The 57,671-nt window shown below is 35.2% G+C and carries 56 protein-coding genes and 1 pseudogene (2 of these 57 cut by a window edge); 18 read left to right on the top strand and 39 right to left on the bottom strand.

Translation table 11 applies throughout. The features are described from left to right. The 8 genes and pseudogenes from J4T76_RS00230 to J4T76_RS00265 all read right to left on the bottom strand — a co-directional run. Positions 1-1,128: pseudogene (locus tag J4T76_RS00230) on the bottom strand (phage tail tip protein J-related protein); its annotated part reaches 1,800 nt to the left of the window's first position; the annotation flags it as partial. A 301-nt stretch (positions 1,129-1,429) separates the two neighbouring features. Further along, entirely contained in the window at positions 1,430-2,050 is a 621-nt protein-coding gene (locus tag J4T76_RS00235; RefSeq protein WP_274460471.1) for a tail assembly protein, read from the bottom strand. Then, positions 1,993-2,712, bottom strand: a complete 720-nt coding sequence (locus tag J4T76_RS00240) for a C40 family peptidase (protein ID WP_267340746.1) — start codon at positions 2,710-2,712, stop codon at positions 1,993-1,995. The genes J4T76_RS00235 and J4T76_RS00240 overlap by 58 nt, the downstream gene beginning before the upstream one ends. A gap of 45 nt (positions 2,713-2,757) precedes the next feature. After that, on the bottom strand, positions 2,758-3,462 hold the full coding sequence (locus tag J4T76_RS00245) for a phage minor tail protein L (RefSeq protein WP_267356290.1): 705 nt from the start codon (positions 3,460-3,462) through the stop codon (positions 2,758-2,760). Beyond that, a complete protein-coding gene (locus tag J4T76_RS00250) occupies positions 3,459-3,788 on the bottom strand; it encodes a phage tail protein (RefSeq protein ID WP_267345706.1) in 330 nt (109 codons plus the stop codon). Before J4T76_RS00250 ends, J4T76_RS00245 begins: the two co-directional genes overlap by 4 nt. 59 nt (positions 3,789-3,847) lie before the next feature. After that, the gene (locus tag J4T76_RS00255) at positions 3,848-4,396 is read right to left on the bottom strand and encodes a hypothetical protein (RefSeq protein ID WP_267340742.1); all 549 of its coding nucleotides are present in this window, start codon (positions 4,394-4,396) and stop codon (positions 3,848-3,850) included. Between the two features lie 48 nt (positions 4,397-4,444). After that, positions 4,445-7,726: a tape measure protein gene (locus J4T76_RS00260; RefSeq protein WP_267363268.1), complete on the bottom strand. Its 3,282-nt coding sequence runs from the start codon at positions 7,724-7,726 to the stop codon at positions 4,445-4,447. Between the two features lie 239 nt (positions 7,727-7,965). Next, entirely contained in the window at positions 7,966-8,727 is a 762-nt protein-coding gene (locus J4T76_RS00265; RefSeq protein WP_267363266.1) for a BRO-N domain-containing protein, read from the bottom strand. 338 nt (positions 8,728-9,065) lie between these two features. On the opposite strand from J4T76_RS00265, the gene J4T76_RS00270 reads away from it, so the two are divergent. Beyond that, entirely contained in the window at positions 9,066-9,482 is a 417-nt protein-coding gene (locus J4T76_RS00270; RefSeq protein ID WP_267356285.1) for a hypothetical protein, read from the top strand. A gap of 25 nt (positions 9,483-9,507) precedes the next feature. Here the strand turns inward: J4T76_RS00270 and J4T76_RS00275 are convergent, their stop codons facing one another. The 13 genes from J4T76_RS00275 to J4T76_RS00335 all read right to left on the bottom strand — a co-directional run bounded on the left by J4T76_RS00275 (position 9,508) and on the right by J4T76_RS00335 (position 20,204). Further along, positions 9,508-10,125, bottom strand: a complete 618-nt coding sequence (locus tag J4T76_RS00275) for a type VI secretion system-associated protein TagO (RefSeq protein WP_267356283.1) — start codon at positions 10,123-10,125, stop codon at positions 9,508-9,510. A gap of 61 nt (positions 10,126-10,186) precedes the next feature. Beyond that, positions 10,187-10,834: a DUF6246 family protein gene (locus J4T76_RS00280; protein WP_267363263.1), complete on the bottom strand. Its 648-nt coding sequence runs from the start codon at positions 10,832-10,834 to the stop codon at positions 10,187-10,189. 8 nt (positions 10,835-10,842) lie between these two features. Further along, the gene (locus J4T76_RS00285) at positions 10,843-11,346 is read right to left on the bottom strand and encodes a hypothetical protein (RefSeq protein WP_267356247.1); all 504 of its coding nucleotides are present in this window, start codon (positions 11,344-11,346) and stop codon (positions 10,843-10,845) included. Positions 11,347-11,409: 63 nt separating this feature from the next. Beyond that, positions 11,410-11,775 (bottom strand): phage tail termination protein, encoded by a 366-nt coding sequence (locus J4T76_RS00290; protein WP_267340741.1) that lies wholly within the window; start codon positions 11,773-11,775, stop codon positions 11,410-11,412. Positions 11,776-11,777: 2 nt separating this feature from the next. Continuing rightward, positions 11,778-12,146, bottom strand: coding sequence for an HK97 gp10 family phage protein (locus tag J4T76_RS00295; RefSeq protein ID WP_267340740.1), 369 nt, complete (start codon positions 12,144-12,146; stop codon positions 11,778-11,780). A 1-nt stretch (position 12,147) separates the two neighbouring features. Beyond that, complete coding sequence (locus J4T76_RS00300; RefSeq protein ID WP_267340739.1) at positions 12,148-12,492, bottom strand: hypothetical protein; 345 nt, start codon at positions 12,490-12,492, stop codon at positions 12,148-12,150. Beyond that, complete coding sequence (locus J4T76_RS00305; RefSeq protein WP_267340737.1) at positions 12,485-12,862, bottom strand: DUF7370 family protein; 378 nt, start codon at positions 12,860-12,862, stop codon at positions 12,485-12,487. Before J4T76_RS00305 ends, J4T76_RS00300 begins: the two co-directional genes overlap by 8 nt. Before the next feature lie 4 nt (positions 12,863-12,866). Next, positions 12,867-13,193 (bottom strand): hypothetical protein, encoded by a 327-nt coding sequence (locus J4T76_RS00310; protein ID WP_267340736.1) that lies wholly within the window; start codon positions 13,191-13,193, stop codon positions 12,867-12,869. Between the two features lie 9 nt (positions 13,194-13,202). Further along, entirely contained in the window at positions 13,203-14,273 is a 1,071-nt protein-coding gene (locus tag J4T76_RS00315) for a major capsid protein (protein WP_274460468.1), read from the bottom strand. Between the two features lie 13 nt (positions 14,274-14,286). Continuing rightward, positions 14,287-14,703 carry a hypothetical protein gene (locus J4T76_RS00320; RefSeq protein ID WP_267345695.1) on the bottom strand — a complete coding sequence of 139 codons (417 nt, stop codon included), beginning with the start codon at positions 14,701-14,703 and terminating at the stop codon, positions 14,287-14,289. 11 nt (positions 14,704-14,714) lie between these two features. Further along, positions 14,715-15,875 (bottom strand): hypothetical protein, encoded by a 1,161-nt coding sequence (locus J4T76_RS00325; RefSeq protein ID WP_267354891.1) that lies wholly within the window; start codon positions 15,873-15,875, stop codon positions 14,715-14,717. Further along, complete coding sequence (locus J4T76_RS00330; RefSeq protein WP_274460488.1) at positions 15,868-16,635, bottom strand: hypothetical protein; 768 nt, start codon at positions 16,633-16,635, stop codon at positions 15,868-15,870. The genes J4T76_RS00325 and J4T76_RS00330 overlap by 8 nt, the downstream gene beginning before the upstream one ends. Before the next feature lie 1,595 nt (positions 16,636-18,230). Beyond that, entirely contained in the window at positions 18,231-20,204 is a 1,974-nt protein-coding gene (locus J4T76_RS00335) for a TonB-dependent receptor domain-containing protein (RefSeq protein ID WP_267345691.1), read from the bottom strand. Positions 20,205-20,372: 168 nt separating this feature from the next. Between J4T76_RS00335 and J4T76_RS00340 the strand changes: the two genes are divergently transcribed. The 5 genes from J4T76_RS00340 to J4T76_RS00360 all read left to right on the top strand — a co-directional run bounded on the left by J4T76_RS00340 (position 20,373) and on the right by J4T76_RS00360 (position 25,854). Beyond that, positions 20,373-21,293 carry a siderophore ABC transporter substrate-binding protein gene (locus J4T76_RS00340; protein ID WP_267340729.1) on the top strand — a complete coding sequence of 307 codons (921 nt, stop codon included), beginning with the start codon at positions 20,373-20,375 and terminating at the stop codon, positions 21,291-21,293. 478 nt (positions 21,294-21,771) lie between these two features. Then, entirely contained in the window at positions 21,772-22,353 is a 582-nt protein-coding gene (locus J4T76_RS00345) for a hypothetical protein (RefSeq protein ID WP_267340728.1), read from the top strand. Beyond that, the gene (locus J4T76_RS00350; protein ID WP_267340726.1) at positions 22,354-22,941 is read left to right on the top strand and encodes a hypothetical protein; all 588 of its coding nucleotides are present in this window, start codon (positions 22,354-22,356) and stop codon (positions 22,939-22,941) included. A gap of 194 nt (positions 22,942-23,135) precedes the next feature. Further along, positions 23,136-24,458 carry a 30S ribosomal protein S12 methylthiotransferase RimO gene (rimO, locus tag J4T76_RS00355; RefSeq protein WP_267355184.1) on the top strand — a complete coding sequence of 441 codons (1,323 nt, stop codon included), beginning with the start codon at positions 23,136-23,138 and terminating at the stop codon, positions 24,456-24,458. A 7-nt stretch (positions 24,459-24,465) separates the two neighbouring features. Further along, entirely contained in the window at positions 24,466-25,854 is a 1,389-nt protein-coding gene (locus J4T76_RS00360; protein ID WP_267356212.1) for an MATE family efflux transporter, read from the top strand. Between the two features lie 92 nt (positions 25,855-25,946). On the opposite strand, the gene tkt is transcribed toward J4T76_RS00360, so the two are convergent. The 6 genes from tkt to J4T76_RS00390 all read right to left on the bottom strand — a co-directional run bounded on the left by tkt (position 25,947) and on the right by J4T76_RS00390 (position 32,883). Beyond that, on the bottom strand, positions 25,947-27,953 hold the full coding sequence (tkt, locus tag J4T76_RS00365; protein WP_267340721.1) for a transketolase: 2,007 nt from the start codon (positions 27,951-27,953) through the stop codon (positions 25,947-25,949). A 157-nt stretch (positions 27,954-28,110) separates the two neighbouring features. Continuing rightward, positions 28,111-29,061: a transaldolase gene (gene tal / locus J4T76_RS00370; RefSeq protein WP_267340720.1), complete on the bottom strand. Its 951-nt coding sequence runs from the start codon at positions 29,059-29,061 to the stop codon at positions 28,111-28,113. A gap of 199 nt (positions 29,062-29,260) precedes the next feature. After that, positions 29,261-29,719 carry a ribose 5-phosphate isomerase B gene (gene rpiB, locus J4T76_RS00375; RefSeq protein ID WP_267340719.1) on the bottom strand — a complete coding sequence of 153 codons (459 nt, stop codon included), beginning with the start codon at positions 29,717-29,719 and terminating at the stop codon, positions 29,261-29,263. Positions 29,720-29,980: 261 nt separating this feature from the next. Next, a complete protein-coding gene (locus J4T76_RS00380; RefSeq protein ID WP_267340718.1) occupies positions 29,981-30,226 on the bottom strand; it encodes a FeoC-like transcriptional regulator in 246 nt (81 codons plus the stop codon). Positions 30,227-30,316: 90 nt separating this feature from the next. Continuing rightward, complete coding sequence (feoB, locus tag J4T76_RS00385; protein WP_267355186.1) at positions 30,317-32,644, bottom strand: Fe(2+) transporter permease subunit FeoB; 2,328 nt, start codon at positions 32,642-32,644, stop codon at positions 30,317-30,319. Further along, entirely contained in the window at positions 32,641-32,883 is a 243-nt protein-coding gene (locus J4T76_RS00390; protein ID WP_267340715.1) for a FeoA family protein, read from the bottom strand. The genes feoB and J4T76_RS00390 overlap by 4 nt, the downstream gene beginning before the upstream one ends. Positions 32,884-33,246: 363 nt before the next feature. On the opposite strand from J4T76_RS00390, the gene J4T76_RS00395 reads away from it, so the two are divergent. Genes J4T76_RS00395 through J4T76_RS00405 form a run of 3 tightly spaced genes read left to right on the top strand, consistent with a single transcriptional unit; the run spans position 33,247 to position 34,977 of the window. Next, a complete protein-coding gene (locus tag J4T76_RS00395; protein WP_267356210.1) occupies positions 33,247-33,603 on the top strand; it encodes an ArsC family reductase in 357 nt (118 codons plus the stop codon). Positions 33,604-33,616: 13 nt separating this feature from the next. After that, the gene (dapE, locus tag J4T76_RS00400) at positions 33,617-34,756 is read left to right on the top strand and encodes a succinyl-diaminopimelate desuccinylase (protein WP_416380582.1); all 1,140 of its coding nucleotides are present in this window, start codon (positions 33,617-33,619) and stop codon (positions 34,754-34,756) included. A gap of 35 nt (positions 34,757-34,791) precedes the next feature. Further along, positions 34,792-34,977, top strand: a complete 186-nt coding sequence (locus tag J4T76_RS00405; RefSeq protein ID WP_267340710.1) for a hypothetical protein — start codon at positions 34,792-34,794, stop codon at positions 34,975-34,977. A 3-nt stretch (positions 34,978-34,980) separates the two neighbouring features. Here J4T76_RS00405 and cysZ read toward each other — a convergent pair whose 3' ends face one another. The 7 genes from cysZ to J4T76_RS00440 all read right to left on the bottom strand — a co-directional run bounded on the left by cysZ (position 34,981) and on the right by J4T76_RS00440 (position 41,909). Further along, a complete protein-coding gene (cysZ, locus tag J4T76_RS00410) occupies positions 34,981-35,712 on the bottom strand; it encodes a sulfate transporter CysZ (protein ID WP_443135247.1) in 732 nt (243 codons plus the stop codon). 237 nt (positions 35,713-35,949) lie between these two features. After that, positions 35,950-37,968 (bottom strand): GNAT family N-acetyltransferase, encoded by a 2,019-nt coding sequence (locus tag J4T76_RS00415; RefSeq protein ID WP_267340708.1) that lies wholly within the window; start codon positions 37,966-37,968, stop codon positions 35,950-35,952. Between the two features lie 3 nt (positions 37,969-37,971). After that, positions 37,972-38,427 (bottom strand): DUF441 domain-containing protein, encoded by a 456-nt coding sequence (locus J4T76_RS00420; RefSeq protein WP_267340707.1) that lies wholly within the window; start codon positions 38,425-38,427, stop codon positions 37,972-37,974. Then, a complete protein-coding gene (purC, locus tag J4T76_RS00425; RefSeq protein ID WP_267340706.1) occupies positions 38,427-39,137 on the bottom strand; it encodes a phosphoribosylaminoimidazolesuccinocarboxamide synthase in 711 nt (236 codons plus the stop codon). Before purC ends, J4T76_RS00420 begins: the two co-directional genes overlap by 1 nt. Before the next feature lie 305 nt (positions 39,138-39,442). Beyond that, positions 39,443-40,135 carry an outer membrane protein assembly factor BamC gene (gene bamC / locus J4T76_RS00430; RefSeq protein WP_267340704.1) on the bottom strand — a complete coding sequence of 231 codons (693 nt, stop codon included), beginning with the start codon at positions 40,133-40,135 and terminating at the stop codon, positions 39,443-39,445. A 39-nt stretch (positions 40,136-40,174) separates the two neighbouring features. Continuing rightward, on the bottom strand, positions 40,175-41,053 hold the full coding sequence (gene dapA, locus J4T76_RS00435) for a 4-hydroxy-tetrahydrodipicolinate synthase (RefSeq protein WP_267340703.1): 879 nt from the start codon (positions 41,051-41,053) through the stop codon (positions 40,175-40,177). 97 nt (positions 41,054-41,150) lie between these two features. Beyond that, positions 41,151-41,909 (bottom strand): Nif3-like dinuclear metal center hexameric protein, encoded by a 759-nt coding sequence (locus J4T76_RS00440; RefSeq protein WP_267340701.1) that lies wholly within the window; start codon positions 41,907-41,909, stop codon positions 41,151-41,153. Between the two features lie 229 nt (positions 41,910-42,138). Between J4T76_RS00440 and J4T76_RS00445 the strand changes: the two genes are divergently transcribed. Next, positions 42,139-42,909: a tetratricopeptide repeat protein gene (locus J4T76_RS00445; RefSeq protein ID WP_267340700.1), complete on the top strand. Its 771-nt coding sequence runs from the start codon at positions 42,139-42,141 to the stop codon at positions 42,907-42,909. Between the two features lie 119 nt (positions 42,910-43,028). Continuing rightward, positions 43,029-43,721: a ribonuclease T gene (gene rnt / locus J4T76_RS00450; protein WP_267340698.1), complete on the top strand. Its 693-nt coding sequence runs from the start codon at positions 43,029-43,031 to the stop codon at positions 43,719-43,721. Between the two features lie 52 nt (positions 43,722-43,773). Here rnt and J4T76_RS00455 read toward each other — a convergent pair whose 3' ends face one another. Continuing rightward, entirely contained in the window at positions 43,774-44,112 is a 339-nt protein-coding gene (locus J4T76_RS00455) for a Grx4 family monothiol glutaredoxin (RefSeq protein WP_267340852.1), read from the bottom strand. Between the two features lie 579 nt (positions 44,113-44,691). Here J4T76_RS00455 and yccS point away from each other — a divergent pair. Beyond that, on the top strand, positions 44,692-46,767 hold the full coding sequence (gene yccS, locus J4T76_RS00460; protein WP_443135228.1) for a YccS family putative transporter: 2,076 nt from the start codon (positions 44,692-44,694) through the stop codon (positions 46,765-46,767). Positions 46,768-46,985: 218 nt separating this feature from the next. On the opposite strand, the gene nfo is transcribed toward yccS, so the two are convergent. Continuing rightward, a complete protein-coding gene (gene nfo, locus J4T76_RS00465) occupies positions 46,986-47,828 on the bottom strand; it encodes a deoxyribonuclease IV (protein WP_267340696.1) in 843 nt (280 codons plus the stop codon). 33 nt (positions 47,829-47,861) lie between these two features. Continuing rightward, the gene (gene yejK, locus J4T76_RS00470) at positions 47,862-48,866 is read right to left on the bottom strand and encodes a nucleoid-associated protein YejK (protein WP_267340694.1); all 1,005 of its coding nucleotides are present in this window, start codon (positions 48,864-48,866) and stop codon (positions 47,862-47,864) included. Between the two features lie 361 nt (positions 48,867-49,227). Here yejK and J4T76_RS00475 point away from each other — a divergent pair, with 361 nt between their 5' ends. Further along, entirely contained in the window at positions 49,228-50,607 is a 1,380-nt protein-coding gene (locus J4T76_RS00475) for an MATE family efflux transporter (protein ID WP_267340693.1), read from the top strand. Positions 50,608-51,018: 411 nt separating this feature from the next. On the opposite strand, the gene J4T76_RS00480 is transcribed toward J4T76_RS00475, so the two are convergent. Continuing rightward, entirely contained in the window at positions 51,019-51,885 is an 867-nt protein-coding gene (locus J4T76_RS00480) for a YicC/YloC family endoribonuclease (RefSeq protein ID WP_267340692.1), read from the bottom strand. A 156-nt stretch (positions 51,886-52,041) separates the two neighbouring features. Here J4T76_RS00480 and rph point away from each other — a divergent pair, with 156 nt between their 5' ends. The 3 genes from rph to J4T76_RS00495 all read left to right on the top strand — a co-directional run bounded on the left by rph (position 52,042) and on the right by J4T76_RS00495 (position 54,685). Then, the gene (gene rph, locus J4T76_RS00485) at positions 52,042-52,758 is read left to right on the top strand and encodes a ribonuclease PH (protein WP_267340691.1); all 717 of its coding nucleotides are present in this window, start codon (positions 52,042-52,044) and stop codon (positions 52,756-52,758) included. Between the two features lie 13 nt (positions 52,759-52,771). Beyond that, entirely contained in the window at positions 52,772-53,416 is a 645-nt protein-coding gene (gene pyrE, locus J4T76_RS00490) for an orotate phosphoribosyltransferase (RefSeq protein ID WP_267340690.1), read from the top strand. A 156-nt stretch (positions 53,417-53,572) separates the two neighbouring features. Then, the gene (locus J4T76_RS00495) at positions 53,573-54,685 is read left to right on the top strand and encodes an SIMPL domain-containing protein (RefSeq protein ID WP_267340688.1); all 1,113 of its coding nucleotides are present in this window, start codon (positions 53,573-53,575) and stop codon (positions 54,683-54,685) included. 175 nt (positions 54,686-54,860) lie between these two features. Here J4T76_RS00495 and J4T76_RS00500 read toward each other — a convergent pair whose 3' ends face one another. Continuing rightward, positions 54,861-55,565: a GntR family transcriptional regulator gene (locus tag J4T76_RS00500; RefSeq protein ID WP_267356207.1), complete on the bottom strand. Its 705-nt coding sequence runs from the start codon at positions 55,563-55,565 to the stop codon at positions 54,861-54,863. Positions 55,566-55,740: 175 nt separating this feature from the next. On the opposite strand from J4T76_RS00500, the gene J4T76_RS00505 reads away from it, so the two are divergent. Together J4T76_RS00505 and J4T76_RS00510 are read left to right on the top strand one after the other, a co-directional pair. After that, positions 55,741-57,633, top strand: a complete 1,893-nt coding sequence (locus J4T76_RS00505; RefSeq protein WP_267340686.1) for a glucose PTS transporter subunit IIA — start codon at positions 55,741-55,743, stop codon at positions 57,631-57,633. Between the two features lie 14 nt (positions 57,634-57,647). Continuing rightward, a protein-coding gene (locus J4T76_RS00510; RefSeq protein ID WP_267340685.1) for a 6-phospho-beta-glucosidase crosses the window boundary here: on the top strand, positions 57,648-57,671 show its 5' portion. Its footprint extends 1,413 nt past the window's final position; 24 of the gene's 1,437 nt are visible here — the first part of the coding sequence; its start codon is at positions 57,648-57,650; its stop codon lies beyond the right edge, outside the window.

The raw sequence follows: 57,671 nt of genomic DNA on the forward strand, positions 1-57,671 counted from the left end.
GTCAGCAATGCCAATAATGTCACCTGGCAAATGTCGAATACCCTCACGACCAACAGAAAATGTTACGGTTTGAGATTCTAATTTCTCAGTCTGGATTAACCATTTACCAACCCGATGAGCCTGACCTCTGGATGTGCAGCCAAACGCGTCAACCTGCGCCACATTTAACCCGAATCGCTTAATTAGGTCATCATCTGCAACGTATTCTATTGCTGTTTCCCAATTGTTATCAGGATCAATGTAGCGCACATGTACGGCCGTATGCCTTTCCTTTAATGCTGCTGAAGTATATGTAAATTGTCCGTTAACAACATTCGCGTTGGAATATATCGCAACAACATCATTTGGTCTGTCAATTACCGCTGAGTATTGTGTACCGTTCCATATAGGCATGCCGCGAAATGCTGAACATAATTCATTAATAACATTTAAAGCATGTCGTTGCTCTGTAATATAACAATTACAGGTGAAACGCGGCTCTTTACCACCAAAGCCATCATCGACTAACTGATCACAATATTGCGCAATAGAGTACAAAGTAAATTTATCTACTCCAAATGAACTTAATCGATCACCCATACCGTAACGCTTATTTGTCAACAATTCATAAAGTATCCATGCGGGGTTATCTGTCCAAGCAAGCTTAAAATCTCCCGACCAAAAACCTTTATACTCTCGTGTTTCTGGATCGTAATTATCTGGCACCCTGATAATTAGACCGTCAAGGAGATAATTGCGCCTCGGTGTACCACTAAACTGCTCAGAATTAAATTTTAAACCGATTAACGCAGTATTAGGGTATGAAAATTTAGCATCGTAGATTTCAGTGTATGAACTCCATAGCGTATCATTTACCAGTGTTTGAGATTTACTATCAGGTGTATTTCGTATAACACGAATATTAAACGGTGTTGAGGGTAATTCATCCAAAATGACGGATGTTAAATATTGAGAGTTTGTTTTTTTATTAATTAAGTTAACATTTTTAATCGTTTTCCATGCATCACCCTTACCAATTTGCACCGACATTGATACGTCTGTTCTGTTCGTATTCCCTTTATTATCGATGGATTTTAGCGCCGACACGCCAACGGTAACCCTAACCCGATCAATATTCGGATCTGTGATTGTCCTTGTAATTGGGGCGGTGGTTTTGATCTGGAGATTAACTGGAATTTCGTTTTCGGTATAAGAAAAACCTTTCAAAGGTGATTGTGATTGTGTTCCGTTTACCCAATCAATTTCAACACCCTTAAAATTAAAATTACCTTCAGGCGTTTGAACTGGTGTATCGTTTAAAAAAACACCCTTTAGCCCACCTACTATGCCTCGAATCTGTCCCTCGCCCAACATATCAATAATGCGCAGCTCCTGATTTGATTGAAGATTGTCCGGAGCTTCATACGGGGATTTGCTTTTCCCCGAACTTTTACCCATTTGAACGCTCCTTTATTGGGCGAAGTATAGGCTTATCGCCAATGTTTTCTTTTACCTCATCCTTAGTTTCCAGTCCTCGCGAAATGGTCTTTGAACCAGTTTTTACTCTACCAAATATCACTGGCACCGCTGTTCCCTGAGCCATCGTATTATCAAGGTTTGAGAAATACGTATTTTTATTGCTGTCACTTGAAGTTTTCTCTGTTTTCGGAAGTCGTGTTAACATTTGTGAAAAACCGCCGATCCCTAAACCTGCTCCGGCGGCAACCATCGCGAAACCCACTCCCGTTGAAATTCCTACTGCTATACCTGCAACAACTAACGCTGTACCTGCAATAAATCCAAATAAACCTCCGGTTTTTGCTCCAACTACATGTGGGACTATATGAATAACGGCTTTTTTAGGTAAACGACTATGTAACCCAATCTGTAAAGTGTCATGCGTCAAATTAACGCCATTGATACGAACATGAAACCAACCCTCCATAATTCGTTTCCTTAACCCATTAATTTGAGAGTAAAGTCCATTCAATCCCTCTGCTGCTGTGTCAACATTCATATGGAATCTATTGCCATATTGTTTAAGATCGCCGTAAAGGCATATTTTTGCCATTTTTTGTGTCTCCATACTGAGTGTGTATAACTGAACCAAAAACCGTCATATAAATCCCGTTTGGACATTCGGTTAGGACAATGATGTAAAATTTGTTGATCGCCAATGTAGAGAGCTGCATGATTGGGAATTTCTGAGCCAAGGCAAACGAGAATAACATCTCCCGCCTGAAGCCTTTCTAACTCAACGCGCTCAAAATTATTTTTAGGTAGTAAATCTAAATAGAGATTTTGACCTGTATGCCACCAATCATCCTTACGTTCATAATTAGGTAAATCAATGCCAGTCAGCATGTAGGCATCTCTAATTATTGATAGGCAATCGGTTTTACCATGTTGAAACTCGCGACCTAATAACGGTTTTATGTACCTAAACTTATGAATTTGGTTATCACATACCAGCCACCAATCAACAGCCGTACGGATTTGGGAAATTTGGTCCGCTTCACTGAGAATCGGAACCCCGTTAAGGTGAGAATGTACAACCGCTGTGATCTCGCCTTTTTCTTCAGCTCTTATCCAGTCGTCCGGTGATATTTCGAATGTTTCTGTTGGTGTGGCTGAGATGTTATTGCATGGCATGTAGGTTTTATTACCAATAACAAGACCACAGCACTCCGCCTCACCGCAAGAATTTGCGTGATTAAGTATTTCTGTTTTCATTGTTTATCTAATTTTTGAGTGGTTTGTAAAACTGGAAAGAGGGGATTAGGATAATTTGGCTGCTGTTGGAAATCCCCCAAAGGGAAGAATACCGTTTTGGCCAAACCTTAGTTTGCACCCAGCCACACATCTACTGCATTTGTCCCGTGTGATATCATCCGTTGGTTGATCAAACTCATCAGCAACTGCGCCCCCTGTATATCCGCATTCAGTACTGCGATAAATCCAACCGCATGTATTGGCAATAATGATGCGTTTAGGCAACATGGCGCCGTCAGATTCACAAGGCAGCGCTAATTCAAATACAACTACCCGTGATGTTTGTTGTTTGACTTGCTCCAATATATAATTAGAGACAATTTCACAATGCGGGTCCGCATGTTTATTACCATTTGCAAAATTGATAGCGTCTAAATATTTAACTAATACCTCATGTCTTGTTACCACGGCACCAATCATGCCTTCATAACTCTCAATTAGACCATTTAAAATGCCATAAGCATTACTGGCTGTAAGCGTTGGGCGGTTACTTGTTCCTTGTCCGCTACGTTCAAAACCTTGCGCTTTAATTGGGTATGGCTCGTACTCTTTGCCCTGCCATATAATAGCCCGTCTTAGTTCATTTAATCCGTTATGAACTCGCAAAACTGCTTTATGTCCAACGATTTCACTTAAGTCGATATCGAATAATTCGATAATTGCGCCAGCTTCAAGTTTTGTAATATCGCATAGCATATTTTTTGGGATCATGCGACCACCTCTTCAAACGTTGCAGAAATTGTTTTAACCGTACCATTAGGGGTTGGCGTCCAAGTTCTACAAACCACCTTGATGGTTTTGTGAGTATTAGGCTCTGTCCACAAAAACGATTTAACTGCATTATGCCTTGTTAAAAAATCTTCGATTAAATCGATATCTTCAGTTAAACCAACAAACAAAACACTATATGACCGCAAGTCATTGTTAATACCATCCGGAAAACGTTGCGCATAGCTGTCACCGAACCGAATATCTCTTACTTTAGGTGCTACCGACACAGTAGAGCCGTTTTGAGGTCTCCAATGAAATGTCTCCATAATTTTCTCCAAGTATAAAAAAACCACCCGAAGGTGGTTTGATTAAATTGCGTTGATAGTCAATAATTAAATTCCATATTCATTAGCATTTTTATTTTATCCATTAATGAATATTCAGGCGTATATTTTTTTAAGGTTGACTCAGCAAACATATAATCCAAACTGTCTTTACTAAAAACGTGCCCATCTATATCTATACCTCCTACATCAACAATGATTGGCTTGTAGGTATTAGCAATAAAATATTCACAAGAAGAATATCCTACTAAATCAACCCCCATTTTATTTTTGGAGGAAAATTTAACTATAGCTGTTATATCATAAAAATTCTGAGGATCATTGTAATCATCTTTCAAAGCTCTTATCGCTTCACTTCCTGAAAAATATTGTTCAATCCTGTCGTTGCTCCAATAATTTCTACTGGATAAAGACGAATCTAAAATTTTATAAGAAGACGGCGATACCATTCTTTGTTTTGTTGCAAATGAGCAACGCTGTTTCAGGTCATACAAAAAAACATCATTATCACTAATAGTGGCAGCCACATAAATTAAAAATGCTGATATTAATATCAAAATAAATAAAATAAAAATAACTAACTTTTTCATACTATCTCCTTAATTTTTTGTTAATAGTATGAAAATTCACCCATTAAATCAACGACGATTTAGTAGTCCGCCTGGTCTTTGTTCTTTCATAATCTGCGCTCGTACTGCTTGCTCCATGTTTTTAGCTAGCTGCCGTCCTTCTTGCTCGGACATTCCGCCATTATCACCAATATTTAACGGCATATTTATAGTAAGATTGACGTTTGAACCAACTCTACCTGATGTTATTTGCCGATTGCTGAGCACTTGTCCGTTTTCGCCCGGTATTAAATATTGTTTACCCCCCTGCATTAATATTTCAGGCTTGCCACCCTCACCTACTCGATACATTGAGTTAGCATCTACTGGACCACCATTTTTACGTGCACCCGCAATGGCTGCTGCTTTCATGGTGCCCATAGCTGTCATATATGAGGTAGTGCCAATTGTTGCTGCTGCGCCTTGCGTTGCAATCGAGGCTTGGATAGCTGCTGGCGTATATGCGGCAGTCAATGCCGCCGCTTCTACCACTTGTGTAGCTGTAGTTGCTGCTGATGTTGTTTTTGCTACAATAGCATTTTTAACGTATTGCATACCCATTTGAACAAGTGACCCGATGGCTTCATTTAGAATAACATTAGCAAAGTTCTGCATTGCCTGCGTTGCTGTCATTGTACCTGACATCAGCCCTGATATCGTATTTGTTGCGCTACTTGCTAGTCCCTCTAATGATGATGCCAAAAACTCGTTAGCATCGCTTTGATTGCGCCATATTTCCCACTGAGCATTGATGCGGTTTTGTTCATACTGACGATTAGCTGCCTCACGAAGCGCAATAGCATTTTCTTCTATCATCCACCCTTGTTGTGCAAATTCTTGGATAAGAGCTAGCTTTTTATCTTTCTCATTTTTCAATGCTTGAACGGGGTCAACTTGTGCTACAGCGTCGTCAACTTTAGATACAACGGCTTCAGACTTAATTTTAGCCATGTTTATTTGATGTTGTTGCTCTAATTGCTCAAGCTTAGAGTTATATTCTTCTTGAGTTTTTATTTCACCAAGTTTTTGAAGTTTATCTAATGAATTCTTAGACTTTTTAAACGAGTCGTTTTCAACTTCAATCGGGCTTTTTAATGAGCCAAGCTCTTTATAGGCTTGTGAGGTTTCAATTAGCTCTTTGAGTTTTGCTGTTTGCTCAGCCGTAACCTTGCTACCCATTTTTTGAGTGATTGATAAAAGTTCAGCTTCAACGGTCATGCCTTTTGCTTCGAGCTTGGCGACTTCTAACTTATCGCTAAGCTCTTTAACTTCTTCGGCGTATGACTTGGTTGAACTGCTTCCTCTTTTTTTGCTTGCATTAAGTTTTTCATTGACATCAAAGGCTTTACCTAGCGCATTAAGTAAAGGCTCTAACACTTTTCTTACTTCTTCGGACATGTCAGCCCATTCCGCAGTGCCGTTTATCAATCCCAGTAAAGCAACTTTATAATTATCAGATTCACTGCCTAACTCACTTAAGGCATTTTCATAAATATAAGCTGCTTTTTCAGCTCCTTTAAGCTTCATTTTTGAAATTTCAAGCTCAGTAGAAAGAGATTTTATTTTTTCATCAATTTTAGTTTTAGTTGTCTTATCCAAGCTTTTTGATAGATTTTTGTTTGCCTCGGTCGCCTCATTTGTTTTTTCGATTGTTCCAGATTCGATATCACTTCGAGCTTTTTCTGCTTTTGCTAAATTTTCTTGAGATTTTTTTAGTTTATCACTTGCTTCTAGATATTTATTTTGAGCTTCATTTAAACCCTCTTGTGATGTAAATATGCTACTCAAACTACCCTTAGCTCTGCGCTTGTATTGTTCATATTCTTTTTTGAGAAATTCAACAGCTATAGTTTGCTCGTCAATGCTTTCTTTTGTTTTATCAATATCAACTTTTAATCTTGATAGCTCAAGCTTTTTTTGTTCGTGATTTAAAGATTTGTATTTTTCTCGTAACTGATCAACTTTATCGCCGAGTTCCAATGATTTTTGCTTAGCTTCATCAATTTTACTTGACCACATTGTCAATGCACCTGCCGCGAGGAACAACATACCCGCTGGACCACCTAATAACGACATTGCCCCTTTCAAACCATTGGCAGCAAGAGTAGATAATTTCGTTGCAGATGCTAATCTTGTTTGCGCTAAAGCTTCTTTGTCTATTAATACAGTTCGCTGTTTATCGATATTATTAAGTTGTTTTTCAATTGCTGCTAATTGAATCTTTGACGTTGTGACAGCTTTTAAAGCAACTAGTTCATTGCGTCTAGCTGTTAATTTTTTGCCTTCTATCTCAAGCGATCTAAGCTCTTCTTTTGCTAGATTTCGTTCAGATGTTGCTAGTTTGATATTTTCAATCACTTTCTCAGCACTTTGCTTAGTCGCATTAGCTAGTGATGTGATGTATTTTCCTGCATAAACAGCAGCAAGTGCGCCGACTCCAGTCATCAAAATATCGACATGCTGAGACATTAGAATCAACGAATCTACGAGTAATTTAGTCGCACCTGTGGAGTTGTTAAGCTCACCAAAATATTTTTTGAGGTTGTTGGTTACACGATTAATACCGTCAGTGACAGTATTTCGCATGTTATCGGCAAGTGCAGCCGTTTCTTCCTGCGCAGCGATCATGGCTTCAGTAAATTCAGACATAGATAGCTTACCGTCGCTAGCCATTTTACGCACTTCCGCTTCAGTCTTATTTAACTGTTTCCCAAGCGTTTTAAGGATACTAGGCATTGCATTAAAGACAGTCATTGCTTCAACACCAGCAAGTTTTCCTTTCATCTGCGCTTTGGTTAATGCGTTGGTGGCTGATTCTGCGCTCAATGAATTTGTCTTATTGATAGTCATCAAATTTGATAGAGTATCAATATAAGATATTGTACTTTGTGTGCTATAACCCAGCTCACCCATAGAGTTAGAAAGACGGATATACAGCTCGGCCGACTCTTCGATAGTACGACCGTTACGATCTGAAGTAACTAAAAGTTGATCTAAAATATCTTTAGTTTGTGACGCCGTTGCGCCAGTATTTTGTATGCGGTCTTCTAGCTCATTCCAGCTTTGAGCGTAGGCGATAACTGTACTTGATACTAGCGCAGCAGATACAGCCTTAGCAATATTTGTCAATTTACCCAGAGAATTTCCAGCACTTTGAGCGGAAGATTCAAGCTTGTCAAGACCTTTAGAAGCTTTAGAACCACTGTTATTTAATTCTTTCATTTCCTGCATGATTTTTCTAGAATTTTCCAGTAACTCTTTCATTTCAAGTGAAACGGTGTAAGTGATATCCCCTTCTGTATATTGAGCCATTTTATGTCCTCTATAGAATGAGCCTAAGTCACACAGAATAGACAGCCCCAAGAGTTCGACATTAACTGTCATTCTCATAGGCTCATTCTGTAAAGCTCTTGGTTAAAAAATTGCCTTGTGATAGGCATTGTTATGAATTGAATTTAAATATTGAATGGACTTGTAAAACAGATCTTTACAAGCATAAAAAAACCACCCGAAGGCGGCTTAAATAAATTTTTGTAGTGTTCAGCAAACTATTAGCAATTCATTCTTGGCAATTCACCACGAACAAAATTCATTGATAAACTCAGATTAACTTGTATCTTATTAAGTGCTGTTGAAAAATTGTAGTGAAGATGTGGGCTGTTTTTCTCTAAAAAATCAGCTAAACAATCATTATATAAATCAAATATTCTGTAATAATATTCCTGAATTGTTCCTATATAATTGTATTGTCGTTTTAAATTATCAATATTAACTGACTTATAATCCCTCAGTGTTATACCACCCAGCCACTTAATCGCTTCCTCAAATTTATTCGCTAGTAAATCCTGATAACGTGGTATTTTGAATTGCTGATGAAACTTTGAATAAACCGCTTGATGTCTTTCTCCTGTTCTATAAACTCTTTCATTAACAGCTTGTTGGATTGCTTGTTGTTGTTCGAGTGAAATAGTCTCACTTATACCGATTTCTTTATCTGCTAAATCAAGTAACCATTTTCTTACTTCTTTGGCTATTTCTGTATTAGCAAACATTGCGACTAAATGTGCACCTCTAAGAGAGAAAATACGGACAGATTTTTCACGTAAGCTATTGTTTATTCCATTGGTAGTCAATTTGACCACCATTGTCATTTTATTGGTAAACTCGTCAGAATTTCGGCTATAAATCTTTGTTACAGATTTACTATCGGAATATTTTAACAGTTTTGAAAGCTCGGTAGATGTGATCCAAATTTGATTATTGTGATTGACTGACTGCACAGTCGTGCTGTGAAACATTAATTGATTTGTCATAGCTATATCCTTGTTGATTTTTATTATTAACCCTATTTTGAGTAGGGCGATCAGGAGCTCAAAACTGCAACAAGTCAGCGGACGTATTCCCCCGAGGGTGTTTTATTAGTCGCACTCCCGATCATAAAATCTGGATATAAAAAAGCCGCATTTCTATCGGGCGCGGTTTCCGCTTGTCGCTTGGTGTTTTGAGCACCTTTTTAGAATATATATTAATTTAACAAATAAAGTCAACTAATATTAATTTATTGCTATGTTAATTTAACGGTTGATAGTATTGATTTATTTATGGAAATAAAATAGTATCAATTTACTGGAAACTATTTAGGAAATAATTTATGAAAAAACTATTATTTACAGCTATATTTTTGGGCGTTTTTGCTTTAACCGGATGTACTACCTCAAAACAAGAAACTTATTATACCTTAACTCAAGAAGAAATTGACAATTCACATCCTGAAAAGTTGCCAGTTAATTATAAATCACTAATACGCAATTTTTTTGCTACCTCACTAAAAGATCCTGATTCAGCAAAATTTGTTTTTTATAAACCAGTAAGAGCATATAGTGCATCAACAAAAACTGTCTTTTGGATGGTTCAGGTCGATGTAAACGCTAAAAATTCTTATGGCGGATATACTGGTTATAAACCTTTTATATTTGCAAGAAAAACTGATGGTGGAATTATGGAAATAACACCTCTTTTTTCAATGACTAAAGTTGTTGTAGTAGACAGCGCGGTACAAGATAAATAACAACAAAGCCCTTTTGGGCTTTATTCTACCAACCACAAACAGCCCTTAACGGCTTTATAGCTTCATCGATACCAGTTAAGTCAAACGTAGCATCCACTGGTTTTTCACTATATGGAGTAACACGAATAAAAAATTTATTTTTATCTAGTAATTTCTTTATAAATTTTATTGATGCTTCTCCCTCGCCTAATAAGCTATCATAAAAAATGGCTTTATGGTCAGTTGACGTCCCCCAATACACATCAGAAACAGCCTTTTCAGAATCAAGTCTAGTTAAAGGCTTAATTGGTTTATTACCTAAAAAAATATCATAATTAATAAAAACTGATGTCGCATTCTCCCTGCATCTAATAATAAGACTAGGTTTAAATTTTTTATAACCAACATTTATATAATCATTAGCATCTAAGCTTAAATATATAGATAAACTATCATCTACTGGCGATTTATCTTTAAAGATTCCCCATTGCCCTATACCTTGTATGGGTATTACTATAGTTTCAACATTAGACAAACTATCATAACATTTCAAGCGTTCATCTTTATTCAGCATTGATTTACATGAATCAATTTTTGACTGCAACTTATCATCAGCAAAAACAAAAAACGGTAACATTAATATACAGAATAAGATCTTTTTCATACTATCTCCTTAATTTTTCGTTAATAGTATGTTATTTAAAGGGTTGGAGCAATAAAAACCATCATTCAGCGGCTTTAGCAAGTCTTTCTCGACGTCGTTTTTCATAATCCGCTAAGGTTTTGTCGTATTCTTCTCTTGTGAAGCCATCTTTATCAGGATATTTGTTTGCCATTAACATGATGTATTCGGTCATTGTTAGTTTTTTTGCATCATCTAATGACAATCCAAGATGAACCCTTGCGTTATTGATATAATCGGTAATTTTAAATTCTGATGAGTACGATTTATTTTCGTTTCGCTGCGATATTCTAACTTTTGCCCTTCCAGCCACGCCATATTCAAGTAAACTCCTAGCTATTAATAAAATATCGTGAATTGGGATGAGCCCTTTTTTGTTTTTACTTCCTAACAATTGAGTAACGTCAGCTGAACAACAACAGGTCAAAACCTTTCTAGCAACATTGAGTTGAAGTGTTAATTTTTCATTAATGTAATTAGTTACGTAATGATTTAGCTCTTTGAACCGTGTTATCGCTTCGTAGGCTTGATTAGAAAGCAGAACAGTATAGGCGTTAATTATCTCAAATGGTTCGCCAAGCTGTGATAAATTTTCGAATGAGGGAGTGAATACATAGTTAATTTTTTTTTCGCTCAATGACCCATTTTTTTTAATTGAAATAACCATTTCGCCTATGTCTGTTCTAATCATATATAGCCTTATTTAGTTGATTGAGTCGTAGGAATTTTACCAGTAATTTTAACTGATTTAGATGAAGCGACTTTAAATTCAAGTGAAGCTGATACAATATCATTTGATCCGCCATTCCAACTCAGTGAAGTTATATTCATATATGCAACAAAAGTATTTTCGCCATACATCAATCGCACCCACAAACTAGGTTGACGTTTATTAGCTAACTCAGTGGTAAAATAACGCTCTAATTTGAAGAAACCATACTGATCCAACTTGTCATTAACTCTGACTTCACCCTCAAATGACAAAGCAATATCAGCATTGATGACGATAGACTCAGCAAATCCGCCCTGATCATCTGCATCACTAGTCGCCGTATTAGGACCATAATCAATACCTTTGGATTTCCCAGCCATTAAAGCTTTCCAATCAGCCTCTTTTGGGGTTTTGTCTGGGCATCCGTCACAAACCTCAAGAACTACAGCAGCGCCAAATAATTGGCTGTTTTGTTCTGAACATTCTGCCATTTTTTAACTCCTATAAAATAAAAAATCCCGCTCAAGGCGGGATATAAATTGTTTTCTAAATTACTAACCAAATCTGCATGAAACCATTAATCGATAAACAAGCCTGTCCTCTTCAGTTGCCACCGGTGAGGGGATTGCTCCTACTATCTGAATAAGCCCTGTGCTATTGGTGTAAGGATTGTTTTTGATGTAATCAGCTATTATCGATGTGTCATTATCTATTGTTTCAATGTCATTTACTGCGCCGATTAAATCTATTAACGTGTAATACTCATTACCTAAATCGGTTTTAAGTATTGAACCGCCATTGGGTCGAAATACAATGAACTTGCTGCTTTTATTTTTCGTATCACGCCATTTTAGATACTGAACCTCAAAGCCACCTAATAATCCGGCATTTTTGAGATATTCAGCTACTCGCTTGTACATTTTCACAATTTCATCTCCCTGCGGACAGCTTGGTCGATAGTTGCCTTTTCATCCTCAAACCCTTTATACAAGAATTCTTTTTTAGCAGTTGATCGCTTAAATTTCATTGAGCGATTCGGATCATGAACATATGCTGCATAATTAGCCGAATAACCAACGCGACCCGTTAAGCGATTACCATTTATGAACATTTCACGATATTGGCTATTGAGTAGTGTTGAGGTATCAATCGGCGTATATAATGCAGCACGGGTACCACCGATCAATAAGGCAGACTGTATGGCTCTTACTGATTTTCTAGCTTGAACATCACCAACTATGGTATTTAATCGATTTATACAATCTCTAACACCACTAACCTTAATGCCCATATCAAACTCCTGTTATCAATGTATAATCATCCGCTAGTCGCTCGAATGTGTCTGCATATCGAGCAATGTGCTTAATTTCATCTGCGCCAGCTCTGATTGGATCAAGTTCCGTGAATTTACCAATCAAGATAAAATCACCCTCATTGGCTAAAGCGTATTCAGTCCAGAATGTGTTTTTAATAACAAACCCTGTTCCGATATCGCCTAACCTAGTTGCAGACTCAAGACCATAATCGCAATAAATTAGCTCTGGAGGATGAAAGACCTTAGCGCCATACTCATTTACGCCAGAAGCGCGCCAAATCGTAGCTATAGCTGTATATGCCCAATTAGCTGCGCTACTCATTACAACCTCCAACAACTGCAAAGAAGCCCACGCGTCCACTATCTAACGGTAAATCCGACAGGCAATTATTTTTATCCCATGCCCGAATCTGAGTTAGTAAATAGTCCGTGCCATTGTTATCGTATGTAAATGAACGACTAGCGCCACTTGGCGAACCCTGCGATGATATTTTCCTTGCACCAGACAATGAAGCCAATCTAGCAACAGCATATAACGACAATAGCTTTGCCGTGACATTACCGTATTGAGATAAGCAAGCATCATGTTTGCCAACTTGTTCAATTAATAGTTCTAATACTGAATCAGGAATAGAAAAGCCCAACTCAGAGATAAAGGATTTTGCTTCTGATTTATCTATAAGTTGAGACATTTATTTACTCCTTTGTTAGACTGGCTTCGTATTCAGCCTTAAGACGCTCAGCAAACTCTTGCACTGTCTCTTCTTTGCGTTGACCCTCTAATTTATACTGCGTTGCAAATTCGGCGAGGTTTTTTCCTGTTTTATTAGCTAAATTGAACTCTTTTCCATCGACAATCACAATAAGTGGTTCAACTTTTTCCTTTGTGGTCTCAACAATAGATTCAACTAGTTCTGCTTTAATAAATCGTTCTGCGATGTCTTTTGACAGGTCAATAACCCGCCCCTTTTCAACTTTCTTATAGTCAACCATAATATTGGCTGTTAGTACTTTAACTTTCATTATTACTCCTTAACTTGATGCGAAAATAACAGAATGATTGCCGTTAATATCGGTTTTAACCATTATTCCAGCAGCACCCCATGTGCGCCAAACATAGTCAGAGTTATAATAAAGTCGAGGATCGGCAACAGTACCAAACGCTTGCCCAACAATTGGAGCAATAATGCCAGCTCCTAAAGGAATAATAAGAATTTGATTACCTGTTAACTTGCTATCTTCTTTGATATCTTCGATGCCTGAAAGTTTTTTAATTTCTTCTAAAACGGTGCGAATTTGGTTGCTGTCAAAGTATTGCTCCCAATTCGACATGATCTCCGCAGAAACGTACCAAGTTTGTTTAGCGTATTGCTTATTAGAAACCTTTAAAGCATCGCGAAGTTTGATGGCTTCAGCACGAATTTTGGCTGGGTCTTTGCTATTGGCGAAATCAAAAGCTAAGGTAACTTGTTGAACTCGTTCATCGTATTTAAAACCTTTCCAAGTTTTTTTATCAAACACGATAAAATTACCATCTTCATCTTTAAAACCGTCAAAGATATAATCAACATATTTACGACGAACAATTTTTACTGAGTTTTCTTGCGCATCCGCTAAGGATTGCAATGCTGAGCCTTTACCAAAAATAGGGTCACGCCATGGGAATTTGAAACCTGTATCATGAATTGGAACAATAGTTCCATCGAAAGCATAGATAGTTGCATTTAATAACGCACCGACTTGACCTGACATAGAAGTATGCGCACTACCGCCACCGCCTGTTTTAGCATATTCATAGACAGATTCATCAATACGAACAGAACGAGAGAAGCCCATTAAATCATTCAACACGGTAAATTCAGTGTTTGGCTCAAACTCCTTTAACACAACAGCGTCTTGAGCTTTATATAGGCGTCTAATATCATCAATTGCATTAGTTACATTCAGGTAATCATTAGCGTTATTATTACCTCGGCTTTGATTGATAAAGTCGGCAACCGATTGCATCCCCGCCCGCCTTGCTTCGGCTAATGCTGCAAATTGAGCATTTTGAGAATCTACAAAACCCCGTTTTTCAGCTTCTTTTTTAGAAAAATAAAACATTGATTAATTATCCTTACTTCACTACAACACGCAGTAAATCACCAGCTGTTGTGATAGTGATTGTTTCTTCTGCAAAAAATTGAGATGACGCATCGCCGCCCATCGTTACTTGTCCTTCGATAATTTGTAATGGGTCACCTTTTTTATAAACACCAGCATTAGCGGTAACATTGTAAAACGTGCCTTGAGTTGGATGCATACAAACAACCCAATCTCCTAATTTAATTGCGCTTTTTACGTCTTTACCACGTAGATAATCATAGTTAGCAACATACTTAATGCCTTCTTCTGTATCATCTAAAGCTGGTTTAACTTTACCGTTCTCAAAGATACATATCGTACCAGGCATAAAACTAACAGCAGCTTTACCTTCGCGGTTTAACGTTGGGTTAGGGAATACACCACCCGCATGAATAACTCTTTTAGTCATTAAAATTCTCCTTATTCTGGCATTTCGCAGATTGATTGATTGCTGTTAGATGCACTGTAGGCGCTATTAACTGGTACTGATTTCTGACATTTCGCATATAACGCACTCAGAGCATCGCCTTTAATCTCATTGACGGCTGTTTCTGGTATACCAAACGCAGCTTTTACGGCTTCACGCATGGTTTTTTCTTCAGCTGCTGCATTTACACTTACTATCTGCTCTAGGATATTAACTTTATCAATTAGCGTCTTAGCCCATTTCGGCGTCTGTTCGCTATTTTGTTCTTCATCCTTCTTTTTCTTTTTTTCTTCATCTTCATCAGTTTTCTTTTTATCGATAGCCTCTTTAGCGACTTGCTCGTTAAGTGCAGTTAATAACTGCTCATCATCTAAGCCGTCGGTTTTAATCCCTTTGGCGCTTAACACCTGTAAGATCTTCTCTTTCATTGGGTCTATTTCCTCTTTTTTGTTAAATTTGAATTTTTTTAGCGCTTCAGATAATGTATTCTGAATTGTTAATAATAAGTTGGAGGGTGTTGCTTCTAAATCATCTAGATTGGCATTCTCAATCTGATATTCACCATCTGAGTTCACGAACATGCCCACTCCCTCGCTTGGAGTAGCCGCGCCTTGTTCGTTCAGAAGGATAGCCACATGGTCAAAATGCATATTAGTAGCCACCCAATCATAAGCTTTGCCCTTTGATTTTCCAGACTGATATACCTTGTTTAGAATTAATCCAGTAGATACATGAATAGGATTAGCATCCTCACCATTCATCATGCTTTCTAACCTATTTAGAAGTTGCTTGCCTTTCTCGTGATTTTTTGCAAATTCAATATCCACATAACAATCAAGTAACACTTTGTCATTATCTTTGTGGACATTTTCAGCCCATGCACCACCGTAATATTCGTTAATAGCTTTAGCATTGCTTGCCGACACAAATTGACCATTGACTTTAGGGTGTCCAATTGGCATCAAGTTGCCGTTTATTGACATATAACTTTTGTCTATTTCATCTTTCGGATATAAACCATTATTCATCACAACATCATCAACAACTGGGACGACATCGCGAATGATAAAATGCTCTTTATTGTTGATTGATTCTTTCGTGATTTTTGATGATTTATTAATAACCGAAAGCACATTAACCGTAACTTTATTCATCAGTTTTTGCCCTCTCTTTGAGCCATTCTTCACGCTCCTTACTAAGTTTCTCTATTACAAATTTATTAAAAGGCTCACCTTTTTCATTGAGCAATATCGGTATTTGCGAGCAATGGCAATTAAAGGCGTTGCCGCCCTCCTCATACCAATTCCTCACCTCTTCAACCGTTCTTATTCTTCCGTCCCAATAAACATGAGTTAATCGGCTGGTTATAAGTTTTGCAGACATATGCAACAAGCCGACCCTCAAACCTAATCTTTCAGTAGTCCATTCAGTTTCATTCCAAATGGATTGACGATACCCTCTTAATTGTTCGGTTTGAGCTAAAGCTTTAGCTTTAGACATTGAAACATCAAGTCGTTTACTGATAATTTGAGCGGTTTCTCTTGGATTGATACATCTTGCTATAGCGCTAGCTAAAACATGGCATAAATCTGCTTTTGCAGCTTCGGTTAATCCCTTCCAGTCGCTGAAAGTTAATAAAAAGGCTTGTTTAATTTGATTTAGGTATGCAGGTCTTGACAATAAAGTTACAAAGGCTGTTTGCTCTGCATAATAAGCGGATTGCTGCGCTAAATTAGTATAGGCGGAGTGAGTGCCCCGCTGGTATTCGTTCTCAATTGTCGATAACATCCAAAATTCATCGCGCCCACCCTCAAGCAAGTATTCGTCTAATATGTCCTGAACCATTGCCAATAACGCTTCTAAGTCGTTTGGCAAAATGTCATAGATATAGTTTGAATTGGCTTGATAAATCACACCTTCACGGAAGATGTAACCTTGATTCGATGAGGGTCAGTGGTTCGAGTCCACCCGGGCGTACCATCCTAAAGCCTTATGCGAAAAGGCTTCAAAAGAATTAATCTTCATCACAATTTTAATAAAGGGGAAAAACTGAGGTGAAATAAATAATAATTTGCCTTTATTCAAATCAATTATTGTTAAAACCTATTTTTCAAAAACTTAATCACCTAATCCATATGAATAGCATCCTTTATCATATATGAATATTATTATAAATCTATACTTCTAATTGACTTTAAAAAATATCCGATAATTGTTATACATTTAACAACTACGATCCTGCTATCGATTCCTCTGAATTCCAATTTAATGGAAGTGATACTTTATATCTTAAGCGGTTATGGATTTGAGCTATACCTCTATATTTATCATAGATACAGCTATCTGTGTGAGCTATTATTCCACTGTTACCTTGCTAGGTTGAAACTGACGTAAAATAAAATCGAGAGTAGACTAGTTTTGGCTATCTTATTTAATTTTTTGATTAAATAGAGAATAGACCTGTAAGTATTGGGAAGATTACAAGAATGGAAAAAATTGACCTTAGGATTTAATTTATAGTAATAAAATCCATTTTTAACGAAGTTTTAATCAATATTTTCAAGTTATTCTCATCACGAGTTAACACAAAAAATTTATTTGTAAACGAATAAAACTGCGCTAATTAATAAAATTACTAGTTTTATTTAAAAATGGATTTCGAACTCTTTTGTGTTTTTACCATAAATTCAGCACTTAACCATTTAATACTATTGTAATTATGAACTCATATTTACATCAATGAAAACAATATTATTGTATACCCTGTTATCTACTAATCAATTTTTTAATTAGAGCTTTCATAAAAGAGGTCTTATTACACCCTTCTACATTTATTCAACCATTGTTTCTATCTGCTTGATTTAGTTAATCTCACTGACATCAGTACTTTTTTTAACTTATTCATGTAAACTGGAAACATTAAGAGGAAGAATGGCATATGCAGAGGACCCCTCATCGATTTATCCATTTTAGTACAGGGAACACTTGTTATCGTCAACAGAATACTCAGCCAAAAACGGTTTATCCCTGTGTATAAAAAAGCACTAATAAAATTTGAATAACAGATTTCCCCGAACACGGTTTATCCCTGCTTACACAGGGAACATTCAAGTTATAACATTTTGTTTTATATTTAAATATTAACTATAAAATTTCCACCATTTTTCTAATTAATTTTTAGAATCAAGATATTTATAGCACTTATTAGCTATTTAAGTAATTAAAAATAGCTGAGTTAAACATTATAGCTATGACGATTTTAATAAATAACTTAAGTTTTTACCGTTCAAAAACAAATTATAAAATTTATAATACTGATTTAAATTAATATGTTAGAATTAGTTTTAAATTACCCTTTAAAACTTTGCTATACCATATTATAAATTATTGAACATAAATTCTATTCTTTATTAAAAGAATAAATAGAATGGAATTTAGCACAAGTAATAAAGATGACTTTTTGAATAGTCATCTTTGTATTATAGTAAATAATTATGAATTCAATTCACTTAGAAATTAATCTCGGTACCCACGAAGTAACGTCGACCTTCTAGAGATTTACCAAAGTCATCGTTAGAAACATCTTTGTCAAATAAGTTATAAACACCACCATAAACCTTAGTATTCTTATTTATTTGAAAAGATGCACCTACATCCCAGAAAGTATAACCTGGATATTCAATTTTCTTGCCACTTCGATCCGTTGTATTTTCTGCTCCATAATATGCAACCTTAGTCCATAAATCCCAATGTTGTGTTATGTTCCAATCAATCTGAGTATTAAATTTTTGTTTAGGTGTACGGTTCAAAGGTTTACCCTTATTTTTACCGGTTTTTTGTTCAGTTTTGATCCAAGAGTAATTGGAACTTAATAAGAAATTAGTAAACAATGGTGTTTTAAATGAAAATTCAAGACCTTTAAGATCGGCCTTATCGACATTTTCTCGTCCTTGTACAAAATCGAATTTTTCTTTATATCCAGGAATTTGACAATTTTTTGAACCAGCTGTACCACGGCAAATATAATAGGATTGGATTTTATCTTTATATTTGGTATAGAAGGCTGTTGCAGAGGCATCAATACCGTATTCATTGGTATAACCAATACCCATTTCGAATTCATTCGTTTTTTCAGGTTTCAGATCTGGATTACCCATTATCATCCCTTTATTACCTGTTCCTGAACCTCCGGTAACTTGTCCCCAGTCTGAGACAACTTGACGCAGTTGAGGTGGTGCAAATCCTGTTGAATAGCCACCTTTTATAGTAAAGTTATCATCAATATTCCAGACACTATAAACCCTTGGATTCCAGTTATGACCATAGTTTTCATCTTTATTATAGCGAAGGCCCAATGTTAAATTCCAATTGTCTAAAATACGTAACTCATCCTCAGCAAACAAGGCATAATTCCAACGATCGATTTTTGTTAAAGTTTTCTTTAACTGATTGCCATTATCATGAAGCTCTTGATAAGTATATGTACCGCCAATGGTTAACATATTGATTGAAAATGGGATTGTCATACGTGAGTCAACATCAGTATTACGAATTTTCATTTTTCTTTCTGGGTTATTATTCCCTTCATGAGCAATAAAAGATGTCGTAGATACATCACCAAATAGACCATTATGAGTTAAAGCAAAAGAGTTTCGACGATTATCTCGATCGAAATTACCACGACTAATAGGTCTTGTTTTTCCTGCTGATGCATTACTATTTTGTAGGGTACGACCAAAATCTAAATCAAATTTTTGTGAGTCAGAAGCATTAAGCGATAATTTCCCATTTATACTTCGTAGTTTTTGTTCTGAATGACCATTTAAAAATTCATCTTCATGACGTTTGCTATATTGACCATATAATTGTATACCCAAAATATCATCTATAATAGGTCCCATGGTGGAAAAACTTCCAGTATAGGTATTTTTTTCATCTGCACGGTAAGGAATTATTGATTCAATTCGTAAACCATTATGCCATTCTTTTGAGACTTTCTTTGTAATAATGTTAATTACTCCACCCATAGCATCCGAACCATATAATGATGACATTGGTCCCCTTACAACTTCAATACGCTCTATAGCGGTTAAAGGAGGTAACCAACCTTGTTCAAAACCTGAATTATCACTATTGGGTCTTGTTTCACGAGTGCTAACTTTCTTACCATCAATTAATAATAAAGTGTACTTGGCATCCATACCTCGAATACTAATATCGGTCGAATCACCGCCACCAGTAATTGTAACACCAGGAATATCTTTAAGTGCATCAGTCACATCACGATAAGGTTTTTTGCTAATTTCTTCTGGCGTGATTACTGAGATTGTTGCTGGTGCTTCTTTGATTTGTTGTGAAAATCCTGATGCTGTCACCACCATGGTATCAGTGTCTTTATTGCTTACTGCCATAGCTATGTCTGACAATGACAATAAAAGACCGGTGTTAATGACATGTATTGCCAATTTGAATTTAGTATTCATTTATATAACCCTATTATTTATATTGATATTTTCAACCTCAATCCAAATGTACAATATACCATATGAGAATAGTTATCAATATCTTTTCAAAAAATTATTTATTGCTAGACAAATTATACGCTTTAAATAATAATAGTTATCATTTGCATCATAATCAAAGGAACCAACATGAATACCAAGAAAAAATTATTATTGAGCACATTAGCTGCACTTGTCTTAGGATTAACGGGTTGCCAATCTTCAATGACGGTAACTACAGATAATAATCAAACTGTTGTAGTACCTAAGTCGCCCAGTAAAGTTGTCGTAATGAACTATGGTGCGCTAGACACTTTAGATGCTTTAGGTCAAGGTTCAATTGTTGTAGGAGCCCCTCTCTCTGTTTTACCTTCTTATCTTGAGCAGTATAAAAATGCAAACATTGCTGACACAGGTAATATGAAAGAACCAAGTATAGATGCAATTAAACAAGCTAAACCACAACTGATTATTATAGATGGTCGTCAAGCTAGTCGAACTAAAGAATTATCAAAAATTGCCCCTGTAATTAATTTAAGTGTAGATGCAAAAAACTACCTTGAATCAACCAAAAATCACATTAATGTATTAGCTGAGATTACCGACACCAAACAAAACGCCAGTAATCTAATTCAAGCTCTTAATATAAAAATAACCAACGCTCAATCTGTTGCTCAATCAAATCCCAAAAAAGCAATTGTTGCAATCCATAACGATGGTAAAATGATTTTGATTAATGCAAGTTCAAGTGCAGCATTAATTCATGATGTTTTAAAAGTAAAACGCGCTGTTCCATTTTTTATTCAATCAATGAATGCTGGTGATAAACCAAAACCAATTTTTATTGATAATAATTACGTTAGTACTATTAAACCCGATATTATTTATGTCGTTGACCGTAGCAAAGCAATTGGTCAGACAGCGATGAAAGATGATTTCTTTGATGCAAAAGTATTAGCTACAAGCAAAACTGAAGTGGTTTATCTTACACCAGATCTTTGGTATTTATCTGGTGGCGGTGCGGAAAGTTTAAATCGCCAAATTGATGAAGTAATTAACGGTCTAAATTAAAATTGTTAAGTTAGTTGTTTAACTTCATATTGCCCTTATGCAGTTATTAAGGGCTTTTTTATTATGTGACTATCTTGATTAATTCTGTAATTGTTCTTCACATTCATTCTAAAATTTTGGTATCATACGCAATATTATCATAACTGCTTTTTATTTTGTTAATTAAAAACAATATCAAAAAATATTCATTAATAATAAAATGTTTGGTACAAAAATGACGGTTTGATATAACTTTAGTTCGTTTGACCAACCTAATAATCAATCCATTATAGTAACCTATTTTTATCATAAATTAATTTTCTATTTCCAACTAATTTTTTTTACTCATATAAACACATTAATCATCCAATAGTTTATTTTATAATCTTAAAATAGGATTTTAATAGAATAATTTTATATTTTAGTTTATTAACTTATTGATAATTTTAATTTAATGTATACAATTAAAACAGATAGGATGTTTATGGGATAAAATTTAATGAAAAAACTGTTTCTAATTTCAATATTCTTTTCTTTTATAGCTTATGCAAAGATTGATGCACCGATAGGTTTAACATGGGGTGAATCAGACGCTGATGTTGTCTCAAAGTATAAAGCAAAAAAAGTATATGTCTCAGATGATATAATATTTTATGAATTAACTGAACCACCAATGACTCTACCAAATTTTGATTCTTATATGGTACTTGTCCATAAAGATTTAGGTCTTATGAAAGTAGTATTAAGAGAAAAAATAAAAGACGATCCTTATGGCACTAAGGGTAAAGAAGAATATTTTAAATATAAAAAAGTATTAACAAAAAAATATGGCAAACCGGAATCTATTGAAAAAATAGGATTAAAATTATATAAAGAAATTGATGAGTTTTATCAGTGTTTAAAATATACAGGTTGTGGTAGTTATTCTTCCTATTTTGCCCAATTCCAAATTGGATTAGAAATCGAAGGATCTAGTCGCGGACAAGGTGAATTACAAATTATTTATGAATCGGATCTCCACTCTAAATATAGAGAAATAGAAACAAAGCAAAATCAAATGAAAATAGAAAAAGGACTTTAAATGAACATGTTTAATAAAACTAAAATAGGTATTGTTATAATTGCAATTTTTTCTTTATTTTTATTCAGTTGTAAAAAAGAGTTAAGTGAAAATGAAAAACAAAAACTTATTGAATTGAATGAAGAATTATCCAAAATTTCAGACGAAATCGATAATTCACAAAAAGAGCTTGAAAACTATTCCGGTGGTTTAATTAAAACACTAATTGAAGTTAAAGTTGAAACGTTAAAAATAAATCAAGCTTTGATTACACAAAGAATATCAGCCATTGAATCAGATTCACCGATTAAAGTCGAGACAATCATAACTCAACCCAACGCAGAATTAGCCCAAGATATTTTCAATGATATGAATGAGTTAAAAAAAGAAATTAAATTTCATCAAGATGAGGCTGATCAATATGAAGATGGTCTTATTAAGATTACTCATTTATTAAATGTAGTTCAAAAAGAACAAGCTTATACTGCTTTACAATTACAATATTATACCGTTAAATATGGTTTATCAACATTACCCACTGTAGAGTATCAATCCAAAACGAAAATCAAGGAGAGCGATCCTTCAGTCCCTATTGAAGATAAATTATAATTTACTTTATATGATTAATGACATGTTAGACTCATGTCTTTAATCATCTTTTATCATATAAATCATAACAATCTAAAAATTTTTATTAGCATCAGTTTAAATATGTTAAAATGATTACCTATTGTCAAAATCTAAATTGACAGACTTTTAAATTCTCTAAAACCTCTATAAATTTTAAAATTATTACAAATACTATGAATATATCATCACCAACAATTGGATTTGTGAGCCTCGGTTGTCCTAAAAATTTGGTTGACTCAGAGCGAATATTAACAGAATTACGTACCCAAGGTTATCAAGTGGTTTCTACTTATGAAAATGCTGATCTGGTGATTGTTAACACCTGCGGATTTATTGACAGCGCAGTTCAAGAATCGCTTGAAGCTATTGGTGAGGCGCTGGATGAAAACGGTAAAGTGATTGTTACCGGTTGCCTTGGAGCTAAAGAAGATCAGATCCGAAGCGTACACCCAAAAGTACTTGAAATTTCTGGTCCCCATAGCTACGAAACAGTGCTTGACCATGTCAATAAATATGCCCCAAAACCCGAATATAACCCATTCACCAGCTTAGTTCCTGAGCAAGGCGTTAAATTAACACCTAAACATTATGCTTATTTAAAAATTTCAGAAGGTTGTAACCATAGCTGTACATTTTGCATTATCCCTTCTTTACGAGGAGAGATGGTCAGTCGCCCTATCGGAAATGTACTTGATGAAGCAAAACGATTAGTTGATAGCGGAGTAAAAGAACTTTTAGTTATCGCACAAGATACCTCGGCTTATGGAATTGATATCAAAAATCGTACCAGCTTTTGGAATGGTACGCCTTTAAAAACCAATATTCAAACACTCTGTGAACAATTATCAAGCCTTGGTATATGGGTAAGATTACATTATATGTATCCATATCCAAGTGTAGATGATTTGATTCCTTTAATGGCAGAAGGAAAAATCTTACCTTATTTAGATGTCCCTTTACAGCATGCCAGTCCAACGATTTTAAAATCAATGAAACGACCTGGAACAATTGAAAGAACACTTGAACGAATTCATCACTGGCGTGAAATTTGTCCAGAAATTACTCTTCGTTCAACCTTTATTGTTGGTTATCCTGGTGAGACTGAACAAGATTTTGAATTGTTGCTCGACTTTTTAGAAAAAGCGCAATTAGATCGAGTTGGTTGTTTTCCTTACAGCCCCGTTGAAGGTGCAGTAGCAAATGAATTAGCTAATCAAATTCCAGACGAAATCAAGCAACAACGATTTGATCGATTTATGCAGTTACAGCAAAAAATATCTACGCAAAAATTACAGGCTAAAATAGGTAAAACCTTAGCAGTGATTATTGATGAAGTCGATGAAGAAGGCGCAATAGGTCGAAGTATGGCGGATGCACCTGAAATTGATGGTGTTGTTTATTTAAATGAGGAAAAAGATGTCAAAGTAGGTGATATTGTTCAAGTCATCATTGAGCACTCTGATGAATATGATTTGTGGGGAACGGTTAAACGGTAATAACATCATGAAACAACATTATAAACATGAAATAAAAAATCTTGGTAAATTAGCTGTACCAGTACTTATTGCACAAGTATCACAAACAGCCATCACATTCGTTGATACCATTATGGCAGGACATTATAGTAAAACAGCCTTGTCAGGTGTAGCCATAGCAGTATCAATATGGTTACCAACAGTCTTGTTTGGGCAAGGTCTGTTAACTGTTTTAACCCCAATCATTGCAAATTTAAATGGTGCAGCTAAACGAAACCAAGTTGCAAATCACACACGCCAAGGTGTTGTGATCGCCCTATTTTTATCTGTGTTAATAATGTTGATTTTATATCATTCAGACCAAATAATTGGTCTACGAAGTTCAGTTGATCATCCTATTGATCCCGAAATGATGGACGTAGCCGTTAAATTTTTACGAGCAATTATGTGGGGAGTACCAGCATTTTTATTATTTTTAGTGTACCGCAATCAGTGTGAAGGGTTATCCAATACTAAACCAGCGATGGTGATCATATTTATAGCATTACTTGCTAATATTCCTATTAATTATGTTCTAATATATGGCAAGTTAGGATTACCTGCGTTTGGCGGGGTTGGTTGTGGAATTACAGCTGCTATAATTTTTTGGCTCATGTTTGGCTTAATTCGCTTATATACATTAACTACTTCAAGTCAACGTGATATTCGCAAAACAGAATTGACGAAACTGGTTGATTTTAAAGTAATTAAAAATATTGTTATGCTGGGTATACCGCTTGCTCTAGCCTATTTTTTCGAAATGAGCTTATTTGCTGTAGTAGCTTTGCTTATTGCCCCACTAGGTCAAATTACGGTTGCTGCACACCAGATTATCTTTACAATTAGTAGTTTAACGTTTGCAATACCGTTATCTTTAGGTGTGGCATCAAGTATCCGTGTTGGTTATTTGCTAGGTAATATAAAACCATCATTAGCTAAGCAAACTGCATATATTAGTTTAGCCATATCGCTAATAATTGCAGTCGTAGTAGCATTAGTTTTGGTTGTTTTTAGAACACCAATTATTCACATATTCACTGAAGAAGTGGATGTTATTACTATTTGCTTGCAACTTATAATTTTACTTGCTATTTATCAAGCTTCTGACTATCTACAAGTTGTAGCAAGTAACGTATTACGTGGTTATAAAGATACGAAAAGTATTTTTTTCATCACCCTTATCTCTTATTGGGGCGTTGGACTCCCTGTTGGATACATTTTAGGATTAACCGATTTAATCGTGCAGCCAATTGGTGCTGCCGGTTTTTGGATAGGGATTATATTGGGACTAGCAGTTGCTGCTTTCTTACTTATTGCCAGAATGATTTACATTCAAAAGCAACCCACAAATATTATTCTAGAACAAGCATCCAGATAAATTGGATCGAAAAAATAAAATTAATTTTCACATAATAAAAACGCCATTAACAATCTTAGCTAATGGCGTTTGTTATTGAATTTATAAATTGATTATTTTAATAAACTATTGGCTTTTTCAAGCACGTTTTCAATAGTGAATCCAAATTCTTTAAATAGTTGATCGGCTGGACCTGATTCACCGAATGTTGTCATACCTATAACTTCACCATTAAGACCAACATATTTATACCAATAATCGCTAATACCTGCTTCAATAGCTAGACGAGCAGTAACTGATGATGGTAAAACAGACTCTTTGTAAGCACTATCTTGCTTATCAAAAGCATCCGTTGATGGCATTGAAACAACACGTACTTTTTTTCCAATTTGAGTTAATTGGAGATAAGCTTCCACAGCAAGTTCGACTTCTGAACCAGTGGCAATGATAATTAATTCTGGTGTGCCAGTACAATCATTAAGAATATAACCACCACGGTAAACATTAGCTAGTTGCTCAGTACTACGATCTTGTTGTTTAAGATTTTGTCTTGAGAAAATTAGTGCTGTTGGACCATCTTTGCGCTCTATCGCATACTGCCAAGCAATAGCTGATTCAACTTGGTCACATGGACGCCAAGTGCTGACATTTGGTGTAACACGTAAACTTGCCATTTGTTCAACTGGTTGATGCGTTGGTCCGTCTTCACCTAGACCAATAGAATCGTGAGTGTAAACGAATAATGAACGAATCTTCATTAACGCTGCCATACGGACAGCATTACGTGCGTATTCCATAAACATTAGGAAAGTAGCACCATAAGGAATAAATCCGCCATGCAGCGTAATACCATTCATAATCGCTGACATACCAAATTCACGCACTCCATAATGGATATAATTACCATTTGGATTGGCTAAAATTTCTTTTGAGCCTGACCACATAGTTAAGTTACTTGGTGCTAAATCAGCCGATCCCCCTAAAAATTCAGGTAAGGAAGGAGCAAATGCTTCAATAGCATTTTGTGATGCTTTACGAGTTGCAATAGTTGCAGGATTTTCTTGTAGTTTATTAATAAAATCTTTTGTAACTTGTTGCCAATTCACAGGTAGATCGCCATTCATACGACGTTTAAATTCTTTAGCTAAGTCAGGAAAAGCTTTAGCATAAGCGTCAAAACGTGTATTCCACCCATCTTCAATTTGTTTACCTTTTGCTTTTGCATCCCAAGCATCGTAATAATCTTTCGGAATTTCAAAGGCAGGATAATTCCAACCAAGTTCTTTACGCGTTGCTTCGATTTCAGCATCACCTAAAGGTGCGCCATGACTTTCGTGACTACCCGCTTTATTTGGCGATCCAAAACCAATAACAGTTTTGCACATTAACAAAGACGGTTTATCCGTTACTGCTTGCGCTTGTTCAATGGCTTCTTTCAAAGCATGAGCATCATGACCATCAATTGCGCGAATTACATGCCAACCATAAGCTTCAAAACGTTTTGCGGTATCATCAGTAAACCAACCATCAATTTCACCATCGATAGAAATGCCATTTTCATCATAAAACGCAATGAGTTTTCCTAGTTTAAGGGTCCCCGCTAATGAACATACTTCGTGTGAAATGCCTTCCATCATGCAACCATCACCCATAAATACATAAGTATGATGGTCAACAATGGTATGACCAGATTTATTAAATTGTGCGGCTAATGTTTTTTCAGCAATAGCCATACCTACAGCATTAGCAATACCTTGTCCTAATGGACCTGTCGTTGTTTCAACACCAGGTACATAGCCATATTCGGGGTGACCTGCTGTTTTTGAATGCAATTGACGAAAGTTTCTAAGGTCCTCGATTGTTACATTATAGCCTGTTAAATGCAGTAAGCTATATATCAACATAGATGCATGACCATTTGATAAAACAAAACGATCGCGATCGGCCCAATTAGGATTAGTAGGATTATGTTTCAAAAATCCACGCCAAAGCACTTCTGCCATATCGGCCATACCCATAGGTGCACCTGGGTGACCAGATTTAGCTTTTTGCACACCATCCATACTTAATGCTCTTATCGCATTCGCTAGTTCGCGGTGAGATAAAGTCGTTGCATTCATGTTGTAATCTCCAAAAAAATTTTTAATTAAAAATTCCTAATCAAGCAAGTTACTATATCAGCTATAAGTGCTGTTACCTGCCAAATTCGTTATTAAAAAACGAATAAAATAGTGTAAAAATGGGGGGAGCTTACTCCCCCTTTTGTATTCAATATGATTAAAGTAATGCACTGATCATATTTTCTAATTTGCCTTGGTCAACAGCAAAAGCACGGATACCTTCAGCAAGTTTTTCAACTGCCATGGCATCGCTATTGTGTTGCCATCTAAATTCGGCCTCAGTCATAGGTGCCGGTCGAGAGACTATAGTTTGATTTGGATTAAGTTTTTGTGTAACAGAGGCGGTTGATTGTTGCATTTCAGCAAGCAAATTAGGTGAAATGGTTAAACGGTCACAACCTGCAAGGGCTAATATTTGATCGACTTTACGGAAGCTAGCACCCATCACAATCGTTTTATAACCATGCTGTTTATAATAGTTAAAGATATTACGAACCGAAACGACACCTGGATCTTCGTCTGGAACATAAGGATCGATGGGTTTTTTTGCTTGATACCAATCATAGATACGCCCAACAAATGGGGAAATTAAAAAGGCATTGACTTCAGCGCATGCTCTTGCTTGGGCAAACGAGAAAAGTAATGTCAAATTACAGTTAATACCTTCTTTTTCTAATACTTCTGCAGCTTTAATTCCTTCCCACGTAGAGGCGATTTTAATTAAGATACGTGATTTATCAATACCTTTTGATTGGTAAAGTTCAATAATACGACGTGCTTTATCAATACAACCTTGTGTATCAAATGATAAACGTGCATCTACTTCAGTCGAAATACGTCCAGGAACGGATTTTAAAATTTCAGCACCAATATTAACAGCAACTTGATCACAGGCATTAACTAATTGTTGTTCTTTACTCATGCCCAATTTTTTAGAGGATTTTATAGCAGAATCAATCAGATAACGATATTGAGGCAGTTGAGCTGCTTTCAATATCAGGGATGGATTAGTTGTGGCATCTTCAGGTGAAAATTGTTTTATTGAATCGATATCTCCCGTATCGGCAACAACTACAGTTAATTTTTTAAATTCATCTAATTGACTCATACTTCTATATCCTCTACAGCATTTAGTTTAATAAAAATATAATAGCATTTATTCAAAAATAAAACGACAGTGCCATATTACAATTTTGTACACATAATAGATTAAAAAAACAATCAAATAAAAAAGTGAAATTAAATGTTAAAAAGTTCTCTTTGTTCACAAATTTAATCCAATTAACCAAAAATATTCTGATAAATCATTATTTTTTACTGTACAGCTGATCATAATGGTTGATACGATCAACTTTAGCCATCGACCTTCCACCCTCGAATTCAGAATTTAACCATGTTTGTACAAGTTTTTTAGCTAGCTCCACACCAATCACTCTAGCCCCCATTGTCATAATTTGTGCGTTATTACTCTTTCTGGCACGCTCAGCTGAAAACACATCATGGCATTGTGCGGCACGTATACCAGGTACCTTGTTAGCTGTTATTGCCACACCTATACCGGTACCACAGATCAAGATCCCTCGTTCGTGTATACCTGATTTTATTGAACAAGCCACTGCGTTGGCAACATCAGGATACAAAGAGTTTTTTATCTGTTTGTCACTGCTATAATCAATAATTTCAATCCCTTGTTCTGTCAAATAATCAACTAAGCTATTTCTAAATTCAAATGCGGCATCATCAGCGCCAATGGCTATTGGTTTCATATTATTTTACCTCAATTTAATTTAAAAAATGAACATAAGTTCATATTAATATCATTTGATATTTTGAAGCAAAAATTAATTCAATTATGTGATGAAAGTCGCGAAAATAAAATATTTTATAAGAAAATATAGCAATAATTTATGCGATCAATTACAAATAGGACTCCATAAACACCGTACCTCTAATAAATTCTTTTAGATAATTTAATCAAAAGTTAAATATGAATACATTTGAACAGAATAATTTTAAAACGATATGAATTATTGATTTAACCAGATATAAACTATTTGCTGACTGATATTACAACCCGCACACGTTTTGCAATGATTAGGTGTGCATAGGGTTTGATTATCTGCCATGCTGATCTTTTTAATACTTCCTTTTTTAATCCAAAAATCCAGTATTTGAGCTGTGGCGCTGCCAGGAATACGAAAATGTCGTGCAATGTCTTGTAGCTCTATACGACCTTTTAATTGCACATAATCTCGAATTGAAGTAATTAGCATAATAATTACAGATGCAGAGTTATGCTCTGCATCTTCTCCTAAATTTATTGATGAATGATTAAGAAATATGCCTTTTTAATAGACTAATATTTAATAACAGCAAGATGATTTTTTAGGGTTAGATGAGCTTACTGTTGATTGATTAAAAATGGAATATCGACCTAATATACGCATAGTGATAACAATAATTAGAATAAATGCCCCACACCCCAAAAGCCACCAAACTGCCGATTGTGAATGACCTAGCAAAGTCGTTTGATAGTAAATTGTTGCGGATAACCAACCAATTATAAAAGTCCAAACTCCAACAAATATCATCCATCTTAAACCAGCCTCACGATATACTGCTCCTAAAGCCGCAGCACAAGGAGTATAAAGTAAAATAAAAATTAAATAAGCTATGGCGACTGATGGCGTCATAAAGGAATTTTTTATTTGTGATACTGCTGTCGAATCCACTGCCAAATCGGATTGCAACGAATCAATATCATCATTTACTGTAGATAGACCCAAAGGATCTAAAACAGCATCAGACAAATTAACGAGATTTTTAGGAATAGTTTTGATCGCATCTAAAATCCCTTGCGACAGATTAAATGATTCAGCCTCTTGTGTTGTATCCGTTTCATCCATAGAATAAAGCGAATTTAAAGTAGCAATAACCGATTCTTTTGCAAAAATACCGGTAAAGATCCCTACAGTAGCAGGCCAATTTTGTTGATTAATCCCCATTGGAGCAAATGCTGGTGTGATCTTCTGGCTAACAATTGATAGCATAGAATCTTGTGAATCTTCATGTCCAAATGTTCCATCACGACCCCAGGAATTAAGCACACTCAATATAGTCACCATTATCACAATGGCCTTTCCAGCCTTAAAAATGAAATTTTTCAGACGTTGCCAAGTTAAACTGATCAAACTGCTTAAAGTAGGAATTCGATACACTGGCATTTCCATAATAAATGGCGTAATCGAGCCCTTTAACAAAGTGTACTTAAGCACAAACCCTGTGATAATTGCCACCGCTACACCCAACATATATAAACTAAAAACGATAAATGAAGCATGTTTAGGTGAAAAGATGACTGCAAATAATGCATACACTGGCAATCTTGCTCCGCAAGACATAAATGGAATCATACAAATTGACATGATGCGGTCACGCGTGCTTTCTAATGTACGAGTTCCCATAATGGCTGGTACACTACAACCAAAACCGACTAACATGGGCACAAATGCTTTGCCAGGTAAACCAATACAACGCATACCACGATCGACAACCATTGCTGCCCTTGCCAAGTAACCAGAGTCTTCCAAAAAAGACATACAGAAAAACATAGCACCAATGACAGGAATAAAGGTTGAAACAGTTTGGATACCACGCCCTATACCATTAGATATAATGGCAATAAGCCAACCGGGTGCGTTCAGGATTTGCAATAAATGTGCTGTACCATCCACAAACAGTGTGCTACATAATTCATCAAAAAAATCAACAAAAACCGAACCAAAATTAATCGACAACATAAACATGACATACATTGTTAACAAAAACAATGGAATCCCTGTAATACGTCCTAAGGATATTTTATCAAGCATATCTGAAAAGCGAACATTTAACTCACGAGGTTTGTCAATGACGGTTTTACAAATTGTATCAATCATATCATAACGAGCTGAAGCTAACGCCACATCAATTTCGTTATCGCACCATGCTGAAAGCAACAGACGACAGGCTTTTAGCTTTTCACTCTCAAGTTGGGTCAAAGTGTAATGTGAATCATCCAATAACGCATCTTGCAATTGCCAAGGATTAAATCGGCGCACTACACTGTCTTTTGGTAATTCATTAACATATCTATCAATAATAGCTTGTTGCTCATCTCCTAACAAATTTATTGAAGAATTTGCTATTTTGGAAGATGATGCCATCATTTCTATTTGCTGATACAGTGCCTGCAATCCTATTTTTTTACTTGATGATACAGCCACCACCGGACAACCAAACAATTCGCTCAACTTTTCTACATTAATCTGTTCTCCCATTGCTTTAACGGCATCCATCATATTGAGCACGACAATCATAGGCAATTGCAGATCAACTAATTGACAAGTCAGATATAAACTACGTTGCAAATTTGTTGCATCAATGATATTTACAATCACACTATCATCCTCACTCAAGACAAACTGCCTTGCAATCAATTCATCTTGCGATACACATAAAGGATCGGATTCAATTGAATAGGTTCCTGGCAAATCGACAATATCGTACTGTTTATGATTATAGGAGAAAAGACCTGTTTTACGCTCAACAGTAACTCCTGGCCAATTACCCACTCGTTGTTTAGCTCCAGTCAATAAATTAAATAATGTTGTTTTACCACAATTTGGATTACCAATTAGCGCGATCTTCATGCTCTGACCTCTAACACTTCTATAAAAGAAGCTTCTTGGCGACGTAAACATAATAAAAAACCACGCATATTAATCTCAATGGGATCACCCAGTGGCGCAGTACGTACTACTTCGACTTTACAACCAGGTGTAATGCCCATAGCCAATAATTTACGACGATAAGGTAACGATTTAGGTAAAAATCTAGAAATAACCGCCTCGCGCCCTATTGGCAAGTGGTTAAGGGTTAAAGTTGACATCATACTTCCTACGTAAAGTTAGATTATTTGATTTAATCATGCAAATTAAAATGCGAACAATTCGCAATATTAATACACATTGCTTTAGAAAAAAACAAATTTTCATGAAAAAAATGGAAAGATTGGTCAAATAATGGGGGCAAGTAAAAAATTTTCAATTGTTTTTGAATAAATGTGCAGTCCAACCTCAGAAAAAAGAATTTTTAACTTTTTTAAAAGACCCATAAGATCATCACCGGTTAATATTGTCGAGTATAATAAAACAAAATCAGAATAGATATTTTCATTAATCATCTTAATTGCTGATAATAACTTATAACTGATATAATCTTTTGTATATATCAAATAATGGAACCTCCAATTATGTATATCATCTATGGTATTAAAAACTGCAACACAATGAAAAAAGCGTTTAGTTGGCTTGATGATCACCATGTCCAATATCAGTTTCATAACTATAAAACCGATGGTTTGTCGGCAGAACTGCTCGACACTTTTTTGCAATTAGTTGATTGGCAAAGTTTACTGAATACACGTGGCACTACATGGCGTAAATTAGATGAACAGGTTCGTACCCAAATCGATAATGAACAAGCCGCAAAAAAAATTATGTTAGACAATCCATCAATTTTAAAGCGTCCTTTGCTGATCAATGGTAAACGTGTATTGTTGGGATTTTCTGACGATAGTTATTTACAATTCATTTCGCAACCAAAATAAGATAGAGACTATGATAACTGAACCTGTTATTGCGCTAACTTCAGAGCTTATTGCTGAAAAATCAATAAGTCCTGATGATAAAAACTGTCAAAAGATAATTATCGAACGTTTAAAAAAACTTGGATTTACCATTGAAAAAATTAATATCGGGCAAACCAAAAATTTGTGGGCTTTTCATGGTGATCGTAATAGTAAAACCCTGATGTTTGCAGGTCATACGGATGTAGTGCCCGCAGGTGATGAGAATAAATGGCTTTATCCGCCTTTTACACCGACCATCGATGAACAAGGTGTGCTGTATGGTCGTGGAGCAGCTGACATGAAGAGTGGTGTGGCGGCCATGGTATGTGCGGCAGAGGAATTTATTAAAAACACTCCCCAACATGGTGGCTGTGTGGCTTTTTTATTAACGTCTGATGAAGAAGCAGATGCAATCGACGGTACAGCTAAAGTAGTGGATTTCTTAATGAATCGTCATGAGCGTATTGATTATTGTATTGTTGGTGAGCCTTCAAGCGACACCCTACTTGGCGATCAAATCAAAAATGGACGCCGTGGTTCACTAACAGCTCATTTAGTTGTGCACGGCGTGCAAGGACATGTTGCTTATCCACATCTTGCAGATAACCCTGTGCATCGCTTTGCTCCCGCATTAAATGAACTGGTAAACACAAGTTGGGATGAAGGTAATCAACATTTTCCAAAAACCACTATGCAAATTGCTAATATTAATGGGGGAACGGGTGCAGAAAATGTCATACCTGGCGATCTTAGCATCCAATTTAACTTTCGCTATAGCAGCGAACTAACCGACAAACAAATTAAAGAACGTGTTGAACAAATTTTAAAAAAATATGATCTAAAATATACCCTAAATTGGCGTCTTTCAGGTCATCCTTTTTTAACCCCGCAAGGTGAGCTAACTAATGCTGCCGCAAATGCCATTAAAGAAATTACAGGAATAACTACTACCCTTTCTACCAGTGGTGGCACATCAGACGGTCGTTTTATCGCTAAAATGGGTTGCCAAGTCATTGAGCTCGGCGTACTCAATAAAACTATCCATAAGGTCAACGAAAATGCCAATTGCCAAGACATCATCAACTTAAGCACAATCTATAGACGTATTTTAGAGATTTTATTACTGACATAATTGAGCCCAATTTACATTATCAATAAGGGGATAACATGGCATGGCTTAAAGATTATTGGTGGATTATTTTAATCATCTTAATTGGAATTTTTATTAATACCATTAAAGCACTAAATCGGCTAAATTATAAAAATTATTTAGAAAAAAAGAAAGGAATTAAACCTATACCCTATAGTGACGACGACGATGATTGGCCGTCATCAAAACATTCGAACAAATAAATATTAACGAAAATCTTGTTGGGTACTTTCGAATACAGCTTGATGACGATAACGGTCTACCCACATTGCTGTTGCACCGCATACGGCAATTGGCATCACAATTAGATTTAGGACTGGAACCATAGTAAAAAAGCTAACTAAAATACCAAATACCAGATTGTCAGCCTTGTTTTGCATTAATAGTCTCCGCATACGGTGAAATTTTATTTTGTGGTTATCAAATGGATAGTCCGCATACTGAATATTAATTTGCCAAGCGGTAAATAAAAACCACACCACTGGTGTAACCGTTTGTCCAATGACGGGGATAAAATAAGTCAGTAGAATCAGAACAGCCCATAATAAATAATGACCTAATTTTTGTAGCTCACGATTTAAAATTCGCGGTAGATCTTTAAGCAAACTGATCCACGATGTTTCTGGCGCAGGCATACCAGTTAATTGAGCTTCAACTTGTTCAGCTAATATTCCATTAAATGGTGCAGCGATAAAGTTAGTAACCGTACTGAAAAAATAACAAAACAAAATTACAAGCGTTAAAATTAGAATAACCACAATGAGGTATCCTAACCAATGTAACCAGCTTGGCACATAAGATAGTCCCCAATCAACCATACCATCAAGAACAGTAAAGAACCAATAAAAAAGTGCCGACATTAATACAGTATTAGCAAGTAGAGGTAGAAAAACAAATCGCTTAATCCCAGGACTGAAAGCTAATGACCAACCTTTAATGAAATATTCTAAACCACTTCGAGCTTGATGATTTTTTAGATGTGATTGTGTGTGGGAATGTTGATGTAGGGCATTATGATCGATTTGATTAGACGTCACATTGGGTTCCTTTTTAATTAACTTGTCAGCCAATACCTTAGCTAGGTATAAATATGTAATACAGTAATAGATATGTTAGATAAACTGTGCAATATTTTAAATATACCTTTTACTAACCTCAATAACGTTTAATTATCTTTACTGGCATTTTTTTAGTTTTGCATTAAGTTGATTATTCACCAACCAAGTTTTAACTTCTTGTTTAATGGCTTGCATTAATGCATTTTTTCCCGTCAAGTGATAACGATTAATAATTTCAATTTGATTATTCTTGCTATTAATTAATGCAGATAATATCGGCAATGTTAAACATTGCTGATGTTTTAGTGTATAAAGATTTAATCGACAAAGTGCAGGATAGCTCGCTTCAAAAGGACGATAATAATCACAAAAACCGGATAATTCACAACAATCTTGTGTGGATAATTGTTGAACCTTGTCAAAGGCAATCATATCTTCAAAAGGTACTTTAATGATATCTTTAAGCCAGTAAGCATTGCGGGCAAGTTTTTGGCGTAATTGATCAACCAATCGCTGTCCTGAATGAGTTAAGGGTTTAATTGCCATAACTGAATAGCTACCACTTCGGGTTTCTTTATGGCTACTAACGTGCACTAAATTAAAACCACATGCCATCCAAAATTGATAATTAGGCTGACTGTATGCAAAGCTCACCGATAAATAATCGATATGTTGGTGATTCGCTTCATCGCTAATGGCTTGTACAAGTTTCTTAGCAATATGTTGTCGTCGATAAAGCTCAGTTACCGCAATACGATTGATCCGTACCGAACATAATTGAGCTGCCAGTTTTTCACCTGCATGGGCGACCAGTGATTGTGCTACCAAATTGCCTTTAGGGCGGCGCATACCTAGCCATACTTGCTCAATAAGTGAATCAGGCAAATTTCCTTCTTTTAGCGTAATTGCCGCAGCGATCTCTTTAGTTGTTATTGGATGCGTTTTGGATAAGATATGATTGACTGTTGCTTGCCAAACCGATAAATTTTGTGCATCAAAGAGGCGTCGTAAATCAACTAGTGTGGTTTGATAGTGGGCGCTTTTTAAAAGATAAAAGATGGATATCAACGTTTTAAGATTATGCCGATCAAGTTTACTGTATCTTATGTATGAATTACTCGTTCTTGGGTTTTCTTTTTCTTCTGATATCCCATTTAACAATAAACGATCGCAAAATAGCTCTAGCTTATCACCCGTTTGCCATCGAATGGGGGTGTCAAGAGAATGAAATTGGCACGATTTTTTTTTCAACAATTTTAATAAAAATCCTTGCCCTGTACCTTCATATCCTTCTGTAGTGGTAATAAGTAATACTTGACTATTTTTAGTCTTGGCTAATTTCAGTAATTGTTCAAGCATTGGAAGCGGTATCATGGCGGCTTCATCAATAATTAAATGATCCGCAAAATTGTTTTGTTGCCAAGCTAGTAATTCATCTGGTGCAAAAAAAGGGGTGTGTGGGTTAGCAAAAGCAAAAAAGCTATTCAGTGCCGCTTTATTCGGTGCTGTCACAATACAGCTATTATGCTGACTAAATAATCCTGCCAAAGCCGATTTACCACGACCTCGTTTACCGATAAGTACATTAATATCTTGCTTACTGTTTAAAATTTTTTGTAACGTCGTTTGCTGCTGACTTAAATCATCAGGTTGATTGTCATCATCTAACAATTTTGGTAATGGCGAATGTTCATATACTGATAAGCCAGTTTTCTCAATAGTTATATCAAATTCAGCAAGTGTATTTAACAAGTGATTTACAAAATTTGGCACAATAATGGGCATTTCTGCTTCATTCCAGCGTAAACTATCTTGATCTTGCCAAGTTTCAAGTTGATCCGGTAATAATAAAATCAGTAAACTTCCTTTAACCAGTGTACCAGTTAACATGGCAAACGCATCCAGATTAAATCCTAATGTTGCATCAAATATAGCATGCAGATACTGTTGTCCTAATAGCTTTTTGGTTTTATGAGGTAACAGGATATTTGGCAAAAAGTCAGGGGCATTTGGCTGATCAGTAATGGTTATCCAATCGCCAATATTTGTGGTTACAGTATGATTCAGTTGCTGAAATAATTGTGTCGCTTCACCCTGTAACACCCACAATGTTCTTGTGCTTTTGAGGCATGACATTGCTTAATTTTTTCCAATCAACAATGACAATATGCCAGCAGCGATGAGTGGTCCAACAGGAATGCCTTTAAAGAACGCCACACCAATAAGAGTGCCAATAATTAATCCATTAACAATGGTAGGGTGTGCACCAATTAACGATATGCCGCGAGTACCTAACCATGAAACTAGAATTCCCACAGCGATAGCAACGATTGATTGCCAAGTCGTGAATGATTTCACAATATCAGCAACTTTTAATGATCCATCGGCTAACGGTACCATCATAGCAGCAGTTAAAATGACAACACCAATAGTTAAACCATATTTATTCAAAAATGGAAAATAAACTGCTAACGGTGTGAGTTTAAACATTAGCAGTAATAGTATGGCAAAAGTCACCGTGTTATTGTGTGTTAAATAACACAGTGCTGCGAGACCTAAAAGAAGAAAAAAAGAAATATCAAACTGTGCAAACATTATAACGAAACACCTATTCGTGCTGCCACTTCTTCATATGCTTCAATAACGCCACCTAAACCTTGTCGGAAACGATCTTTATCCATTTTTTTCAATGTCTCTTTTTCCCATAGACGGCAACCGTCAGGTGAAAATTCGTCACCTAACGTAATTTCATTTTTGAAGAGTCCAAATTCAAGTTTGTAATCAACTAAAATTAAACCTGCTTTATCAAACAGTTCTATCAAAACCGAATTAACTTTAAAACTAAGATCTTTCATCGTAGCTAATTGCTCATCTGTTGCCCAGCCAAAAGCCCTACAGTGAGATTCGTTGACCATTGGATCATGCAGAGCATCGTTTTTGAGAAATAATTCAAACGTTGGAGGATTAAGTACTTTACCTTCTTCGACACCCAAGCGTTTAACTAAAGAACCTGCCGCACGATTACGAACGACACATTCAACAGGTATCATATCAAGTTTTTTTACTAAGACTTCATTGTCTGATAACAAGGCAGCAACTTGAGTTGGCACCCCTGCGTCACGTAGTTTAGTCATAATAAAATAATTAAATTTATTATTGACCATTCCTTTACGATCGAGCTGCTCAATGCGTAAACCATCAAAAGCAGAAGTATCATTACGAAATTCCAATATTAATAGCTCAGGGTTGTCTGTTGCGTAAACAGTTTTTGCTTTACCGCGATAAAGCTCATCCAACTTTTTCATGCTTATAACCTTATTTCAATTTGCCAACAAATAATTAAGGAGCTAATGCTCCTTAAATTCAAACTCACTGCTGCTATTTTTACTATGAATCTTTTAAGCATAGATAGCAACTGGATATCAGTTTATAGCTGAGTTCAACTCAAAGCACCGACAAATTTCATGCCCACTATTAATTAAAAATTATTATTAATTAATAGATTATTAATCATCATCTCCACAATATAAAAATCGTTATCATTTTTGCGGTTAAGCTGATATTTAAGATCTTCTTTGTGTCTTTTGAGAGATTGAGCATCTTTATCAGCTTATTTTTTAGCTTCATTTTCGTTCGAATCTTTTACTGGTAATTCTCTAAAAGACTGCGGAGCAACATCATCCATTAACGAATTAAATAAACCGACAACATAACGCTGAACTTCAATCGGTTGTGAAGAAATATCTTCTGTACCACGAGTTAACGAATCCAAGCTAACTGTAATAGTTTCGGTATCACCTACTATTTGACGCTTGAAAATAAAGGATGCTTCTGCTGTTTGAGTTTCATCTGCTCGAATAATAAAAGCTTTACCTGTTTTAATTGTAAAATTATCACTACTACTAATTGGAATATTTTTATTGTTTAAAGTATTAGGAATTTTATTCCATACATCAGCGTTGAGCGGTGAATTAAATGTAACAACACCATTATTATAAATAACAAAAGCATCAGAAACAGTTGGAATTGGTACAACAGGCGGTCGAATATCAACTTGTTTACCCAAGTTACCTTTGGAATCAAGTTTATAAATAAAAAAATCAGCTATTTCTGCCGGAATTGTCATACCTTTTGGAATAATTAAAGGCTTTAAAGCAGGTGAGTTTAAATAATCTTCATTACCATCAATTTCACGCTTATAATTCTGATCGCTACCACACCCTACAAGGAGTAGAGAGACAATAGCCGTCAAAATAACGGTTTTTATTAAGACATAATTATGCAATATGGTTTTATTAAACATAGATATCTGCTTTTAAATTAGTAGTTGTAAGAAAGTAAATTACAGTAAATTAGCATCTTTCAATGCTCGCTCTAACGCTGGAATAGATGATTCGGACAGCGATATCATTGGTAAACGGATTGTACCATTGGCTATTAAACCTAATCGAGTACACGCCCATTTTGCGGGTGTTGGATTTGGTTCAATAAACAAATTGTTGTGTAATGCTAATAGACTGTCATTTACCACACGTGCTTCTTGAATTTGATTGTTTGCCGCTAATTTACAAACCGTAGCAACCTGTTTTGCTGCAACATTAGCAGTAACCGAAATGACACCATCTCCTCCTAAAATCATAAAATCTAAGAAAGTTGCATCATCACCACTTAAAAGTTTGAACTCATCTCCGACTAATCTTCGCGTTTTATAAACACGAGAGAGATCACCTGTAGCATCTTTTAAAGCAACAATATTTTTAATTTTTGATAAACGTCCAACAGTCTCTGGTTTTATGTCACTACAAGTACGACCAGGTACATTATATAAAATTTGAGGTAATGCAGTATTTTCAGCGATGGATTTAAAATGTTGATACATACCTTCTTGAGTGGGTTTATTATAATAAGGAGCCACAGTTAAACAACCAATTACACCGATATTTTCAACTTTATTAGTTAATTCAATCGCTTCTTTAGTTGCATTTGCACCTGTCCCTGCAATGATATTAATGCGGCCATCAGCATAATCAATGGTTCGCTTAATGACATCAATATGCTCACTATGATCAAGCGTTGCTGATTCACCAGTTGTTCCAACTGAAACAATACCTGATGTGCCATTAGCAATATGATATTCGACCAATTTTTTTAAGCTTACGTGGTCTACATTTCCTTTTATATCCATCGGTGTAATAAGGGCGACCAGACTTCCTGTAAACATAAAATGACCTCTCATATTATCTGTTTATAAAACAGCTTTAAAGATTATAAAAACTGCGAATAAGTATGCGTTATTTCTAAGTTAAATTCAACTTTTGTTATGCCGGATTATCAATATCAACAAAAATACTTTGCAACCCGTAGTAACTTGCCAACCACTCTCCTAACTTTTTTATTCCATAACGTTCGGTGGCATGATGGCCTGCTGCATAAAAATTAATACCATATTCTCGAGCGATATGAATAGTACGTTCGGAAACTTCACCAGTAAAAAAAGCATCGCAGCCAAGTTGAACAGCGTGTTCAATAAAATCTTGTCCACCTCCACTGCACCAGCCAATACGATTAATGATTTTTGGCGCGTTATCACCACAAAACAACACTTGCGACTTGCTATTATGTAATGCTTTTTCAAGCTGTTGCTTAAACTGTAAGGCTGTAAGCGGATTGTTTAATGAACCTGTAAACATTAAATCGGTAATATCATCGTGTTTATCAACCTTAATATCTAGCAAATTCGCCAGTGCAATATTATTACCCAATTCAAGATGCCCATCTAATGGCAAATGATAACTGTACAAATTAATATCATGCGATAAAAGCGTTTTTATACGTCGATATTTTATACCGGTAATGGTTTGTGGTTCACTTTTCCAAAAAAAACCATGATGCACTAGCACTGCATCAGCTTGTAATTCCACTGCTTTATCTAACAATAACTGACAAGCTGTAACGCCTGTAACAATTTTTTTGACTTCACTTCGACCTTGTACCTGCAATCCATTAGGTGCATAGTCTCGGTATCGATTTATTTGCAATTCAATATTTATTATTTGTTCAAGTTCAGCTCGATGCATTTTGTATATTTTATTTAAAGGGTTGTGGTTGATAATTATAATCACTTTTACCAATTATCTCACCTACATATTTTATTCTGTGTCAGTAGACTATCGGATCTAGGGTTATTTACAAAAATACTAACCATTTGTTTATTGTTAATATTGATAAATTGTAAAAGTTTATTTAGACTTAATATCGTGTTTAATTATGCTGTTTTATATATATGTTCACTAAAAGGATATTATTGTGCCGATTTTAGGAATTGGATTAAGTAGTGCCATTGCATTATTTTTTGCACTTCATGCAATTCGTACTCAACAAGATAGATATTGGATTTATATATTATTCATAGTCCCTATTTTAGGCAGTTTAATTTATTTTGCTGTCATTTTGTTACCTAAGTTGCGGGCAACGCCTGTTGGTTTCAAAATTAAATCAAAACTACGTAAAACACTGGATCCTGAGCGTGAACTGCGCGAAGCACAAAAACAATATGAATTATCACAAACAACCAGTACACGAATCGCTTTAGGTAAAGCTTTGGTTCTCAATAATCGAGCTGATGAAGCTTTGATCTACTATCAACAAGCATTAACTGACATTTACGCAACTTCTCCAGATATTTTACTACAATATGCTTATGCGCTTTTTAGAGATCATCAGTATACTAAAGCGAAAGAGACGTTAAATTTTTTACGTGAAAAAAATCCTGATCATCAATCTGATGAAGGCCATTTACTCTACACTAAAATTTTAGTTTCCCTTAATGAAAGGGAACACGCTAAAGAAGAATTTGAAGCGTTAATTACTTATTTCCCTAATTTAGAAGCAATTTCATTTTATTTAAAAACCTTAATTGGTTGGAACCAAATTGATCATGCAATCCAAGTGTTACACATCATAGAGCAACGTTTTAATCAACTATCCAAACATTCCAAACGTTTAAATGCCAAATGGATTGAAGAGATTCAACAATCAAAACAAAAATTAAGTCAATTAGGCAAAGAAGTGAATTGATTTATATAATGCCAACCATTTGTTTGACTTTGTAAAGAGGTACAATAAAGGTAAAACTAGGCGAATACATTAAAAACTGGCATAATAATTTCCATTTTTAAACAAATAAGATAACTATTGTGCCAAACGCAAAATTATGTGAACGTTTTCGGGGTTTTTATCCTGTTGTGATTGATATCGAAACATCAGGCTTCGATCCAAAGCTAAATGCAATTTTAGAAATTGCCGCCATTACGTTAAAAATGAACCAAGATGGCTGGCTTGAGCCTGATCAAACTTTACAATTCAATGTCAATCCATTTGCAGATGCAATTTTAGAGCCAACAGCACTGGCATTTAATGGGATTGATCCTAATAATCCTTTACGTGGAGCAGTGGATGAAAAAATTGCAATTGAAGCCATTTTCAAAGTGGTAAGATCGGGTATTAAAGCAAATGATTGTAACCGAGCCGTAATTATTGCCCACAATGCTCACTTTGATCATAGTTTTTTAATGACTGCTGCAGAGCGTGCTGGTATTAAACGTAATCCATTTCATCCATTTGCAACTTTTGATACTGCATCCCTTTGTGGTTTAATTTTTGGACAAACGGTTCTGGCTAAAGCTTGTGAAGTGGCAAAAATTCCATTTGACCATAAACTAGCCCATTCAGCGCTCTATGATACCCAAAAAACAGCGATTTTATTTTGTGAAATTGTCAATCGTTATAAACGGTTAGGAGGGTGGCCACTTGCTGATTTACCAACACAAATGGAGAATGAGTCAGATGGTCAACAATCGAATATAGAATCAGATCAACAAACAGAGTAATAAAAAGAGCGCAATTATGCGCTCTTAAATGAACTTTGAACATAAAACCTGCTCAGTGATTATCATTATATGGATGTTTTTCCGCTGTTTCTTTAATTAGAGTTTGCAGTTCGCCAGTTTGGAACATTTCAATCATAATATCGCATCCTCCTACTAATTCACCTTCAACCCATAATTGTGGAAAGGTAGGCCAGTTAGCAAATTTCGGCAATTCGGCACGAATATCAGGATTTTGTAAAATGTCCACATAAGCAAAAGGCACACCACATTGAGATAAAACCTGGACTGCTTGAGCCGAAAAACCACAACTTGGCAATTTTGGCGAACCTTTCATATATAAAAGAATGGGATTTTGAGCAATCTGTTTTTTAATTTTATCAAGTGTCGTCATTTCTTCAGTTGTCATACAAGTTATTCCTTGGTAATTAATTGCTTGCCTAATATTTTAACTTAGATTATCCGCGCTTGATACCGTTAAGATGCATTTTTTTTGATTTATAACAAAATTTCTAATAAATATAAATAATTATCAGTTATCGCCAATGATTATACGGCTATTTTTTGCAATCAAAGTTTAAAAAATTTCAAGAATGATTAATAAAAAAACAGTTTTGATAAAAATAATTCAGAAGTCTATACCACTCGAATTTTTTTAATCAATTCAATATTTAATTTTCCATTATGATTTGGGAATAATCCTAAGAAAATTAATCTAAATTTTGAATAAATAAATTATTTAATCATTGGAGAAAACATTTGAAACACAGAAGGTACAATAATAAATGATAAGTTGTTTTGATTGTTACTTATTATAATTTCTAACCAAAAAATTCAGCCCTCTTTAATAACTCGCAACAATATAGTATCCTAGCCCATCCTATTAACTCAACGAAAACCAACATTTGTGCATCCTTTAATATTGACCTTGCGTAAAGTCTTTTACAGCAGTAACCTTCTATTTAGCATCCGTATGCTTATAAGTTTAACTGGCTCAACGTTGGTGCCTTGGTATTTTGGCCATACATCACTGGTTATTCCGCTTACTCTAGGTGTGGTCGCTGCTGGGCTAACCGAGATTGATACTCGTCTATTTAGTCGTTGCATCAATTTAATATTAACATTGTTCTGTTTTACACTGGGCTCGTTTTCAGTTGAGTTATTATTTGATTACCCTACTCTGTTTATGATTGGGCTAGTATCTTCTACCTTTATTTTTATTATGCTGGGATCACTCGGACAGCGTTATGGTGTGATTGCATTTGGCTCGTTATTAATTGCTGCTTATACTATGCTTGGGCATAATTTATTTGACGATAAACTCACTTTGCCATGTTTTTTGTTGCTTGGTGCGCTTTGGTACAATGTGGTATCGCTCATTGAATCAATCATACAACCTATTCGCACTACGCAACAGTCACTTTCTCTCTGCTTTATGAAATTAGCACAGTATTTAGATGCTAAAGCCTCAATGTTCGATCCTGATGAAACTGACGGATTTAAAAAGCAAACTTTGCAATTAACTGAAAGTAATAATCAGTTAATTAGTGCCTTTAACAATACAAAACGATCGCTCTTTAATCGCTTAAAAAGTTATCGTGGACAATCTTATATTCGTAAACTATTAAGCTACTATTTTGTAGCGCAAGATATTCACGAGCGCGCAAGTTCAGCACATGGACAATATCAGGCGTTGAGTGAGCAGTTTAAACATAGCGATATTCTATTTCGTTTTGCGCGAATTTTAAATTTACAAGCGAAGGCATGCACGCAGTTAGCAGTATCAATTAAGTTAAACCAAGCCTATCAACATGACCCATTGTTTGCTCACTATTTTATGTATCTTGAGGAAGCCATCGAACAATATCAATTAAGCAATAAAGCTGACATGCTTTTGATTAAAGCCTTAAAAAATTTACATCAGAATTTACTCTCTATCGATCTGCTGCTGACGAATATTGATACTGAACAGCACCTTTCAAAAGAACAGGAAGATAACCAGTTGATCGATGAAGAGCTAACTAGCTTTCACGACCTGTTTGCTAAAATTAAACATAATTTGACAGTTAAATCCCCACTATTTCGACATGCTGTGCGAATGAGTTTAGTGTTTTTTGTAGGATATATGGCAATCCTCTGTTCAGGTTTATCACATGGATATTGGATCATCTTAACCAGTTTATTTGTATGTCAACCTAACTATTCAACCACAAAACATCGATTAAAATTGCGTGTTATTGGGACTATTTTAGGGATTGTTGTCGGTATTCCTTTAACTTTTCTTTTTCCTAGCGTACCTGATCAGTTGGTACTGATTATTATAACTGGCTGGTTATTTTTCTTATTCAAAAATTCCCAATATGCTTATGCCACCGCTTTTATTACGTTATTAGTATTTTTTAGTTTCAGTTTGCTTGGTGAAAGTAGCATTTCAGTGGCTATTTCAAGAATTATAGCAACATTAATTGGTTGTTTTATTGCATGGTTTGCGGTGAGTTTCATTTGGCCAGACTGGAAATTTAGAAACTTACCTAAATTAGTTGATCGTGTTTGTCATGACGACAGTCACTATTTAGCTTCCATTGGACATCAATATTTATCAGGTAAAACCAATGATCCACAATATCGCGTGGCACGCCGTGCCGCACACGATAGCAGTGCCGATTTATCATCATTAATTAGTTTAATGACTAAAGAACCCCACATGAACCAAGTGATCATTGACAAAGGCTTCCGTTTGCTCACCTTGAATCATACATTTATCAGCTATTTATCAACATTAGGAGCACATCGAGATAAAAGTATCTCCTCAAATACTCTTAATCTATTTGATGATTTGACTGTTTATATCATTAATCTTCTCAGTGATAAAAAATTAGATAATAAATATCAAGTAATTAAAGAAACGGTGACTGATTATATTGAATCACTCTCCATCAATGACGATCAAAGCAATAACGATCTACTGGTAGTACAACAACTAGCCTTAATATTAGATATTCTGCCCGAAATCGTGACGCTTGTCAGTGAATTGGATAAATCAATGTAAGTTCTAAAAAATATAGTGTTGATAAAAACTTAACAAAAAAATTGATATTTAAGATATTTCCTTGCCCGTTTTCTCAAGCGCGACCAATATCACCGCTTTCAGGGTTTGGCGTTTTGTTTGTTTGGAGCATGATTAAGTGCTTTGTGGCGTTTGTTAACCTCAACGCCACAACTTAATAACAGCGATAAACAAAGCGAGATAATTAACTGTTTTTCTTACTACTTTGTTTGCTCTTTTAACCAAGCAATTTCCTGCGCCCAAATATCTGGATTGATGGTCTCAAGAATGAGTGGAATTTCATCAATTCGTGAATCTTGCATGATGAACTTAAATGCTGTTTCGCCAATGTTACCTTTACCTAAACTATCATGGCGATCAACATGGCTTGCAAACTCACTTTTGGCATCATTCAAATGCATGGCTCGTAAATATCTGAATCCTACAATCTTTTCAAATTCATCAAACGTTTCTTTGCATGCTTTTTCAGTCCGTAAATCATAACCAGCAGCAAAAGCATGGCAGGTATCAATGCAAACGCCCACGCGATTTTTATCTTCAATTTTGTCAATAATTTGAGCTAAATGTTCAAATTTATAACCTAAATTAGATCCTTGTCCAGCCGTATTCTCAATCACTGCAACAACATTTTTCGTTTTATCTAGAGTGATATTTATAGATTCAGCAATACGCGCTAGACATTCATCAACCGATATTTTTTGTAGGTGACTACCTGGATGAAAGTTTAGCAAGGTTAGTCCTAATTGTTCGCAACGTTGCATTTCGTCTAAAAAAGCGGTTCGTGATTTATCGAGTTGCTCACTGTCAGGACTACCTAAATTAATGAGATAACTATCATGGGGTAAAATTTGTTTGCTGGTAAAACCATACCGTTCACAGCGTTTTTTAAAACTATCTATAATGGCTGATTCAAGTGGCCTAGCATGCCATTGCCTTTGATTTTTAGTAAATAAAGCGAAGGCAGTTGCGCCAATTTGATAAGCATTGATAGGAGCATTATCAACTCCTCCTGCTGCGCTAACGTGTGCACCAATGTATTTCATCTTGTTTATGTTCCTAATAATTGGATGTGATAATCAGTTTGAACCGCTATTACGTTGTAATTGGTCGCGTAAATTAGGTGGAACACCTTTGATCACAATTGTATCAGTCTGTGGATCCCATTTAATTCGTTCGCCTAATAGGTCAGAATCAAAACTCAAGCTTAATCCACCACCACTACCTGAGAATTTTTTGAGTTGACGCAGTGCACTGCGATCAACAGGAAAGGTCTCTTCTAAATCGTAATCGCTATTTTTTACAAATTCAGTAAAATTATTTTCACCATTTGACGGCAATTCATTAGCTAGATTTCTGAGTTCGATCTCTTCTCCTGCTTGTAATTGAGCTTGGCAATAATTATAGACATTTTCTCGGGCGCTGGTTTTGTCTTGCTTGTCAAACTGCATCTCTTGACAATAATCATCAACCGCTTTCACTAAAGTTTTATTTTGCGCTTTAGCATCTAATCCTTCACTGGCACCTAAATAGTCCATAAAAAAGTCAGATACTTTACGCCCAACTCGGCCTTTTAAAAAGGTTAAATAGCGTTTTGAATTTGGTGCGGTTTCCCATTCAGTGATATCGATTCGTGCAATAATATCAGCATGATCAATATCCAGATATTGCGTTTCAGTTATATCAAGCTGTTCATTAACTAACATACTAGAGCAGCTATTTAATACTGCAATAATTAAATATTCAACGGCTAAATATCGATAGTGACAAAAGACAACTGTACCCCCTTCAGCAAATGGGTACTTAGCAAGTTCATTACGCAGTTGTTTGGTTGACTCTTGACTAAAATGCAAAAAATCTTGATTACCTAAACGCAACTCTTTAAGCGATTGTTCAAACAGGCTTTCACTATTAAACAGCCCGTAAGCTTTGCTTTTATTATTGTATATGCGGTTAATATCCTCAATTAAATTGACAACAGCTTGTTGATTGCTTAGCATTGAATCACGAAGTTGCAGTTCAATTTCAGTGTCATTTTTTCTGATTAATTTATGTAAAATAACTTTTTCTATTTGTACACTCATTTAGAATTCCTGTTTGGGTGGCAAAAGTAAGACTACCCTATTTTATCAAAGCACTAAAAAAGTGCTATCCACAATTTATTAGTCTGATTAGATAACAATTGATAAATAGTTAGATTTTATACTAAAACGTATAGTTAACCTGAAACTTCTTTACAATATCTAATGGTATTCAATAAATATCAATAACAAAAACTGGAGTTTTAACGGTTAAAATAACCGACCAAACTCTTTTGTTGATAAGACAACTGCGTAATTGCCATTAGCATGATGATAAATAATATAAGTAACAATAATATTTTTACTGAATCGTATCGTTAACCTAAAACTTTTTTTACAACCTGTTATAGCTGGAATAAATAATATGGCAAATCCTCAAGATATTTATAATGATTTTAAAAATAAAAAAATTAGCTTATTATTTTGGCAATATGCTCTACCTTCGATTATTGGAACAACCGTTAATACTCTTTATAACATTATTGATGGGGTTTTTATTGGCCATTGGATTGGACGTGAAGCTTTGAGTGGCGCGGGCATTATTTTACCAGTTATGAATCTCGCTGCGGGCATTGGTATGCTGGTAGGTATTGGTTCGGCTAGTCGTATTTCGATATTTTTAGGTCGTGGTGAAATCGATAAAGCCGAAAGAGTTGCTGGCACTTCGTTTATGTTAACTGCGGTACTAAGTGGTATTACTTTAGCGTTATTGCTTTATTTTATCGATCCTGTTTTACATTTTATTGGTTCAAGCCCAAGCAACCATATTTATGCTCGTGAATTTTTAGAAGTGTTTTTACCAGGTAGTATTTTTATCACATTGACTTTCAATTACAACAATATGATGCGAGCAAGTGGTTACCCTTTCAAAGCTATGGTAACTATGTTTATTAGTGTAATTGCCAATATTATTCTTGCACCAATTTTTATTATTGTTTTAGATTGGGGCATGCGGGGAGCAGCTTTTGCAACCACACTATCTATGTTCATTAGCTTTTTATTTGTGATGCAGCATTTTATTAGTAAAAATAGTAATATTAAACTATACCGTCGTAATTTTAAGCTTGATTTTACCTATATTAAATCTATTTTATCTATTGGTATGTCGCCATTTGCAATGCAAGTTGCCGCGTCCGTGGTTGTAATATTCATTAACTGGCAATTAACTTACTATGCACCGATTTCTCATGTTTCAAGTGATGATGCGATTGCGGGTTATTCCAATGCAAATCGATTAATAACGCTGATTATTATGATTGTCATTGGCGTTAATCAAGGCATGCAACCAATCATTGGCTATAATTATGGTTCAAAAAATTATAAACGTGTAAAAGAAACTTTTATTTACGCGGTAAAAATCGCTACCGTGATTACTAGTACAGGGTTTATTTTAGGTTACTTTATGCCTGATGTGCTGGTTAGAGCATTCAGTTCTGAAACTGATTTAATTGCTATATCCGCGATTGCACTTCGTTACACAACATTTTCATTTGTATTTGTTGGTTTTCAAATGGTCACTACAAGCTTTTTCCAATGTATTGGTATGGCTAGAGTTTCTATTTTACTCAGTCTTTCAAGGCAAATTTTGATTTTATTGCCAACACTATATATTTTACCACAATTTTTTGATTTAGATGGTGTTTGGGCCTCGTCACCAACCGCTGATCTTTTATCAACCGGTATCGCTTATACTGCACTTTATTGGTATTTTAGATCGATAAAAAGCCGACATTATCCAAAATAAGTCAAATAGTGACGTTTTAATCTTAAAAAGGGGATAGCGTCCCCTTTGAATTGAAAACCGTTTTCTTAATTTTTATTAAATTAAGTGATCACAAATAATAGAACTATAATAAACAAATAGACAAATTTGCTGCTCTAGACCACCTTCACATCTTTTTTATCAAATTTTTTATGTATTCCTTTTTAAGTTTAAAAGACTATTTTCATATAAGGCATCGAAATTTAACTCAACTTACGCCTGACCTTAGTCGGTGGCTTTTGAAAGCAATATCAAGATTTACAGCAGATTTACACCAATATCTATAGAAAATAGCTGATAAATAAAGGAAATAAAACTGGGGCAAAAGCAGCTACTGTGCCTATGATGCCCCATAATATTGACACCAAAATAACGGATAATATACTTAAAGATTTATTCAATATTTTGTACTTGTTCTCGAATTTGCTCAATTAAAACTTTAAGTTCAATAGCACTAGCGGTCACATCAGCATTAATTGATTTTGATGCAATGGTATTTGATTCGCGGTTAAATTCTTGCATCATAAAATCAAGTCGACGCCCAATAGCTTCGTTTTTCTTTAAGATAGCATATGTTTCTTTAACATGTGTCATTAGGCGGTCAAGTTCTTCAGCTACGTCAATACGTTGAGCCATCAATACAATTTCTTGCTCTAATCTTGATTTATCGAGCTCAAGATTCGCTTCAGCCAATTTATTGTGCAAGCGCTCTTTTTGCCATTCAAGTATTTGGGGCATCCATTGTCGAATTTTTTCAACTTCTACAGTAATGCTTTCTAAACGTTGAATAATAAGATCGCGTAAGACTTCCCCTTCTCGTTCACGTACTGCAATTAATTCATCAATAGCTGTATCCAATAATGCTACAATTTCTTGTGATATGGTATCGAGATTTTGTTCTTTAGCTGATAGTACTCCTGGCCAACGTAATACATCAATAGGATTGACATCACCTGATTTATATTCAGTTTGAATCCAATGAACAGCATTGAGAACCTGTTTAGCTAAATCTTGATTTAAAGATAATTCTTGATGTTGCGAAGCAGGATCAAGTTCGAAACGTAAATTACATTCTATTTTACCACGCGTTAATCGACTTCTAAGTCGTTCTCGAATAATTGGCTCAAGTGATCGGAACTGCTCAGGCATACGAATATAGGTTTCTAAGTAGCGTTGATTAACCGAACGCAACTCCCAAGAGGCAGTCCCCCATGATTGATTCATCTCTTTTCTGGCGTAGGCGGTCATACTTGAAATCATAATTGCTTCCTAAATTTATAAAAACTTGCTGGGCATTGTATCATAAATTCTGTATAATGCGCTCTTAGCTTAGGCTAAACATCAATCCTTTCTAATTGATGTCCTCCTAAATGATAAATTCAAACAATTTTTTTAATATAACAGCTGGAGAATTGCATGCGCCCGTCTGGTCGAGCTGCGGAACAAGTCCGCCCAATCAAAATAATCCGTCATTATACTAAGCATGCAGAAGGTTCTGTATTAGTTGAGTTTGGTGAAACTAAAGTACTGTGTAACGCAACTGTTGAGGAAAGTGTACCACGCTTTTTAAAAGGCCAAAATCAAGGTTGGGTTACCGCAGAGTATGGTATGTTGCCACGGGCAACCAACTCAAGAACTCAGCGTGAAGCGGCAAAAGGTAAACAAACAGGTCGTACAATGGAAATTCAACGACTCATTGCTCGTTCATTAAGAGCGATGATTGATCTTAAATTACTTGGCGAATACACCATTACCCTAGACTGCGATGTCATACAAGCCGATGGTGGAACACGAACAGCATCAATTACTGGTGCATGTGTTGCCCTTAACGATGCAATCAATAAAATGATTGCGGAGGGTAAATTAAAACAGAATCCTATTAAATCGTTGGTTGCAGCTGTATCTGTTGGTATTGTCGATGGTCAAGCAGTATGTGATTTAGAATACATTGAAGATTCTAATGCTGATACAGATATGAATGTCATTATGACGGATGATGGACGCATCATCGAAGTACAAGGTACTGCTGAAGGTGAACCATTTAGTCATGATGAATTATTAGAATTGCTAGAACTAGCAAAAAATGGCATTGCCACAATTATTGATGCACAAAGACAAGCCTTAAAAGATTAATTGGAGAGGATCGATGAAATCATATAAAAGTGAGTTTATTGAATTTGCTTTAGATAGGCAAGCACTAAAGTTTGGTGAATTCACCTTAAAATCAGGACGAAAAAGCCCTTACTTTTTTAACGCAGGATTATTTAATACAGGTAAAGATTTGGCTTTATTAGGTCGCTTTTATGCTGCTGCGTTGATGGATGCAAATTTAAACTATGATGTCATCTTCGGTCCTGCCTATAAAGGGATTCCGATTGTTTCATCAACTGTGGTGGCCTTATCTGAACACCATAATGTTGATGTTCCTTATTGTTTTAATCGCAAAGAAGCTAAAGACCACGGTGAGGGTGGTAATCTGGTTGGTAGCACTATTTATCAACAACGCGTTATGTTAGTTGATGATGTAATTACTGCCGGTACTGCAATTCGTGAATCAATGCGAATTTTAGAAGATAATCAATCTAAACTTGCTGGTGTATTAATTTGCCTTGACCGTCAAGAAAAAGGTCGTGGTGAGTTATCTGCCATCCAAGAAATAAAGCAAACTTATCATTGCGATGTTATTTCAATCATCACATTAGATGATTTGATTCACTATCTTTACCAAGATCCCTCACGTCAAAATCAAGTTAAACAGGTTGAGGACTATCGAAATCATTATGGAATATAAAAGGCGTCTTACGGCGCTTTTTTTACATCATTTTACAATTTGATGTGTTTTTCTTACTTATCTTAAATTGAACTATTTATAATTTTTCGCCCGTAACGAGTTTCTTAAATCACTTAAAACCACCAATTCGAAATTAATTAAATAATGGGATATAAAATGAAAAAAACATTAATGCTTATTATCTTACTCAATATTGGTATAACTTTTAACTGCTATTCAGCAAATCTTAGGAATATCAATAATAATGAATCTCAAGTTGAACAATTGATCTATGGTAAAAATTTAATTCCCGTTGGAGAAATTGAAGCAAGCATCACTGAATCAATAAAATTAAAACCCAATACTGTTGAGTTCTCGGTGACTTTAAATACTAATGGCTCAACGCCGAGCGAAGCATCAAAACTCAATGCTAAATATATGAAAGAACTAAAAGAATATTTAGTTACACTTAATATCAAAGATAATAATTTAGAAACCATTGATTACAAAAACTATGAACAAAATGATTATAAACAAGTCAATGAGGAAAATGCACAATATAGTGCCAAACTCAATCTTGTTATAAACATTGAAGATAACGAGAAATTTTTAGAGTTAAATAAATTACTTGATAAATACAATATTAATGACGTTCGGAAATTTAAAGATTCCGAAATGGATAAAAAATTTACTTTTACTATTTTAGAATCTGCTAATAGTGCAAGCATGGCAAAAAATAAGGTATATCAGAAATATACAACCATAACTAATGAATTAAAAAAACGGCAACTCGATAATTTCACTATTACTGCGTCAGACATAGAACGAATTTCACCTGAAAAAATAAATGAAAAGCATTATTACGTATCTAATACAGTATTAATCAAAATTAACAACCTTGATGTCATTAATAAAATCATTGCTAAAGTACAAGAACTAAAAATGAAAGTTAACGATGATATTTTTTATAGTGTTTCACCTGATTTTATTGAGCAATCAATGAATGATCATGAAAAAACGTTATTAAATCAGTTAAGTAATAAAGTTGAACGCTTGCTCACTAAACAATATTTGGTGGGTGATCCAAAGTATCTCGAAATGAAAAAAGCTGATTACCAACAGCAATCACCAAAAAGACAAGCAAGACTTTATGGAACATTGGGCATGGCCATGGCATCTGTACCTGATGAGGACGCAGCCAATAAAATAAATATCTACGCCCCCTCCGATTTTGAAATACAACTCACTTTAACTGGCAAATTTGAAATACTAAAAAAGATTGAACAATAACTCATTAAAAAAATGATTTGGTAATAGAGAACGTCCCTCCTTAGTTAACCTATATACTTAACCATATGATTAATTAAGGAGAACTCAGATCAGCAAATTTATTAATCATCAAGTTTTAAAAGTTACCTAATGACTAATTTGCTCCCCCAATTCGACTTTGTAATTTAACAAGGTATCATTTAGAGTTACTTTGTACGTAAAACTTAGCATTGTCGTAATGATATATGATGGTTGAAAAGTCAAATGGTTCACCAGCACTGGTATAAAAAATTTCTTCAACACATAGGGCGGGATCCCCTGCGTTTAATCCTAAATAAACTGCGGTCTGCTTGTCTAATTTAATCGCTTTGAAATATTTGTCAGAAAAACCGATATTGATTTTGAAGATATCTTTTATGTAACTGAATATGGAGTGTTCGGCAATCTCTTTATTTAAATAACCAATCATTTTTTTTCGATAGTATGATTGTTCAAGCGCATAAACTTTGTCATCAAACTTACGTAAACGTTTTATAAAATAAACTTCTTCACCATCATCACATTGGAGGTTTTGTTTCACTTTAGAACTTGGTTGAACAATATCTACATTAAATACTTGCGAGGAATTCGGTGAACCATTTAAATCAACACTAAAACCATGACTTTCCAAAAAATTAAGATAACCACGTTTCTGCGGTTGCCTAACAAAAATACCGCTGCCTTGAATTTGATATATAACGCCATGCCTTTCTAAGCAGTTTAGTGCTTTGATAATGGTCGTACGACTAACTTGATATTGATTAATTAAACCTTCGATATTAGGCAGTTGGGTATCTTTAGGCAAATTTTGTTGATAAATTGCTTGCTGAATTTTCTTCGCCACATCTCGGTATTTTAGCATTCGTGTTCTTTATTGTTATTGTAATATATGCATCTTATTGTATACCTTCAAATAAGTTAATAAATGAAAATCGTTTTAAAACGCGATCTAGATCACAAACAATAAAATTGGTCATTAACAATTTTTTATTTAGGGATAAGATAGTTTCTCCTACTTGATGAAAGGAGTTTTATGAATGTCATCTAAAATTAGAGATTATAATAAATTGGCAGTTGATATTTTAAATGAGCTAGGCGGGGAAGATAATATCGTCTCTGTTGCTCGTTGTACTACCCGTTTGCGTATTGTTACGCAAAAAACACCCGACCATGCCAAGCAAGCCATTGCAAAATTACCAGGAGTAATTACTGTCGTTGAAAAAGGCGGTCAAATACAGATTGTTATCGGTACGAATGTTGAAAAAGTTTATAATGCTTTTATACAACTTATTAATACCGATAATAAAATTGCCAAAAATTCACAAAGTGGCATTCTAAATCGAGTCATTGCAACTATGTCAGCCGTTTTTGCGCCATTTGTTTATGTATTAGCAGCATCGGGGATTTTACAAGGGATCTTGATTTTAATTAAGTTAGCCTATCCTGAATTTGGAGCTACAGGTACTTACCAAGTTTTTAACTTTATTTCTTGGGCACCGTTTGCTTTTTTACCTATTTTTATTGCTATTACTGCCTCACAACATTTTCGATGCAACATTTATATTGCAGTGGCTTGTTGTGCAGCATTACTTTCACCAACGTGGGCAGAACTTGCTGCGATGATAAAAACAGGACAAGAAATTAATCTATTTGGATTAGCATTATCTGAAACTACCTATGCATCAACAGTATTACCACCTCTTTTTCTAGTTTGGTTGCTATCATATTTGGAGCATTTTTTAGAGCCTCGTTTACATAGCATCATAAAACCATTATTAATGCCATTGATCTGCTTAGTAATTATGGTACCACTTACTTTAGTTGCTATTGGACCAATTACTGCTGGTGCTGCACATTACATTGCTAATGGATATAATTGGATTGTTGACCTTGCACCATCAGTAGCAGGTGGTTTGATTGGTGCTGTTTGGCAGGTATTTGTTATATTTGGCGTACATTGGGGTATTACACCAGTTATTATTGAGAATATCAATCAATATGGGCAAGATTCTTTCCAAGCTTATCAAACCATCGCGGTTATTGGTCAAGTTGGCGCTGCGTTAGGTTTCTATATAAAAACTCGAAGCAAAGAAATGAAAGGCGTATCATTATCAGCTTTTGTGACAGGGATATTTGGTATTACTGAACCCGCTATCTATGGCGTGAACTTACGTTTTAAAAGACCATTTGTTTATGGCTGTATTTGTGGTGCACTTGGAGGCATTGCGGCAGGATTATTTACACCTTATTACTATACGTATGCTGCCTTGCCAGGGCCTTTGACTATTGTCAATGCCATTAATTCAGACCATTCAGGTTCTTTCATTGGTGTTTTAATTGGTTCGGTAATCGCATTATTTGGACCAGTTATTCTTATTCAAATTTTTGGCACAAATGAAACTCAACTAGGTAATGCAACAAGAGAAAATAAAACATCCAAAATTGAGAACGAAACACCTAAAATTATAATTGGTGAAATAAATGTGAGCAGCCCTATGATTGGTAAAGCATTACCACTCAGTGAAGTACCTGACCCTGTTTTTTCGCAAAAACTTATGGGCGAAGGTATTGCTATTGAACCAACCGATAATCATGTTTATGCACCTTATGATGGTGAAGTAACGGCTGTGTTTGAAGCATCAAAACATGCTATTGGTTTGGTTTTAGATAATGGTGTTGAATTATTAATTCACGTAGGTATTGACACGGTCAATTTAACCAATAATGAGTTTGAATACCATGTGAAATTGAATCAAAAAGTGAAAAAAGGTGATCGATTGATCAGCTTTGATCCTCAAGCAATTAAACAAGCCGGTTACCCATTAATTACTCCAATTATTATTGTTAATACTGATCAATACCAAGTAATCACATTAACTGAAAAAGCGGAAGTAAATCTAGATGATAACCTTTTTGAAATAAAGCAATAATAAGGAACCAAAAAATGACTAAAAATCCATTTTTATGG

The organism is Gilliamella sp. B3022 (assembly GCF_028751545.1).
In the GTDB taxonomy this organism is placed as follows: Bacteria; Pseudomonadota; Gammaproteobacteria; order Enterobacterales; family Orbaceae; genus Gilliamella.

Bases quoted from the DNA above. Each gene is read 5' to 3' on its own strand.
- J4T76_RS00235 (WP_274460471.1), bottom strand. From the start codon at position 2,050: ATGGCAAAAATATGCCTTTACGGCGATCTTAAACAATATGGCAATAGA.
- J4T76_RS00240 (WP_267340746.1), bottom strand. From the start codon at position 2,712: ATGAAAACAGAAATACTTAATCACGCAAATTCTTGCGGTGAGGCGGAG.
- J4T76_RS00245 (WP_267356290.1), bottom strand. From the start codon at position 3,462: ATGATCCCAAAAAATATGCTATGCGATATTACAAAACTTGAAGCTGGC.
- J4T76_RS00250 (WP_267345706.1), bottom strand. From the start codon at position 3,788: ATGGAGACATTTCATTGGAGACCTCAAAACGGCTCTACTGTGTCGGTA.
- J4T76_RS00255 (WP_267340742.1), bottom strand. From the start codon at position 4,396: ATGAAAAAGTTAGTTATTTTTATTTTATTTATTTTGATATTAATATCA.
- J4T76_RS00260 (WP_267363268.1), bottom strand. From the start codon at position 7,726: ATGGCTCAATATACAGAAGGGGATATCACTTACACCGTTTCACTTGAA.
- J4T76_RS00265 (WP_267363266.1), bottom strand. From the start codon at position 8,727: ATGACAAATCAATTAATGTTTCACAGCACGACTGTGCAGTCAGTCAAT.
- J4T76_RS00270 (WP_267356285.1), top strand. From the start codon at position 9,066: ATGAAAAAACTATTATTTACAGCTATATTTTTGGGCGTTTTTGCTTTA.
- J4T76_RS00275 (WP_267356283.1), bottom strand. From the start codon at position 10,125: ATGAAAAAGATCTTATTCTGTATATTAATGTTACCGTTTTTTGTTTTT.
- J4T76_RS00280 (WP_267363263.1), bottom strand. From the start codon at position 10,834: ATGATTAGAACAGACATAGGCGAAATGGTTATTTCAATTAAAAAAAAT.
- J4T76_RS00285 (WP_267356247.1), bottom strand. From the start codon at position 11,346: ATGGCAGAATGTTCAGAACAAAACAGCCAATTATTTGGCGCTGCTGTA.
- J4T76_RS00290 (WP_267340741.1), bottom strand. From the start codon at position 11,775: ATGTACAAGCGAGTAGCTGAATATCTCAAAAATGCCGGATTATTAGGT.
- J4T76_RS00295 (WP_267340740.1), bottom strand. From the start codon at position 12,146: ATGGGCATTAAGGTTAGTGGTGTTAGAGATTGTATAAATCGATTAAAT.
- J4T76_RS00300 (WP_267340739.1), bottom strand. From the start codon at position 12,492: ATGAGTAGCGCAGCTAATTGGGCATATACAGCTATAGCTACGATTTGG.
- J4T76_RS00305 (WP_267340737.1), bottom strand. From the start codon at position 12,862: ATGTCTCAACTTATAGATAAATCAGAAGCAAAATCCTTTATCTCTGAG.
- J4T76_RS00310 (WP_267340736.1), bottom strand. From the start codon at position 13,193: ATGAAAGTTAAAGTACTAACAGCCAATATTATGGTTGACTATAAGAAA.
- J4T76_RS00315 (WP_274460468.1), bottom strand. From the start codon at position 14,273: ATGTTTTATTTTTCTAAAAAAGAAGCTGAAAAACGGGGTTTTGTAGAT.
- J4T76_RS00320 (WP_267345695.1), bottom strand. From the start codon at position 14,703: ATGACTAAAAGAGTTATTCATGCGGGTGGTGTATTCCCTAACCCAACG.
- J4T76_RS00325 (WP_267354891.1), bottom strand. From the start codon at position 15,875: ATGAATAAAGTTACGGTTAATGTGCTTTCGGTTATTAATAAATCATCA.
- J4T76_RS00335 (WP_267345691.1), bottom strand. From the start codon at position 20,204: ATGAATACTAAATTCAAATTGGCAATACATGTCATTAACACCGGTCTT.
- J4T76_RS00340 (WP_267340729.1), top strand. From the start codon at position 20,373: ATGAATACCAAGAAAAAATTATTATTGAGCACATTAGCTGCACTTGTC.
- J4T76_RS00345 (WP_267340728.1), top strand. From the start codon at position 21,772: ATGAAAAAACTGTTTCTAATTTCAATATTCTTTTCTTTTATAGCTTAT.
- J4T76_RS00350 (WP_267340726.1), top strand. From the start codon at position 22,354: ATGAACATGTTTAATAAAACTAAAATAGGTATTGTTATAATTGCAATT.
- rimO (WP_267355184.1), top strand. From the start codon at position 23,136: ATGAATATATCATCACCAACAATTGGATTTGTGAGCCTCGGTTGTCCT.
- J4T76_RS00360 (WP_267356212.1), top strand. From the start codon at position 24,466: ATGAAACAACATTATAAACATGAAATAAAAAATCTTGGTAAATTAGCT.
- tkt (WP_267340721.1), bottom strand. From the start codon at position 27,953: ATGAATGCAACGACTTTATCTCACCGCGAACTAGCGAATGCGATAAGA.
- tal (WP_267340720.1), bottom strand. From the start codon at position 29,061: ATGAGTCAATTAGATGAATTTAAAAAATTAACTGTAGTTGTTGCCGAT.
- rpiB (WP_267340719.1), bottom strand. From the start codon at position 29,719: ATGAAACCAATAGCCATTGGCGCTGATGATGCCGCATTTGAATTTAGA.
- J4T76_RS00380 (WP_267340718.1), bottom strand. From the start codon at position 30,226: ATGCTAATTACTTCAATTCGAGATTATGTGCAATTAAAAGGTCGTATA.
- feoB (WP_267355186.1), bottom strand. From the start codon at position 32,644: ATGAAGATCGCGCTAATTGGTAATCCAAATTGTGGTAAAACAACATTA.
- J4T76_RS00390 (WP_267340715.1), bottom strand. From the start codon at position 32,883: ATGTCAACTTTAACCCTTAACCACTTGCCAATAGGGCGCGAGGCGGTT.
- J4T76_RS00395 (WP_267356210.1), top strand. From the start codon at position 33,247: ATGTATATCATCTATGGTATTAAAAACTGCAACACAATGAAAAAAGCG.
- J4T76_RS00405 (WP_267340710.1), top strand. From the start codon at position 34,792: ATGGCATGGCTTAAAGATTATTGGTGGATTATTTTAATCATCTTAATT.
- J4T76_RS00415 (WP_267340708.1), bottom strand. From the start codon at position 37,968: ATGTCATGCCTCAAAAGCACAAGAACATTGTGGGTGTTACAGGGTGAA.
- J4T76_RS00420 (WP_267340707.1), bottom strand. From the start codon at position 38,427: ATGTTTGCACAGTTTGATATTTCTTTTTTTCTTCTTTTAGGTCTCGCA.
- purC (WP_267340706.1), bottom strand. From the start codon at position 39,137: ATGAAAAAGTTGGATGAGCTTTATCGCGGTAAAGCAAAAACTGTTTAC.
- bamC (WP_267340704.1), bottom strand. From the start codon at position 40,135: ATGTTTAATAAAACCATATTGCATAATTATGTCTTAATAAAAACCGTT.
- dapA (WP_267340703.1), bottom strand. From the start codon at position 41,053: ATGTTTACAGGAAGTCTGGTCGCCCTTATTACACCGATGGATATAAAA.
- J4T76_RS00440 (WP_267340701.1), bottom strand. From the start codon at position 41,909: ATGCATCGAGCTGAACTTGAACAAATAATAAATATTGAATTGCAAATA.
- J4T76_RS00455 (WP_267340852.1), bottom strand. From the start codon at position 44,112: ATGACGACACTTGATAAAATTAAAAAACAGATTGCTCAAAATCCCATT.
- yccS (WP_443135228.1), top strand. From the start codon at position 44,692: ATGCTTATAAGTTTAACTGGCTCAACGTTGGTGCCTTGGTATTTTGGC.
- nfo (WP_267340696.1), bottom strand. From the start codon at position 47,828: ATGAAATACATTGGTGCACACGTTAGCGCAGCAGGAGGAGTTGATAAT.
- yejK (WP_267340694.1), bottom strand. From the start codon at position 48,866: ATGAGTGTACAAATAGAAAAAGTTATTTTACATAAATTAATCAGAAAA.
- J4T76_RS00475 (WP_267340693.1), top strand. From the start codon at position 49,228: ATGGCAAATCCTCAAGATATTTATAATGATTTTAAAAATAAAAAAATT.
- J4T76_RS00480 (WP_267340692.1), bottom strand. From the start codon at position 51,885: ATGATTTCAAGTATGACCGCCTACGCCAGAAAAGAGATGAATCAATCA.
- rph (WP_267340691.1), top strand. From the start codon at position 52,042: ATGCGCCCGTCTGGTCGAGCTGCGGAACAAGTCCGCCCAATCAAAATA.
- pyrE (WP_267340690.1), top strand. From the start codon at position 52,772: ATGAAATCATATAAAAGTGAGTTTATTGAATTTGCTTTAGATAGGCAA.
- J4T76_RS00495 (WP_267340688.1), top strand. From the start codon at position 53,573: ATGAAAAAAACATTAATGCTTATTATCTTACTCAATATTGGTATAACT.
- J4T76_RS00500 (WP_267356207.1), bottom strand. From the start codon at position 55,565: ATGCTAAAATACCGAGATGTGGCGAAGAAAATTCAGCAAGCAATTTAT.
- J4T76_RS00505 (WP_267340686.1), top strand. From the start codon at position 55,741: ATGTCATCTAAAATTAGAGATTATAATAAATTGGCAGTTGATATTTTA.